The organism is Natrarchaeobius chitinivorans, assembly GCF_003841505.1.
In the GTDB taxonomy this organism is placed as follows: Archaea; Halobacteriota; Halobacteria; order Halobacteriales; family Natrialbaceae; genus Natrarchaeobius; species Natrarchaeobius chitinivorans.
This window is the reverse complement of sequence record NZ_REGA01000026.1, coordinates 1-41,485: the sequence shown is the minus strand read 5'-3', so window position 1 is coordinate 41,485 and position 41,485 is coordinate 1. Positions and strand designations below refer to the sequence as shown.

Annotated in this window: 47 protein-coding genes and 2 pseudogenes; 34 read left to right on the top strand and 15 right to left on the bottom strand. The window is 64.4% G+C overall.

The annotated features are described in order from the left end of the window. Positions 1-268 (top strand): annotated as a pseudogene (locus EA473_RS20485) (IS4 family transposase); the annotation flags it as partial. 14 nt (positions 269-282) lie between these two features. On the opposite strand, the pseudogene EA473_RS20480 reads toward EA473_RS20485, so the two are convergent. From EA473_RS20480 to rpl7ae, 7 genes and pseudogenes are all read right to left on the bottom strand, one after another. After that, positions 283-2,316: pseudogene (locus EA473_RS20480) on the bottom strand (FAD-binding and (Fe-S)-binding domain-containing protein); the annotation flags it as partial. A 207-nt stretch (positions 2,317-2,523) separates the two neighbouring features. Then, on the bottom strand, positions 2,524-3,126 hold the full coding sequence (gene sod / locus EA473_RS20475; protein ID WP_124197480.1) for a superoxide dismutase: 603 nt from the start codon (positions 3,124-3,126) through the stop codon (positions 2,524-2,526). 283 nt (positions 3,127-3,409) lie between these two features. Further along, positions 3,410-3,790 (bottom strand): DUF7344 domain-containing protein, encoded by a 381-nt coding sequence (locus EA473_RS20470; protein ID WP_124197479.1) that lies wholly within the window; start codon positions 3,788-3,790, stop codon positions 3,410-3,412. A gap of 151 nt (positions 3,791-3,941) precedes the next feature. Continuing rightward, positions 3,942-4,406 (bottom strand): nucleoside-diphosphate kinase, encoded by a 465-nt coding sequence (ndk, locus tag EA473_RS20465; RefSeq protein WP_124197478.1) that lies wholly within the window; start codon positions 4,404-4,406, stop codon positions 3,942-3,944. After that, on the bottom strand, positions 4,403-4,846 hold the full coding sequence (locus EA473_RS20460; protein ID WP_124197477.1) for a 50S ribosomal protein L24e: 444 nt from the start codon (positions 4,844-4,846) through the stop codon (positions 4,403-4,405). Before EA473_RS20460 ends, ndk begins: the two co-directional genes overlap by 4 nt. Before the next feature lie 4 nt (positions 4,847-4,850). Next, on the bottom strand, positions 4,851-5,075 hold the full coding sequence (locus EA473_RS20455) for a 30S ribosomal protein S28e (RefSeq protein ID WP_006064297.1): 225 nt from the start codon (positions 5,073-5,075) through the stop codon (positions 4,851-4,853). Positions 5,076-5,086: 11 nt separating this feature from the next. Continuing rightward, positions 5,087-5,449, bottom strand: a complete 363-nt coding sequence (gene rpl7ae / locus EA473_RS20450; protein ID WP_124197476.1) for a 50S ribosomal protein L7Ae — start codon at positions 5,447-5,449, stop codon at positions 5,087-5,089. Between the two features lie 266 nt (positions 5,450-5,715). On the opposite strand from rpl7ae, the gene tmcA reads away from it, so the two are divergent. Further along, positions 5,716-8,094, top strand: a complete 2,379-nt coding sequence (gene tmcA / locus EA473_RS20440) for a tRNA(Met) cytidine acetyltransferase TmcA (protein WP_124197475.1) — start codon at positions 5,716-5,718, stop codon at positions 8,092-8,094. 9 nt (positions 8,095-8,103) lie between these two features. Here the strand turns inward: tmcA and EA473_RS20435 are convergent, their stop codons facing one another. Together EA473_RS20435 and EA473_RS20430 are read right to left on the bottom strand one after the other, a co-directional pair. Continuing rightward, a complete protein-coding gene (locus EA473_RS20435; protein WP_124197474.1) occupies positions 8,104-8,838 on the bottom strand; it encodes a Yip1 family protein in 735 nt (244 codons plus the stop codon). A gap of 90 nt (positions 8,839-8,928) precedes the next feature. Next, positions 8,929-9,651 (bottom strand): SDR family NAD(P)-dependent oxidoreductase, encoded by a 723-nt coding sequence (locus tag EA473_RS20430; protein WP_124197473.1) that lies wholly within the window; start codon positions 9,649-9,651, stop codon positions 8,929-8,931. Between the two features lie 235 nt (positions 9,652-9,886). Here EA473_RS20430 and EA473_RS20425 point away from each other — a divergent pair, with 235 nt between their 5' ends. Beyond that, a complete protein-coding gene (locus tag EA473_RS20425) occupies positions 9,887-10,585 on the top strand; it encodes a hypothetical protein (protein ID WP_124197472.1) in 699 nt (232 codons plus the stop codon). A 94-nt stretch (positions 10,586-10,679) separates the two neighbouring features. Further along, positions 10,680-11,162 carry a DUF456 domain-containing protein gene (locus EA473_RS20420; RefSeq protein WP_124197471.1) on the top strand — a complete coding sequence of 161 codons (483 nt, stop codon included), beginning with the start codon at positions 10,680-10,682 and terminating at the stop codon, positions 11,160-11,162. A gap of 55 nt (positions 11,163-11,217) precedes the next feature. On the opposite strand, the gene EA473_RS20415 is transcribed toward EA473_RS20420, so the two are convergent. Beyond that, on the bottom strand, positions 11,218-11,481 hold the full coding sequence (locus EA473_RS20415; protein WP_124197470.1) for a HalOD1 output domain-containing protein: 264 nt from the start codon (positions 11,479-11,481) through the stop codon (positions 11,218-11,220). Between the two features lie 180 nt (positions 11,482-11,661). On the opposite strand from EA473_RS20415, the gene EA473_RS22470 reads away from it, so the two are divergent. The 17 genes from EA473_RS22470 (at position 11,662) to EA473_RS20335 (ending at position 25,581) form a co-directional block, all read left to right on the top strand. After that, the gene (locus EA473_RS22470) at positions 11,662-11,826 is read left to right on the top strand and encodes a hypothetical protein (RefSeq protein WP_165875349.1); all 165 of its coding nucleotides are present in this window, start codon (positions 11,662-11,664) and stop codon (positions 11,824-11,826) included. 207 nt (positions 11,827-12,033) lie between these two features. Then, positions 12,034-12,909, top strand: a complete 876-nt coding sequence (locus tag EA473_RS20410) for a carboxypeptidase regulatory-like domain-containing protein (RefSeq protein ID WP_124197469.1) — start codon at positions 12,034-12,036, stop codon at positions 12,907-12,909. A gap of 25 nt (positions 12,910-12,934) precedes the next feature. Beyond that, positions 12,935-13,258: a hypothetical protein gene (locus EA473_RS20405; RefSeq protein WP_124197468.1), complete on the top strand. Its 324-nt coding sequence runs from the start codon at positions 12,935-12,937 to the stop codon at positions 13,256-13,258. Between the two features lie 86 nt (positions 13,259-13,344). Beyond that, positions 13,345-14,421: an Mrp/NBP35 family ATP-binding protein gene (locus EA473_RS20400; RefSeq protein ID WP_124197467.1), complete on the top strand. Its 1,077-nt coding sequence runs from the start codon at positions 13,345-13,347 to the stop codon at positions 14,419-14,421. Positions 14,422-14,545: 124 nt separating this feature from the next. After that, entirely contained in the window at positions 14,546-15,730 is a 1,185-nt protein-coding gene (locus EA473_RS20395; protein ID WP_124197466.1) for a hypothetical protein, read from the top strand. Positions 15,731-15,967: 237 nt separating this feature from the next. Further along, positions 15,968-17,101, top strand: coding sequence for a histidinol-phosphate transaminase (gene hisC, locus EA473_RS20390; RefSeq protein WP_124197465.1), 1,134 nt, complete (start codon positions 15,968-15,970; stop codon positions 17,099-17,101). Further along, entirely contained in the window at positions 17,098-17,631 is a 534-nt protein-coding gene (locus EA473_RS20385) for an adenylate kinase family protein (protein ID WP_124197464.1), read from the top strand. Before hisC ends, EA473_RS20385 begins: the two co-directional genes overlap by 4 nt. Further along, a complete protein-coding gene (locus tag EA473_RS20380; protein ID WP_124197463.1) occupies positions 17,628-18,239 on the top strand; it encodes a CDP-alcohol phosphatidyltransferase family protein in 612 nt (203 codons plus the stop codon). The genes EA473_RS20385 and EA473_RS20380 overlap by 4 nt, the downstream gene beginning before the upstream one ends. 54 nt (positions 18,240-18,293) lie before the next feature. After that, on the top strand, positions 18,294-18,833 hold the full coding sequence (locus EA473_RS20375) for a multiprotein bridging factor aMBF1 (protein WP_124197462.1): 540 nt from the start codon (positions 18,294-18,296) through the stop codon (positions 18,831-18,833). Positions 18,834-18,904: 71 nt separating this feature from the next. After that, complete coding sequence (gene tpiA, locus EA473_RS20370) at positions 18,905-19,549, top strand: triose-phosphate isomerase (RefSeq protein ID WP_124197461.1); 645 nt, start codon at positions 18,905-18,907, stop codon at positions 19,547-19,549. A 153-nt stretch (positions 19,550-19,702) separates the two neighbouring features. Continuing rightward, positions 19,703-20,128: a hypothetical protein gene (locus tag EA473_RS20365; protein WP_124197460.1), complete on the top strand. Its 426-nt coding sequence runs from the start codon at positions 19,703-19,705 to the stop codon at positions 20,126-20,128. Positions 20,129-20,172: 44 nt separating this feature from the next. Then, positions 20,173-20,784 (top strand): toll/interleukin-1 receptor domain-containing protein, encoded by a 612-nt coding sequence (locus tag EA473_RS20360; protein ID WP_124197459.1) that lies wholly within the window; start codon positions 20,173-20,175, stop codon positions 20,782-20,784. Between the two features lie 501 nt (positions 20,785-21,285). Beyond that, positions 21,286-21,711 (top strand): DUF3054 domain-containing protein, encoded by a 426-nt coding sequence (locus tag EA473_RS20355; RefSeq protein ID WP_124197458.1) that lies wholly within the window; start codon positions 21,286-21,288, stop codon positions 21,709-21,711. Positions 21,712-22,284: 573 nt separating this feature from the next. Beyond that, positions 22,285-22,500: a hypothetical protein gene (locus EA473_RS20350; protein WP_124197457.1), complete on the top strand. Its 216-nt coding sequence runs from the start codon at positions 22,285-22,287 to the stop codon at positions 22,498-22,500. A 125-nt stretch (positions 22,501-22,625) separates the two neighbouring features. Further along, a complete protein-coding gene (locus EA473_RS20345) occupies positions 22,626-23,636 on the top strand; it encodes an ornithine cyclodeaminase family protein (protein ID WP_124197456.1) in 1,011 nt (336 codons plus the stop codon). Positions 23,637-23,771: 135 nt separating this feature from the next. Further along, positions 23,772-24,776 carry a DHH family phosphoesterase gene (locus tag EA473_RS20340; protein ID WP_124197455.1) on the top strand — a complete coding sequence of 335 codons (1,005 nt, stop codon included), beginning with the start codon at positions 23,772-23,774 and terminating at the stop codon, positions 24,774-24,776. A gap of 127 nt (positions 24,777-24,903) precedes the next feature. Then, positions 24,904-25,581, top strand: a complete 678-nt coding sequence (locus tag EA473_RS20335; protein ID WP_124197454.1) for a type 1 glutamine amidotransferase domain-containing protein — start codon at positions 24,904-24,906, stop codon at positions 25,579-25,581. A gap of 22 nt (positions 25,582-25,603) precedes the next feature. Here EA473_RS20335 and EA473_RS20330 read toward each other — a convergent pair whose 3' ends face one another. Then, the gene (locus EA473_RS20330; RefSeq protein WP_124197453.1) at positions 25,604-25,828 is read right to left on the bottom strand and encodes a hypothetical protein; all 225 of its coding nucleotides are present in this window, start codon (positions 25,826-25,828) and stop codon (positions 25,604-25,606) included. A 121-nt stretch (positions 25,829-25,949) separates the two neighbouring features. Between EA473_RS20330 and EA473_RS20325 the strand changes: the two genes are divergently transcribed. From EA473_RS20325 to EA473_RS20310, 4 genes are all read left to right on the top strand, one after another. Next, positions 25,950-26,174 carry a DUF1918 domain-containing protein gene (locus tag EA473_RS20325; RefSeq protein ID WP_124197452.1) on the top strand — a complete coding sequence of 75 codons (225 nt, stop codon included), beginning with the start codon at positions 25,950-25,952 and terminating at the stop codon, positions 26,172-26,174. A gap of 63 nt (positions 26,175-26,237) precedes the next feature. Continuing rightward, entirely contained in the window at positions 26,238-26,693 is a 456-nt protein-coding gene (locus EA473_RS20320; protein ID WP_124197451.1) for an RNA-binding protein, read from the top strand. Between the two features lie 224 nt (positions 26,694-26,917). Next, positions 26,918-28,051 carry an SPFH domain-containing protein gene (locus EA473_RS20315; RefSeq protein WP_124197450.1) on the top strand — a complete coding sequence of 378 codons (1,134 nt, stop codon included), beginning with the start codon at positions 26,918-26,920 and terminating at the stop codon, positions 28,049-28,051. A 191-nt stretch (positions 28,052-28,242) separates the two neighbouring features. Beyond that, the gene (locus EA473_RS20310; RefSeq protein ID WP_124197449.1) at positions 28,243-30,003 is read left to right on the top strand and encodes a YcaO-like family protein; all 1,761 of its coding nucleotides are present in this window, start codon (positions 28,243-28,245) and stop codon (positions 30,001-30,003) included. Between the two features lie 12 nt (positions 30,004-30,015). Here the strand turns inward: EA473_RS20310 and EA473_RS20305 are convergent, their stop codons facing one another. After that, positions 30,016-30,507: a hypothetical protein gene (locus EA473_RS20305; protein ID WP_124197448.1), complete on the bottom strand. Its 492-nt coding sequence runs from the start codon at positions 30,505-30,507 to the stop codon at positions 30,016-30,018. A 198-nt stretch (positions 30,508-30,705) separates the two neighbouring features. Continuing rightward, positions 30,706-32,208: an IMP dehydrogenase gene (gene guaB, locus EA473_RS20300; RefSeq protein ID WP_124197447.1), complete on the bottom strand. Its 1,503-nt coding sequence runs from the start codon at positions 32,206-32,208 to the stop codon at positions 30,706-30,708. 436 nt (positions 32,209-32,644) lie between these two features. Here guaB and EA473_RS20295 point away from each other — a divergent pair, with 436 nt between their 5' ends. From EA473_RS20295 to EA473_RS20265, 8 genes are all read left to right on the top strand, one after another. Beyond that, a complete protein-coding gene (locus EA473_RS20295; RefSeq protein WP_124197446.1) occupies positions 32,645-33,133 on the top strand; it encodes a DUF309 domain-containing protein in 489 nt (162 codons plus the stop codon). 297 nt (positions 33,134-33,430) lie between these two features. After that, positions 33,431-34,228 carry a succinylglutamate desuccinylase/aspartoacylase domain-containing protein gene (locus EA473_RS20290; protein ID WP_124197445.1) on the top strand — a complete coding sequence of 266 codons (798 nt, stop codon included), beginning with the start codon at positions 33,431-33,433 and terminating at the stop codon, positions 34,226-34,228. Between the two features lie 137 nt (positions 34,229-34,365). Then, on the top strand, positions 34,366-35,049 hold the full coding sequence (locus EA473_RS20285) for a DUF502 domain-containing protein (RefSeq protein ID WP_124197444.1): 684 nt from the start codon (positions 34,366-34,368) through the stop codon (positions 35,047-35,049). A 114-nt stretch (positions 35,050-35,163) separates the two neighbouring features. Continuing rightward, positions 35,164-35,664 carry a YeeE/YedE family protein gene (locus tag EA473_RS20280; RefSeq protein WP_124197443.1) on the top strand — a complete coding sequence of 167 codons (501 nt, stop codon included), beginning with the start codon at positions 35,164-35,166 and terminating at the stop codon, positions 35,662-35,664. Next, positions 35,661-36,128, top strand: coding sequence for a DUF6691 family protein (locus tag EA473_RS20275; RefSeq protein WP_124197442.1), 468 nt, complete (start codon positions 35,661-35,663; stop codon positions 36,126-36,128). Before EA473_RS20280 ends, EA473_RS20275 begins: the two co-directional genes overlap by 4 nt. 120 nt (positions 36,129-36,248) lie before the next feature. Continuing rightward, on the top strand, positions 36,249-36,416 hold the full coding sequence (locus tag EA473_RS22465; RefSeq protein ID WP_165875348.1) for a hypothetical protein: 168 nt from the start codon (positions 36,249-36,251) through the stop codon (positions 36,414-36,416). A 63-nt stretch (positions 36,417-36,479) separates the two neighbouring features. Next, complete coding sequence (locus EA473_RS20270) at positions 36,480-37,334, top strand: endonuclease III domain-containing protein (RefSeq protein WP_124197441.1); 855 nt, start codon at positions 36,480-36,482, stop codon at positions 37,332-37,334. Then, positions 37,321-37,626, top strand: a complete 306-nt coding sequence (locus EA473_RS20265) for a hypothetical protein (RefSeq protein ID WP_124197440.1) — start codon at positions 37,321-37,323, stop codon at positions 37,624-37,626. The genes EA473_RS20270 and EA473_RS20265 overlap by 14 nt, the downstream gene beginning before the upstream one ends. A 207-nt stretch (positions 37,627-37,833) precedes the next feature. On the opposite strand, the gene EA473_RS20260 is transcribed toward EA473_RS20265, so the two are convergent. Then, the gene (locus EA473_RS20260) at positions 37,834-39,768 is read right to left on the bottom strand and encodes a beta-CASP ribonuclease aCPSF1 (protein ID WP_124197439.1); all 1,935 of its coding nucleotides are present in this window, start codon (positions 39,766-39,768) and stop codon (positions 37,834-37,836) included. 256 nt (positions 39,769-40,024) lie between these two features. Between EA473_RS20260 and EA473_RS20255 the strand changes: the two genes are divergently transcribed. After that, entirely contained in the window at positions 40,025-40,516 is a 492-nt protein-coding gene (locus EA473_RS20255; protein ID WP_124197438.1) for a hypothetical protein, read from the top strand. A 41-nt stretch (positions 40,517-40,557) separates the two neighbouring features. Here EA473_RS20255 and EA473_RS20250 read toward each other — a convergent pair whose 3' ends face one another. Continuing rightward, the gene (locus EA473_RS20250; RefSeq protein WP_124197437.1) at positions 40,558-41,076 is read right to left on the bottom strand and encodes a hypothetical protein; all 519 of its coding nucleotides are present in this window, start codon (positions 41,074-41,076) and stop codon (positions 40,558-40,560) included. Positions 41,077-41,485: the final 409 nt, after the last annotated feature.

Sequence of the window (41,485 nt, the reverse complement as noted above, 5' to 3'; positions counted from 1 at the left end):
GGCGTTGCTGTCACTGCTCGTGAGTCGTGAATTGCTTGATCTGGTCACCGAACAAGCGGACGATGAGATCGTGTTTCCGCCGGAACGCTGGGCGGCGACCTTCCGGTCGCACGCCCAGCTCATCCTCCACGAACTTGGCGAATATCTCGGCTACTCGCCGCCACCGCTGCTCGACCGACTGATCGACGACGCACAGAAGATTCACCAGCAACGGCCAGTGTTACAAGAGACGCTCGCTACCGCTACGCAACCGAGGTGTGAGTCTTAGCTAAAGACGAATAGGTACTGGTGTTTTACCTCGGCTTTGAGCTTCGCGAGATCCACGCCGGTCGGACAGTCGCTCTGACAGCCCTTGCAGCCGATACAGAGGTCGAGGACCTCCGCCTGAAATCGGTCGTCGTACAGTTCCGCCGGATCGATCTCGCCGCTGATCGCCGCCCGAAGCAGGTTGGCCCGTCCGCGGGTCGTCGCGATCTCCTCCTCGGTGGCCCGGTAGGTCGGACACATCACGTCGTCGTCGGTCTGTCGGCAGGTGCCACAGCCGTTACAGAGTTCGACCAGGTGAGAGAACCCGCCCTCGTCCTCGAAGTCGAGGGTCGTCCGGGGCTCGAGCGAGGCGTAGTCGGGACCGTACCGGAGGTTTTCCCGCATATCAGCCGGACGCTTCTCGCGGTAGACGACCTTTCCGGGGTTCATCCGCCAGTCGGGATCGAACGCGCCTTTTATCTCTTTGAACGCCTCCCAGAGGTCGGGTCCGTACAGCTTCGGATTGAACTCAGTCCGCGCGAGGCCGTCGCCGTGTTCCCCGGAGAACGAGCCGTGGTGTTCGAGGACGAGGTCCGTCACGTCCTCGGCGATCGACCGCATCGTCTCGACGCCGGCGTCCGTTTTCAGGTTCAACACCGGGCGGATGTGCAACGTCCCAGCCCCGGCGTGGGCGAAGTACGCGGCCGTCGTGTCGTACTCCGCGAGAATCTCGCGAAAGCCGGCCACGTACGCCGCGAGTTCGTCAGGCGGTACCGACGCGTCCTCGACGAACGGGTACGGCTTCGGGTCGCCGTCCATCCCCATCAACAGCGGAATCGCGGCCTTCCTGAGCTTCCAGAACCGCTCCTGGGACGCCGCCGACTTCGCCTCGAGCGTGCCGAACGCGTTTCCCTCCTCGACGAGACGGGTTCGCGTCGCCTCGAACGCCGCGGAGAACTCCTCGATCACCTCCGAATCGAACTCGAGCATCAGTGCCGCCTCGGTTCTATCGGGAATCGGTTCGGCGTACTCTGCGTACTCCGAGGACTCGGACGCGAGTCTGAACACCTCGCTATCCATGAGTTCGACCGCGCTCGCCTCGAGGTCGAGCGCCGCCGGGACGGCGGCGAGGGCCTCGAGCAGGTCGTCGTACCAGCACAGCGCGAGCGCGGTTTCCTCCGGTCGCGTCACGAGCGACAGCGTCGCCTCGACGACGACGCCGAGCGTTCCCTCCGATCCGACGATCAGTTTCGAGAGATTGATCACCCGCTCCCCCTCGTCGGTCGTCCGGATCACTTTCTGGAGGTTGTAGCCGCTGACGCTGCGCTCGAGCGTCGGATACCGGTCCGCGATTTCGGCTTCGTTGCCCTCGACGACGGCCCGGACAGTTCGGTAGAGGGCGGCCTCGCGATCGTCTCGCTCGACGATCCGATCCCACTCGTCGCTATCGAGGATCACGTCTCGGGTCCGGATCGTCGATCCGTCCGCCAGGACGACCTCACACTCGTCGACGTAGGCGTCCGTGATCCCGTACCGGACCGAGTGTGCGCCGGTCGAGTTGTTACCGATCCCACCGCCGATCGTCGCCCGGTTCGACGAGGCGGGGTCGGGAGCGAACTTGAGCCCGTGGGGCTCGAGGGCGTCGTCGAGGTCGTCCTGGACGACGCCGGGCCCCACGACGGCCTTCTTCGTCTCCGGATCGATCTCACGGACGTCGTCCATGTGCCGGGACAGATCGAGGACGACACAGCCAGGGCCGACGGCCTGGCCCGCGAGAGACGACCCCGTTCCCCGGGGAAGGATCGGCACGTCGTGGTCGCCCGCCACGCGTATCGCGGCGCGGACGTCGTCGGCGTCGCGCGGAAAGACGACTCCAGCCGGCTGTGCCCCGTAGATACTGCCGTCGGTCGCGTAGAGCACTCGCGTGTACTCGTCGAACCGGACGTCCCCACGACAGGCTCCCCGGAGAGCCGCTGGTAACCCTCGTTGGGACTCGAGGTCACCAGTCGTTCCCTCGCGGTCGGACTCGGGCCGCCGGCTATCGCCCGTCGTCACGTCCTCGCCAGCCATGTTCCATTCCTCACCGTCACGGCGGGTAAATCATGGGGACGTCTACCACATTCTGATCTCGATGGGGTTGTCCGGATCGTTCTCGCGAGTCGACGACGGATCGCCGTGGTCCGTTCCCTCTCCGATCGATGACGTCGACGGCGAACGGAGTCCCGACTACCGGCACAGACAGGCGCTCGAAAAATATCGGGATCGACTACCTCGTCGTTACTCGAAGTGGTCGAGACACTTCTGGTACTCGTCGGCGACCGAGTCCCAGTTGACGACGTCGAAGAAGCCGTCGATGAAGCTGCCGCGGTCCGGGCCGTAGTCGTAGTAATACGAGTGTTCCCAGACGTCCAGTGCGAGAATCGGGTGCGAGCCCCAGAGTGCGCCCTGGTCGTGTTTGTCGACCGCGACGTTGCGAAGTTGCTTTGCGACCGGATCGTACACCAGAAGTGCCCAGCCACCGGCAGCGCCGGCTGCGGCCTCGAACTCGCCCTTCCAGCCCTCGTAGGAGCCGAAGTCCTCCTCGATGCGGTCGGCGAGGTCGCCGTCGGGTTCGCCGCCGCCGTCGGGTGACATGTTCTCCCAGAACAGCGTGTGGAGGTAGTGGCCACAGCCGTTGTGGGTGACGTTCCCCAGTGCACCGGGCGTCGAATCGAAGTCACCGGATTCGCGATTCTCCGCGAGGGTTTCCTCGGCGGAGTTGAGTCCGTTTACGTATCCCTGATGGTGAGTGTCGTGATGCCAGGTGACGACCTGTTCCGAGATTGCCGGTTCGAGCGCGTCGTAATCGTACGGTAGTGGTGGTAGTTCGTGGTCAGTCATGGAGTAAACACCTGTTCGTTCTATTACTGTCTCTCCTGTTAAACGTTGAGGAGTGAAATGCTATCATGGCCCACAGCCCGCCGCGACGTGCCGTGGGCTCCGTGTCCGATCACCACGAATACCGTGTTAAACCTTTCAGGTAGGATTCGGTCCGTACTGTACGCGTCACACCCACTCGTACGGTTTCCCGTGAGTCACTTCCGGCGCACCCGCCGCCCGGGTCGTGAGTGTGTCGGTACATCGGTACAGCAATCCGGATCAGGCCAGTGTACAACGATCCGTATCAGGCCAGTTCCTTGTGGTAGGCGTGCTCGAGCCACTCCTCGAGCGTCGGCTGGGTCCAGTATCTGACCGTTTCGCTTCGCTGATCGTGTTCGAGGATCCCCGAGTCCTCGAGCTTTGGCAGGTGAACGTGGCGAAGTTCGGTCCGAACTTCCTGTTTTCGCTGTTCTACGTCGGGGGCCGATTCGCACTCGTCGCGTTGTCCCTCGAGTGCAACGACGTGATCGGTGACGTCCGTGACGGTCGCGACGCCGTCGGATTGTTCGTACAGAAAGTACAGCGCGTACCGCCGTCGCCGGTTCGAAAGGAGGTCGAAGACGAGGTCGAGCGGCGGGGACGCACTCGTTGTAAAATTCGCTGGCTCCTGTTCGGTTTCACGCATACGCGGACCACCTACCGTAAGTTACCATTCGAAACCACCAACGCCCCCTACTCCAGCCGACACATTAGATGTTACGTCTACCGAGAACGATACCTGTCTTATATCCACTAATAGAGCGATTTGTAAAAAATCCGAACGGAGTCGACGGCTGCTACTCGTAGAGCCACTCGGCGTCGTGCTGGCCGTAGTCGGTCAACTCGTCCTCGTCGAAGTGGATCGCTATCTCGCGTTCGTTTGCACCTTCGTCCTCGTGATCGGCGGCGTGGACGACGTTCCGTCCGAGATCGAGCGCGTAGTCACCGCGGATGGTTCCCGGCTGGGCCTCGAGTGGATCGGTCTCGCCGATCATCTGACGGACCTGACGGGTCGCGTCCTGTCCCTCCCAGACCATCGGTACGACGGGTCCGGAGGTGATGAAGTCGACGAGATCGTCGTAGAACGGTTTGTCCTCGTGTTCACCGTAGTGTTCTTCGGCCCGCTCGCGGGGCATAGTTTCGACTTTGATGCCGACGAGTTTGAGTCCGCGGTCCTCGAGCCTGGAGATGACCTCGCCGACGAGCCCGCGCGCGAACGCGTCCGGCTTGACCATCACGAAGGTTCGCTCGCGATCGCTCATTGGGCCTCGTCCTCCTCGGCGTCGGCGGCTTCCGACGGTTCGGGCTCGTCTTCTGCCGTCTCTTTGCCGCCTTCGACGTCCTCGAGGTCGCCTTCTGCGGCCTGTTCGGCCTCGCCCTCGACGGATTCGCCCTCGGCGACGTCCTCGTCACCGGCGGGTTCGGTTTCGTCTTCGGATTCGTCGACGGCTTCGGCCTCGGTCTCGACGTCCTCGTCCTCGCCGGTTTCCTCGTCGGCCGCCGTCTCGACCTGTGCGGGACCTTTGCCGCGACGGCCCTCTTCGGTCCACTCGAGATCGCGAGGCTCGCGACCGAGCTTGTAGTTTTTCTCCGCTTTCGAGTCGACGAAGTGGAGCACGGTGCCGTCGTTGCGGACGTACATGATGCCCGTGCCGGGTTCGATCTCTTCCCCGGTGTAGTCGCAGGTTCGTTTCTCGACCATTGTGTTATTGTCCTCCGATGGAGTCCGCCTCGCGTGCCGTCTCGCGAAGCTGAAGTACGTCCCCTTCGCGGACCGGTCCGAGGCAGTTTCTGGTGATGATACGTCCCTGATTCTCGCCCTCCTTGATTCGGCATTTGACCTGCATGGCTTCGCCGTGCATGCCGGTCTTGCCGACGATCTCGATGACCTCGGCGGGCGTAGAGCCGCTTTCTTCCTCTTCAGCACTCATTCTCGGTCACCTCAGTCGAGGTCCTCGACCTTGTCGGCGATGTCCTCGACGTCGCCTTCGGCCTCGCCGGCGTCGACGATCGCCGCAGCGGCCGAGCCAACCTCGAGGCCCGCGGCGTGACCGACGTCGTCCTGCGTTTCCACGAAGACGACGGGAATGCCTTTCTCGTCGGCGAGTTCGGGGAGGTGCATCACGATCTCCTCCGGGCTCACGTCTTCGGCGACGTAGACGAGGTCGGCGTTGCCGCGCTCGATCGCTTTCGTCGTTTCGTTCGTTCCTTTCTTTACTCGACCTGTGTCTCGAGCGACCTCGAGCGCCTCGAGGGCGTCGTCTGCGAGGTCGGCTGGGATGTCGGTTGTTACGTAGACTGACATTGGTTGTTCACCTCTCCTACGCGCGGGCTCGCACTCCCCTGCCGTCCGGGCTGGGTCCCGGGCCGAGTACGCGTCGGCGGAAGTCCTGTGAGGCTAGGAGCATCATCAACCCCGCGTAGGGTGTAGTACGGAGTAGCGCTGCCCCCCTTAAAAGCGTGTCCAAACGACCGGAGGCGTGGGATTCGTCCGCACGGAAGCGCGATCCGATCGTGAAATCGATTCCGTTCGGGCGGTGACTATTACCGTCGAGCCCCAACGCCGACACCATGATCGAAGACGCCGTCGCCCTCGCGACGTCGCTTCGCACGGAAGCGACGCGCACGAACGAGCGGCGAGCACTCGTCCTCGCCGGCGACCGCGAACGGGGATACGACGTGCTCGAGGCGGTTCTCGATTCGGTTTCGGTTCCCATCACGAAAACCACGCTCGTCGGTCCCGAGGACCGCCTGCGGTGTGAGCAGGTTCCGCAGGCAAACGCCGGCGAACTCCTCGGGACGACGCGAGACGTCCTCGTCCTCGACGCCCACGAGGGACTCCGGCCGAACGCGCTCGGCAAGACCGTCGGTGCGGTCGACGGCGGCGGGCTGCTCGTCCTCCTGACGCCGTTGCTCGAGGAGTGGCCGGGCCGCCGCGGCGCGTTCGACGAGTCGCTGGCCGTCCCGCCGTTTTCGCCGTCCGACGTCACCAGCCGTTTCCGCGGTCGGCTGGTCGAAACGCTTCGCGCACACCGCGGTATCGCCATCGTCGACCTCGAGGCCGGGCGCGTCGAGGACGACGGGCTGACGAACCCGGCTCCGCGGCTGGCCGGGCGGGACGCCGAGGATCCGGCTCTGGAGATGCCGCCGGATCACCTGTTTCCCGCGCAAGCGTACGACGCCTGCCTCACGAGCGATCAGGCCGCCGCAGTCGCCGCCTTCGAACCGCTCGCGCCGGGAGCCAGAGCGAGGGAAGGCGACGGTCCGGACGCCGGCGGATCGGTGGCCGATTCGCGCGATGGACAGGACCAGGACGGCCGGCAACGAGCCGTGGTCCTCGAGGCCGACCGCGGCCGCGGAAAGTCGAGCGCGGCGGGGCTGGCCGCGGGTTCGCTCGCGTCCGACGGCGCGGACGTGCTCGTGACGGCTCCCGGGTGGCGAAACGCCGAGGAGGTGTTCGGCCGGGCACGAGAACTCTGCGAGACGCTCGAGGTCCTGGAGACCGCCGAGTCGCGACGTATCCGGACGACCGGTGGGGGCTGCGTTTACTTTCTCGAACCCGCCGCAGCCATCGAGCGGCTCGAGGCGGCCGACGTCGTGATCGTCGACGAGGCTGCGGCGCTTCCCGTCGCCCGGCTCGAGGCGCTTCTCGCGGCCGACCGGATCGCGTTCGCGACGACGATCCACGGCTACGAGGGTGCCGGCCGGGGGTTCTCGGTCAGGTTTCGCGACCGACTGGCCGACAGCGGCCACGAAGTAACCGACCGGACGCTCGCCGAACCGATCCGGTACGCCGCCGGCGATCCGCTCGAGGTGTGGGCGTTTCGCGCGCTGCTTCTCGACGCACGACCCACGGTCGACTCGCTCGTGGCCGACGCGACCCCGGATTCCGTCGAGTATCGGCGACTCGAGCCCGACGACCTGTTCGACGACGAGCAACGCCTCCGGGAGGCGTTCGGCCTGCTCGTTCTGGCTCACTACCGGACCGAGCCAAACGACCTCGCCCGACTGCTCGACGCGCCGAATCTCGAGGCCCGCGCGCTGGTTCACGACGGACACGTGGTCTGCATCGCGTTGCTCGCACGCGAGGGCGGGCTCTCGCCCGGGACGCGCGGAGCGATGTACGAGGGCGGGCGCGTCCGGGGAAACATGTTACCCGACGTCCTCACGAGGCAGCTTCGAGACGAGGGGGCGGGCGAACCTCGCGGCGTTCGAATCGTCCGGATCGCGACCCACCACGAGGTCCGCTCGCGGGGGCTCGGCTCGCGACTGCTCGAGTGCGTCCACGACGAGTTCGCCGATGACGACGAGGATATCGGCGGCGAGGACGACGCCGTCGACTGGCTGGGAACCGGCTTCGGTGCGACGCCGGAACTGCTCGAGTTCTGGCGCGAGAACGGCTATCGGACGATCCACGTCTCGACGACGCGAAACGACGCCAGCGGCGAGCACTCGGCGCTCATGCTCCGTCCGACGAGTTCCGAGGGGCGGTCGCTTCACGGCCGCCACGCCGAGTGGTTCGTTCGACGGTTCCCGACGCTCTGTACCGACGCACTCGCTGATCTCGAGCCCGACGTGGTCCGGGCGGTCCTGCGAAGCGTCGACGAGCGTGCGACGCCGCCCCTCGACCTCTCGGACCACGAGTGGCGAATCGTCGCCGGCGCGGCCTACGGGCCTGGATTGTTCGACGTCGATCCCGCCCCCTTTCGCGACCTCGCGGTCCGATACCTGCTCGAGGATCCCGACGCGGTTGCCCTCGAGGAGCGTCAGGAACGACTGCTCGTCGTACGCGTTCTGCAAGGCCGCCCGTGGGCGTCCGTCGCCGATCGCCTCGAGTATCCCTCGACGCGTCAGTGCATGCGAGCGCTCGGGCACGCGTTCCGTCCGCTCGTCGACCACTACGGCACCAACGAAGCGCTCGCGGTTCGAGATCGGTTTCTCGAGACGTGAACCGTTCGCTCAAAAGACGGTAAACGGAACCAGAAGCGCAAGCGGAACGGCGACCGCGAACGCGGCGGTTCGCCAGGGGACGTTTGCGTCCCGCGAGAGCCCGCCAGCGAGCAGGTACCACTGCCAGACGAGGACCAGAAGCGAGACAACCAGGAAAAACGGCTCGAGCGACGTCATGGCACCCTCGATGACGTCCACCTGACTTTCGGGATCGGTGATCGTCACGTCCCTGAGGACGATCCAGAACCCGAGGAGCACCGCGGCGAGTCGGGCGAACTCCGGCACCGCCGCCCAGCCCGCGAGCGCGAACGAGCCGGCGACGGACGGGTCTCCGCCCGCGAGACGACCGGTGGCGAACAGGACGATCCCGCCGAGAATCCACATGATAAACGGCGAGATCAGTGCGATCGGAACGTACTCGTGGGCGGCCTCCTGGACCAGCGCGCCCGCGTCGCGTTCGATCGTCGCCGGTTCGTCACAATTCTCGCCGAGTATCGAGTCCGGATCGTCCTCGTGCTGATCACAGACCCACTCTGGCGGTCGATCGGGATTGTCCATCGTCACCGTCGCGTCGACAGACCCGGCGAGCATCGAGCCGATGAGCGCAATCGCGAACGCGAGCGCGAGCGCAAGCACGACGACGATTCCGACCGCCAGCGCGAGCGTTTCGGCCGGCGGTCGCTCGTCGAAGAACGCCTGGGGTGCCAGGAGAAACGTCCGGATGGATCGAAGGATGGAGGGCATCGTGCCAACAGGTCCACAGGTTGATAGTAAATGTCTTTTCAAATTTCATCGGGAGACGAACGCTCGAGGGGGCCGGGCGGCCCCCGTCACCTACGAAATGACGCGCCGAGTGATCGGTTCCGGCATCGCCTTCAGCAGCCACGCGACGAGTCGCCAGCGCCGGGTGACGTAGACGTGAGTCCGTCGCTTGCGGATCGCTCGAGCGATCTGGTGGGCGGCGGTTTCGGGGGAGGCCATCCAGAACAGGTTCTCGCCCATCGCCATCTCGGTATCGACGAATCCGGGTTCGACGGTAGTGACCGTTACGTCGGTTTCGCGGTCGACCTGTCGGTTCCGGAGTCCCTCGAGGTACGTCGAGACGAACGCCTTCGAGGCGTTGTACGCCGGTGCGCCGGGGTTTCCGAAGATCGCGCCGACGGAGGAGATACCGACCAGGTGTCCGCCACCCCGGGATTCGAAGTGGTCCATCGCGGCGGTCGCGATCGCGGTAAAGCCCCGGACGTTGACGGCGATCGTCTCCCGTTCCGGCTCCCACTCGAGGTCACGGTTCAGGTGGCCGACGCCAGCGCTGAGGACGACGAGATCGACCGACCCCATCGCCGCGACGAGATCGGCGAACGCCTCGCGTGCGTCCGCTGTGTCCGCGACGTCCATCGCCGCGACGTAGGCTTTCGTCGGCAACTCGGAACCGATCCGCGTCATCCGTTCTCGCCGTCGAGCCGCCAGCCCGACCTCGTAGCCCTCCGAGGCGAGTTCGCGAGCCAGCGCTTCCCCGATGCCCGACGACGCGCCGACGATGATCGCTCGCTGCATACGGCCCCGTTTTCGAAGGGACGGTATAACGGTGCTGATCGAACGTAGGGTTCGGCACTCTTCAGATCAGATTTGGGCGCTCTTCGGATCGGTTCCGGCCCGATCGACGTATCGGTCGCGACACCGCCGTCGGCCGCAGCGTCGACCGGTGATGTCGGCCGCCGCGTCCACCGGTCCGCTCGAAACACGTTGAGAGTCCGATACGTATATGGGCGTTCTCGAGAGAACGACGTGCATGTCCCTGCCGCCCTCCATCCACCCCGGACGAGATCGATTTCGCCTCCGACTCACGCTCGGTTGTGTCGCCGTCCTGCTGGCGGCGCTGGTCGCGTTCAGCGTCGTCGGCCTCGCCGGTATTCCATCGCTTTCTGCGACCGAGTTCGATCCCGAAACCGACCACGAGGAACTCGCGAGTGGCCCGAGCATTCACGATGCGGATCTCTCCAGTCCGCCGAGAGACGAAGTCCGCGACGCACTCGTGATCGCGGCCGAAGACGGCCGCTACGAGGGAACGATCGAGAACGCGTCCGACCAGTACACGTTCCTGGGCGACGAGCGATACGATTTCGTCCGCTTCGAGGGGGCGTTCTACGAGTTCGACGCCGACATCGACGGAGAGCAGGTCGTCGTCGAAACCACCGAACGCGATCCGGAATCCATCGCCGACGAACTGGCGGTCGACCTCGAGGACGCCCCCGAACCCATTCGGGAGACGATCGAAACCGGCGAACCGGTCGAGTACCCCGGCGACACCCCGGGACGGATGATCGTCGTCGACGACGGTACCTACTACGTGGTGACCCTCGGCCCGCCACACCACCGGTCGAACGCTTCGATGGAGTGGGTGGTGATCCCCGCTGCGGCGCTGGTCGCCGCCGTCGGCGCCCTCGCCGTCGGCGGACTGTGGCTCCACCGTCGGCGGGGAGCGGACTGACCGACGTCTCGGTCGGACCGATCGGCCGTTGGCGCGGTATCGAACGGCGTCGAACGACAGGTCTTTGATGCGATACCTCCTCCGAGTGAGCACGATGGAGGTCGTCGCTGTCCTCGCGATCGCGTTGCTCGCCGGCGGCATCCTCGGCACCCTGATACCGCTCGTCCCCGGCGGATTGCTCTCGCTGTCGGGGCTGTACCTCTACTGGTGGCACTCGGGGTTCACAGAGCCGGGAGCGGTCGCACTCGTCGTCCTCACGGCGCTCGGTATCCTGACGCTGCTCGCCGAGTTCTTCGGCGGTTCGATCGCTGCCCGGGCCGGCGGTGCCTCGTGGATCACGACCGGAAGCGCCGCCGTCGTCGGCATCGTTCTCATGCTCGTTTCCGGTCCGGTCGGCCTGCTGGTCGGCCTCTTCGGGACCGTCTTCGTCCTCGAGTACGCCAGAAATGGTGCCCTCGACCGCAGCGCCCGTTCGGCGCTGTACGCGACGGTCGGTATCCTCGCGTCGACGGCGATCCAGTTCCTGTTGACCCTGTCGATCCTGCTCGGATTCCTCGTCGCCGTCTTTTTGCTTTGATCGGCCGCTCGAGGCCGTCGCCCGTCGATGCGAGTAGTCGACTACTCGGCGGCCGTTACGGATCCGCTTCGCTGAGTTTCACGTCGATGGAGTCGTCGACGAGTACGCGAACGGTCCACCCGCCGTACTCGAACCAGACCGACCCGCTACGGGATCCGTCTGTGGTCGGTTCGAACAGCTGGTTGACTGCCTCGGTATTGATTGCCGTGTGGAGGGGCGGATCCAGCTCGGTCGGATTGATGTCTTCGCGCTCGGCGATCGTTCGGACGACCTCGTAGGTAACCATGTCGACCGACCGTCGCGGGGAAATGGAATCCATGTATCCGTTCTAGTTCTCTCACCGGTATAAGCAAGTGGCATGCGTCAATGAACAAACACCTGAACAGAACTAGCATTCTGACAATCCTCACTGAGAAAAACGCCGCCGGAAACGACGCCGGACGGTGACGATCGACGCCACGGGAGAAACACTGAACTCGTTTCCCTCGTTGGCATTCGTATGGAGTGCTCCGAGGACGGTTGTGATCGACCTGCAGCCATCGAACTGCACATCCCCTGGGACGACAATCGTCTCGTCTGTGCCCCTCACGGCCGCGTCCTCGGTCGCCAGGACGGCGTCGTCGCGGATCCACGGCCCGACAGTGCCGACGACCTGCTCGAGTGAGACGGATTGCTATCACGGTGTACCGGAGACCGTGGGACGGCACCCAATCTTCGGAAGTGACTGACAGCTGTATAAGAGACACGGACGGCACTCGCCTTCGCCGGTCAAAAGTTGTGAACGTCGAGTAATATCGAGTATCAGGTTCGTGTGTAGATCCCGGTTACGGAAAGCCTATGCCCGGATGTCCACTTTTCCGTGCTGGTTACCATGAGACGCGATCGACGATCACTGTTGACGGGCGCGGGATTTGCCGGTGTGAGCCTCCTCGGCGCGACCGCGATCGGTTCGGCTGCAGCCACGGCAGACGGCGGCGAACGCCGTGTCGCCGGAACGGTTTCGCACTTCGGCGAACCGGTCGAAGAGGCGACGGTCTCCCTCGAGGGGAACGAGGATACGACGGGCGAAGACGGCCGTTTTGAACTCAGAACCGACGCGGGCGAGGCGCTCCTCGAGGTCGAGGCTGACGGCTACCGGTCGTGGTCGAGTCGGATCGCTCTCGGCGAGGACGAAACCGTGACGGTCGACGTCACACTCGACCGGACGTGGAGCGACGAGACCGGCGAACTCCAGGTGTACGCGACGGAGGTCGGCGGCGGATCGACCATCCCGTGTCACGTCACCGTCTACGGCGACGAAGAGTACTACGCGGACGCGCCGAACGGGGCGATCCCGGATTACGACAACTGGCAGCGCGGGTTCAGAGTGAGCGAGGGCTGGTGGGAGGTTCGCGTCACCGACGTCGCGGGTTACGACGACGGTTACCAGGAGGTGTACGTCGAAGCGGGTGAGAGCGAACTCGCGTGGGTGGAACTCGAGGAAGGCGACCGCACGATTCCGTCGACCGGACGGGTTGCCGGCCGGGTCGTCGACCAGCGGGACGAGGCGGTAAGCGGTGCGACCCTCCGTATCGGCGGGGAACCGATTTCGGTCGCTCCCGATGGAGCGTTCGAAGCCGACCTCGAGCACGGTCGCCACCCCCTGGTAGCCGAGGCTGACGGCTATCGGCCGCGGCGCGGAACCGTGACGGTCAGATTCGGGCGGGAAACCGAACTCGTCGTCGTCCTCGAGAACGACGTTAAGTAGCGTCGGCTCCTCGGATCGACTACTCATGACGGTCACCGTCCGGTACACCTGTCCGCACTGCGGTGCAGTGACGAGCGTCGAGCGCGCCGCCGACCTCGCGGACCGATCGGTGACGACGCTCGCACAGGCGGGCTGGGAGTACGCCGAGCCGGAAGACGACGACCTCGAGGAAGCAGACGGGATCGCCTTCGTCTGCGGCGAGGACGGCCCCGTCACCGATCTCGAGGGGGAACCGGTCGACGGCTGCGGCCGGCCGTTCTATCTCAATTTCGTGCGCTTCGAGCAGGGTGTCGAACTCGAGCCGGACCCCCCGACCTACGGCGGGCCGCGGTTCGATTTCGAGGGGTAGTCGCCGGTCGTCGTCGTGGCTACGAGGATATCCGTTCCTCGAGAAGCGAACACAACCCTTTTCGACGCCCGGCGGCACCTACGCACATGGACGAAGACGCCGTTCTCGAGCGCCTCCGTACGGTCGAGGATCCGGAACTGGGCGACGATATCGTCTCGCTCGGGCTGGTCAACGAGATCGAGGTCGACGGCGACGCGGTCGAGATCGACCTCGCGCTCGGCGCGCCGTACTCGCCGGCGGAGACCGCCATCGCGGGAGAGATCCGGGAGATCCTCCTCGAAGAGGGCGTCGATCCCGATCTCTCCGCGAGCATCCCCGACCGGGACGACTTCGAGGGCGACGAACAGGTGTTGGCGAACGTCAAGAACGTCATCGCGGTCGCCTCGGGGAAAGGCGGCGTCGGCAAGTCGACCGTCGCGGTCAACCTCGCGGCCGGCCTCTCACAACTGGGCGCGCGCGTCGGCCTCTTCGACGCCGACGTCTACGGACCCAACGTGCCGCGGATGGTCGACGCCGACGAGCCGCCGATGGCCACCGAAGACGAGACGCTCGTCCCCCCCGAGAAGTACGGCGTGAAGCTGATGAGCATGGCGTTTCTCACCGGCGAAGACGACCCGGTCATCTGGCGAGGTCCGATGGTCCACAAGGTGATCACCCAGTTGACCGAGGACGTCGAGTGGGGCCACCTGGATTACCTCGTCGTCGACCTCCCGCCGGGGACGGGCGACACCCAGCTGACGATGCTCCAGACGATGCCCGTGACGGGCGCGGTGATCGTCACGACTCCCCAGGACGTCGCGCTCGACGACGCCCGCAAGGGCCTCGAGATGTTCGCCAAACACGAGACGGTCGTCCTCGGCGTCGCCGAGAACATGTCGACGTTCGCCTGTCCGGACTGCGGAAGCGACCACGACATCTTCGGCTCCGGCGGCGGCGAGGAGTTCGCCGACACCCACGAGATGCCGTTTCTCGGCTCGATCCCGCTCGACCCGACCGTCCGCGAGGGCGGCGACGGCGGGAAACCCACGGTCCTCGAGGACGACGGCGAGACGGGCGACGCGTTCCGGTCGATCACCGAGAACGTAGCGAACAACACGGGGATCGTCCACCGGCGCGGCGTCTCGACCGAACGCTCGAGCGAGGCCCCGACCCCGGACCGATAGCGGTCCAACCGCTCGCGCTGGGAGAGTCGCCGCCAGCCGACGGCCGTCCGTGGACCATTCACAAGGAACAATACCCATTTTACCTTCCTGAAGGCATTTATCCGTTCTTTTCGTACGTGACCGTATGGATCGATTCGGTCGACGCGACGCCATCGTGGCCGCCGCTGCCGGCGGAACCGCCGCGGTCGCGGGCTGTCTCGGGAGTCGAACTGGAAACGGGAGTGGGTCGACGGACGACGGGACGGAGAACGGAGACGGGTCTCCGACGGTCGAGACGTTCCAGCTCGGGCCGTCCCTCGAGCGACCGCTGTGGGCCGCAGACGAGGAGCGAACGGGGTTCGTCTCCGTCGCCGAGTCCGAGCGCGACGCGCTCTGGCCGGTCGAGGATCCCGAGGAGATCGACGGACTCGAGGAGTGGTTCGCGGAGATCGACTTCGAGGAATCGACGGTCGTCGTCGTTCAGACGGTCGGTCCGAACACCTGTTACGGGGAGATCGAGATCGACGACGTCTCCGTCGACGTTCGAGACGGATCCGGCGAGGGCGGAGACGACGATCGGGTCGTCACCGGCACCGCTCGAGCCGTCGACGTCAGCGACGACGACGAAGCCTGTGGGCAGGCGGTCACCTACCCGTCGGCGCTCGTCCGCGTCACCGGCGAGGACCGCCCGACTGCGGCCACGTTTACGATCACCGACGGCTGGGGCGAGACGACCGAGGTGGACTCGAGCGCCGAACTGGTCGATCCGGATCTGCTCCCGGGGCTCGTTCGTCCTTCCACCGAGCCCTCAGCTGTTCCGTCGACTCTCGAGTGCGACGACGACGAGTTCGAACGGCTCTGGAGTCAGGGCGACGACGTCGCGTGGGGGGAGGTCCGTGACGACGACGGGACACCCCTGCTGGCGATGCGGATCGACGACGGGGGGCGAAGCGACGACGAGTCGGAGCGACTCCAGTTCGAGTACGGCGACGAGATCGACGTGTGGATGCGAAACGTCTCGACGAGTCACGTCCTCACCGGGAACGCGAGCAAGTACTCCCTCGAGCGATCGACCGACGACGGGTGGATCGAGGTTCGTGGAACGATCGGCGACGCGACGTTCGGCTACACCGACGAGGGGATTTCCCACCCACCAGGCGAGGGGTTCGAGTGGACGCTCGAACTCACCGAGGCGGGCATTCTCGAGGATCACTTCCGCGGGGAGGACCTCGAGATCTGTCCGGACCTCGAGGCGGGGAGATATCGGTTTGCCTACTGGGGCGCTCCCGGCGACGAACCGCTCGCGGTCGCGTTCGATCTCGTGAAGTAATACGGTTTGTTGTCGCGTGTTGCCGGTGATCGACGATCCCATCCGAGCGATCGCCGTGTAAAGATCTACGACGATCCGTATGATCCGGTCTGGCGTCCGTCGAGGCCGCGTGAGCGGTGCTCGTTCCTGGCCCCGGTTGATCGTTGCGACGATCCGTACGGGGCGGTGTGGCCGCCGAAGCGGCCTCCGTGCGGACAGGTAAGCACCCTTAAGAGCCACCGGAAACAGAATTCGGATATGCAACCGCGCGACCTGTCCGATCACGTCGCATACGAGGCGGGTCGGGGCATCGAAGAAGTCGCCCGCGAACTCGGGCGCGACCCCTCCGAATTCGTCAAACTCGCCTCGAACGAGAACCCTCACGGCCCGTCGCCGGCCGCGTCCGTGGCGATCCGCGAGCACGCCTCGAGCATGAGTTCCTACCCCAAGGCCGCCCACGCCGACCTCGTCGAGGCGATCGCCGACCGCTGGGGCGTCAACGACGAGCAGATCTGGCTCGCAAACGGCGGCGACGGCGCGATCGATTACCTCCACCGGGCCACGCTCGAGCCCGACGACGACGTCCTCGTCCCGACGCCGGGCTTTGCCTACTACGGGATGAGCGCGCGCTTTCACCACGGGGGGGTCCACGAGTACGCCCTCGAGCGGACGGACGACTTCGCACAGACCGCCGAGACGGTCCTCGAGCGATACGACGGCGAACGGGTGATCTGGCTCACGAGCCCGCACAACCCCTCCGGCTCGACGATGCCCCTCGAGGAGATCGAGAGGCTCGCCGAGGAGACCGACGAGGAGACGCTGATCGTCGTCGACGAAGCCTACGGCGAGTTCGCCGAGCGCGACAGCGCCATTGCGCTCCTCGAGGGGCGGGACGGGTACGACGCTCGCGACGACGTCGCCGTCCTCCGGACGTTCTCGAAGGCCTACGGCCTCGCCGGCGTTCGGCTCGGATACGCGGTCGTCCCAGACGAGTGGGCGAGTGCGTACACGCGAGTGAACACGCCGTTCGCCGCGAGCGAACTCGCCTGTCGGGCGGGACTGGCAGCGATCGACGATACCGAACACGTCGATCGGACCGTCGAGACGGCCCGCACCTCGCGAGCGGAGATACGCGATCGAATCGACGCACACGTCTGGCCGAGCGAAGGGAACTTCGTCCTCGTGGACGTCGACGACGCGAGTTCGGTGGCCGAGAAACTCCAGGATCGGGGCGTCATCGTCCGCGACTGTACCAGTTTCGGCCTCCCCGGCTGTATCAGGATCACCTGCGGAACCGACGAGGAGACCGACCGAGCGATCGGGGCGGTAAACGCCGTGCTCGCCGATCTCGAGGTCGACACTCACACCGAAGCGGAGGTGCCCGACACGTGAGGGTCGCGGTTACCGGAACGCCGGGAACCGGGAAGACGACCGCGACCGGGCTCCTCGAGGACCGCCTCGGAGGCGGTTCGGTGCCGGACCTCGAGACGGTCCACCTCAACGACGTCCTCGAGACCGAGGAGCTGTACACCGAGGTCGACGCAGAACGCGAGAGCAAGGTCGCTGACCTCGAGGCGCTGTCGGCGTGGCTCGAGGGCCGGGACGACGTCGTGATCGAATCACATCTCGCACACCACTTCGACGCCGACCGTGTCGTCGTCCTCCGATGTCACCCCGAAGAACTCGAGGGCCGACTACGCGACCGGGGCGAACCTGAGCCGAAAGCGAGGGAGAACGCCGAGAGCGAGGCATTGGACGTGATCCTCGCCGAGGCGGCCGAGGCACACGGGCTCGAGTCGGTGTACGAAATCGATACGACGGATCGCGAGCCGGCGGCGGTTGCGGACGCCCTCGAGGCGGTCCTCGCGGGTGATCGCGGACCGAGTGCTGGCGACGTGGATTTCGTGGGGTATCTCGGATGACCCTCGACCAGCTTCGGCCGTACGTCTCGCGGTTTCTCGACCCGTTCGTCGACGGGTTCGACCGCGTTGGGATGACCCCCGACGGGGTGAGCGTGCTGGCGTTCGTCATGGCAATCCTGGCAGCCGTCGCCTTCTTGCTCGGCGGCCGTGCGGATCCGGTCTGGTACGTCGGCGCGGCGGTCCTCGTCTTTCTGAACGGCTGGCTCGACATCGTCGACGGGGCGCTCGCGCGCGAGCAGGGAGTCGACTCGGCGGGCGGAGACCTCCTCGATCACGTCCTCGACCGATACGCGGACATCGTCGTCATCGGCGGTCTCGCGGCTGGAATCGGCGACTACTTCCTCGGCTTTCTCGCCGTCACCGGCGTCGTCATGACGTCGTATCTGGGGACGCAGGCCCAGGCCGTCGGACTCGATCGGGTCTACGGCGGACTCGTCGGCCGTGCGGATCGACTCGCGATCATCGGTATCGTCGGCTTTCTCGCCTATCCGATCGCGGGAACGTACGGTGGACTCACGCTTCCCGGCTGGTTGCTCGTCTTCCTCGCGGTCGTCGGCCACTTCACCGCACTCCAGCGATTTTTCTACTCGTGGAGCGCACTCGAGTAACCGAGAGTGGAACTCGCCGCATGGTTTATGCCGCGGCGGGATATAGGTGCGCACATGGTTCAGTGCGAGATGTGTGGCGCCGAGACGTCGTCCCCGAAGACCATCAAAGTCGAGGGTGCGAAGTTGGACGTGTGTTCGAACTGTACCGACTTCGGCACCGAGGTGAAACAGCCCTCGAGCTCGAGCACGTCGACGAAGTATTCGACGGATTCGAGTTCCGCCAGTAGCTCGAGCACCTCGAGTTCGAGCACGAGCACGTCTTCGAGTTCTGGCGGTTCGAGTCCGCCTCAACGTGATATGTTCGACGATATGGACGAACTCGCTCCGGACTACGACGAGCGGGTGCGCACCGCTCGCGAGGAGAAGGGGCTCAGTCAGTCCGATCTCTCGAACGAACTCAACGAGAAGGCGAGTCTCATCCACAAGATCGAACGCGGTGACACCCTTCCGAGCGATAACGTCCAGTCGAAACTCGAGCGGTTCCTCGAGATCGACCTGAGCGCCGAGGGGGGCTCTGCCGACGATTCGGAGTGGTCGGGCGGCTCCTCCTCGGGAAGTTACACCCTCGGCGACGTCGTCAAGCGCAAGGACTGATTCGTGACTCGAGTCCGGGCCGCTGTCGGCGACTCGCAAGCTATTTCTGGCCCGCCGGTCGGATCTCTCGTATGTTCGTCCTCGTCAACCTGAAGACGTATCCGTGCGATGCAGTCGCCGTCGCCGAAGCTGCTCGCGACGTCGACGCTTCGACCGACGCGCGCGTCGCCGTCGCCCCGCAGGCCGCCCAGCTCGAACGCGTCGCCGAGACCGGCGTCGAGACGTGGGCACAACACGTCGATCCGATCGAACACGGGAGCAACACTGGCCACACTCTGGCGGAGGCCGTCGCCGACGCGGGCGCGGTCGGGACGCTGATCAACCATTCCGAACGTCGCCTGAAACTCGCTGACGTTGACGGGGCGGTCGAAGCGGCCCAGCGCACCGGCCTCGAGACGGTAGTCTGTGCCAACAACCCCGCCCAGATCGGGGCCGCGGCGGCGCTCGGTCCCGACGCGGTCGCCGTCGAACCGCCGGAACTGATCGGCACGGGAACGCCGGTCAGTCAGGCCGACCCCGATATCGTCGAGGGAGCCGTCGACGCGGCCGCGAACGTCGACAGCGACGTCTCGGTCCTCTGTGGGGCCGGGATCAGCACCGGCGAGGACGTCGTCGCCGCGAGCGATCTCGGAGCCGAAGGCGTCTTGCTCGCAAGCGGCGTCGCGAAAGCCGACGACCCGAAAGCGGCGCTCGAGGACCTCGTCGAGCCGCTCTAGTGGCGTCCCAAGCCTGAACTGATGAGCGAAATCATGCGGTGTGGTTCGATTTCGCTCATCAGTCGACGCTTGGGAGGGTACTAGTACCGTTCCAAACGTCGGCGACTGCGTGTCGCCCCTACCCTTTTCCGGGTCTCCCTCGAAGGCGACCGTATGAGTGACGATCGTCCCATCGGCGTCTCCCTCGAGAACCGCCTGATGAGCGACGGCATCTACGTCCTCTCGATCGAATGGGGCGACGATCCGGGCGGAGGCGAACGCGACGGCTCGAGTCGATCCGACGCCGTCGGAGCGCGCGACGGCGTCCGGATGTCCCTCGAATACGAGGTGGTCTCCGACGCCCCGCGGGTTACGAGCGACGAGGTCGGAACCGTCGTCCGAACCGTTCTCGCGATCGCCGACGAGCGCGAGTGGTCGCCGGGTCGGCTCTCCGTCACGTCCCGAACGACCGGCGGCGACGTTCGGGGCCGCTGGCACGTCGAACGCGCGTGGTTCGACGGTCTCTCGGCCGAACTCTCCGAACACGAGTTCTCTCGACGGGTTCTCGAAACTGTCACGGCCGGTTCGGACGAGGAATAGATACGTTAATTAAACTCGAGCTACTATACGGTACAATCAACACGATGACCGGCGAACAGGTGTACGTCTCGCACGCCCCTGCGGATCTCGAACTCGTCCAGAAACTGTTCACTACGGTCAGGAACTTCCCGTTCGACGTCCACGTCGCACTCGAGGAAGTCGACTCCAACGAAAATCGGGACCGACTCGAAGGGCGGATCGTCGACAGCGACGTCGTGGTCGCGGTGTTGACCGACCGGTCGGCGAACTCGCGCTGGGTCAATCAGGAGATCGGATACGCGCGAGCGGAGGGAGTCCCTGTTCTCCCGGTGTACGAAGACGAGGCGTACCGCGGCGGATTCCTCGCAGACGTCGAGGGCGTCGCGATCGATCGGGATCACCTCGCGAGGACCGTCTTCGAACTACTCACGGGGATACGGGCCGAACTCACGCCGCTCGGCCCGCTTTCCGTCCCGAACTGGTTCATGCGCTTTCCCTGTACCGTCGACGGCTGTCGCGAGGCGGTCGTCCTCGAGATCGAATCGGCCCAGCAGAAACTCTGGAAGCAACACCGTCACGGCCACCCCCTTTTCGTCTCGTGTGACGGCTGTGACGCGACGTACTACTTCAATCCGGCGACGATCGGTTTCATCCGTCGTGACCCTCCCGACCAGTAACCGTTGATCGAGCGACGACGCGTTCGGCATTCGAACCCTCGTCAGTTCCGCGGACAGCATCGTGCGACCACAGCCATCACACTCCGTATACCGCGTGCCGACCACACGGTCATCGTCCCCCAGCTCGAGGACGACCCACAGCAGCGCTTCGCCGTCGTTCGCTCCGAAGACGCCACCTCGAGACCTGTATGAACAGCCTACTCTGTGAGCGACGGTCGCCGATCTGGTTCGACCCGCTGAACGGAGTCGCTAACGAAGTGCTCGGAACCCGATGTACGGATGCGAGGGTTCACCTCGCACGGGCGTTCCGTCCGTTGGACGACACTCGGCGACTCCTCGTCGCCGAGGGTTCCCCCTCTCCTGTCGTACGGAGTGCTGTCGCCGTTTACTCGTGAGACCGCCGACCGGTCTCCCACCGAGAATGGTTGCCAGCGGTCCGTTTCGGATCGGGGTGACGTCCGAACCGGGAAACCGATGTAGGGGGCGGTCTAACCCCGCCACATGGATGCTGTAACTGGTCCGGGAGTCGGTGACCGTTCGATCGACCGCCGGACGGTGGTGATCGGTGTACTGGACGTCGTCTTGCTCTCCGCGCTGGTCGCTGGCGGCGCGCTCTCTCACGGCCACGATCCGATCACAGCGCCCATCGAAACGCTCGAGACGGTCCTCCCGTTCGTCCTCGGCTGGCTCGTCGTCGCAGCGATAGCAGGCGTGTACACGTCGGACGTATCGTCTTCGGTCGGTCGAACGATCCGCCTGCTAACGGTTACCTGGCTCGGCGCGGCCAACGTCGGCCTCCTCCTTCGCCAATCGGCGCTGTTCGACGGCGGTGCGGCGTGGCCCTTCCCGCTCGTCATGACCGGCCTGGGACTGCTCGTCATCGTCGGCTGGCGCGTCGTCGTCACCGCACTGACGGCAAGCGAGTAACGCGTTGATCCGGAGGGGGACCGACCTCCCGCAGTATCGTTCCACGGACGGACTGATGGCTCACATCGACCTCCACAACAGCGTTTTCCCCCTCAGTTTAGGTCTGATACGGTTTACTGTATGTCAGAACCGGAGCTACCGGACGCCGTCCCGCGGTCGCTCCGGTAAACAGTTACAGCAATCCGTATGAAACGCCACTCGATACGACGTCCGCCGACGATCTGTTCGGTTGCTTTCTACTCGTTCCAAAACACATCAGAAACCGATAACGAATCTCGGGAACCTGAACCGAACCCTTCTCCGATCGAAGCCGATGTTCGAGTGACGCCGGGGGCGGACCTCCTTCACTCCCGCCTGCAGTCATGCGGTTAATAAATTGATTGCGACTGATCCTATCAAATTATAATATATTATCTGGCTGTTTCGAGCGATATTACTCATCAATTCCAGCCCCAATAACCAACTCATAAGTTATAGAAATCCACGCCCTCAAATACGGGTTACGAACGAATCCAGTATCAGCTAATTATGGGAAATACTTATATACCTATTTCCCGTACTCTAGAATAGATTATGACTGGATATTACGACATTGTTCTCGGCCTCATCCCAGTCGCACTGCTCGGAATCACCGCTGCACTCACGCTCGTGGGACTGTCGATGACGACGGCGATTCCGATCGGCGCGTTCGTAGCGATGGGGATCATCGGCCACGCAATGTTCGTTAATACGCCAGCAGACGCCTCCGACGAGGCGCGTTCCGCGCGACCACCCCTCAACGCGGACTGATACGGATCGTTGTACCGTTTTACCGGTGATCGCTCGAACGGGGCAGCGATCACCGGTAAAGAATTACAACGGACCGTACGACGATCTCCGATCTCTTTATCCCGTTTCGCGTTCCGTTCTCACCTATGACTGATGCACTCTTTCTCACCAGCGAAGACGTCGAGGGTCTCGCCACGCCGTCCGAGTACGTCGACGCCGTTCGCGAGGGGTACCGCCAGCGCGGGAACGGTGCACCCGCCCAGCCGCGGTCGAAGTTCTTCCGGTCGTCCCCCGGTGGGATGTTCACCAGCTACGCGGCGATCCTGCCCGAAACCGGCGCGATGGGGGGATACATGTACAGCGCGGGATTCGGTGCCGGCGACGCGTGGTTCGTGACGCCGCTTTTCGACGCCGATAGCGGTGAGCCACTCGCCCTGCTCGACGGGGCGAGCATGAACCCGTTCAAGACCGGAGCCGCGGGCGCGGTCGCCGTCGACGAACTCGCCCGCGAGGACGCCGAAACACTCGCCGTTATCGGAAGCGGCCCGCAGGCACGCGGCCAGCTTCACACGACCGCGACGGTACGCGAGTTCACCGAGGTCCGCGTCTACTCGCCGACGCCCGACAACCGGGAATCGTTCGCCGCGGACTTCGCCGACCGGTTCGAAGCGACGGTCGAGGCGGTCGACTCGAGCGAAGCGGCCGTCGCCGGCGCGGACGTCGTGATCACGGCAACGAGCGCGAGCGAACCGGTGTTCGACGGCGACGTCCTCGATCCGGGGACGCACGTGACCGCGATGGGCCAGTACTCGCCGGACAGGTGCGAACTGGACGCGACCACGATCGAACGAGCGACGTACGTTCCGGATCTCCGCGAGCGAGCGACGTTCGACGCCGGATCGTTTCTCGCGGCGCTCGAGGAAGGGGTCGTCACCGAAGAACACGTTCACGCCGAACTCGGCGAGGTTGTCGCCGGGGAGCGACCGGGTCGAACGAACGCCGACGAGATCACGGTGTTCGACAGCGGCGGAACCGGGATCGAGACGGCCGCTGCGGCTCACATGCTCTACGAGAACGCCCGCGAAGAGGGGCTGGGAAGCGAGACCGCTTTCGCCCCGGCGAGCGAGGCGCTGACCGGCGAACGACCCCACGATTGAGACGGTTATGACGGCGACTGCCCTCCGGCCGTCCAACCGTACCGGACCACTACCGACCGGTCAATGGCTGATTTCGACGGATCACCGCCCCGTAGGGACCGGAAGTTCAAACGGGGTCTTCTCGTACGTTTTCCTATGCCCCGCGTGGTCGAACTCGTCTCCGTTCTCGAGACGGCCGAGTCGCTGGCGATCGTCTGTCACGACAATCCGGATCCGGACTGTCTCGCCAGCGCGCTCGCACTCGAGGCGATCGCCGACGACGTCGGGGTCGACGACGTGACGATCGCATACGGCGGTGAGATCTCCCACCAGCAAAACCGGGCGTTCGTCAACATGCTCGACATCTCCCTTCGCCCGATCGCCGACGTCGACGTCGACACGTACGATCGCGTCGCGTTCGTCGATCACACCGTCCCCGGGGCGAACTCGAGCGTCTCGCCGGAGATGGTTCCCGATATCGTCGTCGATCACCACCCCGGCGAATCCGCCGGCGCGACGGTCGAAGACGTCCGGACGGAGTACGGCGCGACGGCGACCATCTTCGTCGAGTACCTCCGAGAACTCGACGTCGAACTGACGTCGCGACTCGCCTCGGCGCTGCTTTTTGCGCTCCATCGCGAACGGCTCGACTTCGTCCGTGGACCGACGAAACGGGAGTACGAGGCGGCGCTCGCGATCTATCCCGATGCGGACCTCGAGGCGCTCGAACAGCTCTACGGCAGTGCGTTCACGCCGGGAACGATCGACGCTATCAGCCGCGCGATCGACTCTCGAGAGCGCCGCGGATCGTCACTCGTGGCGAGCGTCGGCACGACTTCCGAAACCGACGCGCTCCCCCAGGCAGCGGATTTTCTTCTCAACCTCGAGGGCGTCGACACCGTCCTCGCCTACGGGATCGTCGGGCGAGTGATTCGGCTGAGCGGCCGATCGATCGATCCGCGGATTCACATCGGAGAGACGCTCGAAGACGGATTCGGCGAACTCGGACCGATCGGCGGTCATCACGACATGGCCGGCGGTCGGATCGAACTCGGTCTCTTCGGCGACGAAGCAGGTGACAACGACCAATTATTGTCGTTCGTCGACGGACGGATCACCCGCCGGTTCTTCGAGGCGTTGAACCTCGACGAGAACGGGTGATCTCACACACGTACACACGGCGTCGACAGCGAAGAACCGAGCCCAAACCCACGTGACAGTCGCCGGATCGAACAGGTTCGTTTCCGGACGCAACGCTTTTTTACTGACAGGGGGTGTACGAACACATATGTCAACTGCGCTGTTCGTCGTCAGCGAAGAAGGGTACTGGGGAGAGGAGTGTGTCGAACCGCTCGAGGCGCTTTCGGAAGCGGGTGTCGAGATCACCGTCGCGACGCCCTCGGGGGGCCCACCCGAACTCGACGAACAGTCGATCGATCCGGACGAGGTCGGCGAGGAGACCGCCGAACACGTCCGCGAGGTCCACGAAACGGACGACCGACTCGCCGATCCCATCCCGACCGCACGCGCCGACGCCGAGGCCTACGACGCCGTCGTCTTTCCGGGCGGCCACGGCACCGAGTGGGACGTCAATCAGGACAGCGACGCACGGCGACTGCTCCGGGAGACGATCGAAGGCGACGGAAAAGCGCTGGTGGTCTGTCACGCCGTTGGCATCCTCGCGTTCGCCCGCGACAGCCACGGCGCGTTCATCGTCAACGGCCGCGACGTCACCGGCTTCCCGAACGAGTGGGAGGAAGACATCGTCGACGAGAACGACTGCATGCCGAGCGGTCGGAAACTCCCCTACTGGGTCGAAGACGAGGTGATCGCCGCCGGCGGCGACTGGGACGCCGAACTCGAGGAAGCGGAAAGCGTCACTGTCGACGGCGACCTCATCACCGCCCGCGGCCCCGAATCGTCGACTACGGCCGCAGAGACGCTGCTCGAGGAGATGGAGGGCTAGCAGACCGACGCAGCCTGGCGAATCACGCTGTCGAGTCCGCGCGGCGAGCGGACAACTGGTCCTCGAGAAAGTGGCCGAGCAGATACAGTACGAGGAACAGACCCATGACGATCGGACCGACGCCGTAGCCGACGGCGAGGGTGGAAATCCCCCACCACACCGGTCCGTCGGTTCCGCGATCGACCGCGTCGACGTAAACGGCGTACGCGCCGACGATCGGGAGGACCAGAAACAGCACCCCGAACATATTGGATAATTGACTGCCGAGCCTCTTATCCGTTCCGGATAGCCGTCGTGGGGTGTTCCGAACGGATCGAACGGAGGTTCGCAATCAGTTCCTTTTTACGGGCCGGCGGGGAATCTCGAGTATGACCTTCGAGGAAGACGATCGCGTCGTCCTGCACGACGAACACAGCGAGTTCGACGGCGAAACCGGCACGGTCTCCCAGACGATGGAATCGATGTTCGGCGACGTCACCTACACGATCAGCTTCGAGGACGGCCAGGAGGCCGGCGTTCCGGAGGACGCACTCGAGGCAGCCGACGACGAACCCGAAGACGACGAGGCCGACGGCGAAGACGTCGAGGAGTAACGAACCGTCTACCGCTCGAGTCCGTACTCGAGACGCGTTACCGACACCCCGTTCGAATCGCAGATGCCACAGATTCCGCTTCACTACGTCGATTTACGGACGTTTTGCTACGCCACCGAGGACGAAAAGCGCGTCGAGGAGGCGCTTCGAACCTTCCTGCCGGACCACGAGGACGGGGACGACCCCTTCCCGATCGAGCGCGTCGAAAGCGAGGGTCACTACGGCGACCGCATTCTCGTCCTCTCGGCACGCGTCGAAAACGCCGACGACGTCCGTCACGTCCTCTCGCGACTGGCCGACTTAGAAGAGTTCGAGACACTGATCGACGAACTCGACGAACGGGTCACCGAGAACACCGAATTGTTCCTGCGACTGGACAAACAGGCTGCCTTCGAGGGCGACGTTCGCCTCGGCGAGGGGATCACATTCCGCGGGAAGGTCGAAGCCTACCCCGCGAAAAAAGAGCAAGCCCTCGAGAACGCGGAGGAGGTTCTGACGCGGCTTCGAGACGAGGAGTGACCGTCGATCGGTCCCTCGTCACTCGTTCCGTCGTCTCTGTTACTGGTTTGATACGAACTTTCACGCAGAGAGATCACCAGTCGGAGGCCTGGCATACGGATTACTGTAACTGTTTACCGGCGCACCCGCCGTCCGGGTCGCGGGTGCACCGGCAATGACTTACAGTAAACCGTATCAGTCGACGCCGGCCAAGAGTTATTCGTCTTGCGACCGTATATCACATGATGGAGCTACTCGTACCCCTGCAACTCGAGGTCGGCGATCCGCTTTTGATCGTCGGAGCGCTCGCCCTCCTTCTCGTCGTCGCCACCGTCTGGTCGATGGTCGAAATCGTCGACGCCTACAACCGGGGCGCACTCACCGTCTTCGGGGAGTACCGCAAACTCCTCCAGCCCGGCCTGAACGTCGTCCCGCCGTTCGTCTCGAGAGTGTACACCTTCGACATGCGCACCCAGACGATCGACGTGCCGAGTCAGGAAGCGATCACGCGGGACAACTCCCCGGTGACCGCAGACGCCGTCGTCTACATCCGGGTGATGGACGCCAAACGCGCGTTCCTCGAGGTCGACGACTACAAGAATGCCGTCTCGAATCTCTCCCAGACGACGCTGCGAGCCGTGCTGGGTGACATGGAACTCGACGACACCCTGAGCCGGCGAGAGATGATCAACGAGCGCATTCGCGAAGAACTCGACGAGCCCACGGACGAGTGGGGGATCCGCGTCGAGAGCGTCGAAGTCCGCGAGGTGACCCCGTCCCGGGACGTCAAGGGCGCGATGGAACAACAGACCTCCGCGGAGCGCCGTCGCCGCGCGATGATCCTCGAGGCACAGGGTGAACGCCGCAGCGCCGTCGAGAAAGCCGAGGGTGAGAAACAATCGAACATCATCCGCGCTCAGGGTGAGAAACAAAGCGAGATCCTCGAGGCCCAGGGAGACGCTATCTCGACCGTGTTGCGCGCTCGATCGGCAGAATCGATGGGCGAGCGCGCCGTCATCGACAAGGGGATGGACGCCCTGACCGAGATCGGGCACGGCGAGTCCACGACGTTCGTCATGCCCCAGGAACTGACCTCGATGGTCGGCCGGTACGGCAAACACCTCTCGGGCAGCGACGTCAAAGAAGACGGCGACCAGCTCGAGAGCCTCGAGTTCGACGAGGAAACCCGAGAGCTGATCGGCCTCGACGACATCGCCGAGATCATCGGCGAGATCGAAGAGACCGAAGTGGACGTCGAAGCGATGGAGGCGGAAGCGCAGGCGATCAAGGAAGGCGAGGACATGCCCGCGGAGTCGGACGACGTCGTGAGCGTCTCGGAGACGCGTCAGGACGCGGACGTCGAGACTGACCAGGACTGATACGGTTTACTGTACGTCATTGGCGGCACACCCGCGACCCGGGCGGTGGATGCACCGGTACACAGGTACAGTAATCCGTATAACGCACTGGCACCGAGACGGATATCGGGACTCCCGAACCGGTATCGCAGGACGGACTCTCGCTCGCCGTGAACGGGGCTCTTTTACCGACCGCTCGAGACTGTTCGGCTATGCAGGTACACGTCGTCGGCGACGACCCGGTCTACGAGGAGGTCGCCGCCGCGCTCGAAGACGTCGACATCGACGTCACTGACGGAACGCCCGAAGACGTCGGGGACGCCAGGTTTGCGATCGTCTCTGCCGTCGCCGGCTCGAGGACGTTCGAGCGGGCGAACGAGGCCGCCCGCACCGGGGGAACGCCGTGGATCGCCGTCGAGATCGGCGGCGTCGGCGGCCATCCGCTCCCCGAAGTCGACGCCGCCGTGTCGGGGTTCGCCCCGGCGACCGGCTGTTTCGACTGCCTCCGCGCCCGCGTCGCCTCCCACGGCCCGGAATCGAACGAATCGCCGAGTGCCGACCGCTCGAGCGCGCGTCTTGCCGGCGCGCTGGCGGGGCGAGAGTGCGTCCGCGTGTTCTCGGGCGACGACCGATCGGTGATCGGCCACGTCGTCGAACTCCCGCATCGTCGCCGACGGGTCCTCCCCGTCCCGAACTGTCCGTGCGAGGACGACGGCCGCGATCGAACGCTCGAGCGCGACGCGGAGACGCTTGCACTCGAGGCGGCGGTCGAGCGCGTCGAAGTCGCCATCGACGAGCGGGTCGGCCCCGTCGCGACGATCGGCGAGGTCGAGTCCTTCCCCGCGCCGTACTATCTGGCGACGAACGCCGAAACCGGCGGATTCAGCGACGCGAGCGCGTCGAAACAGGCCGCGGGCGTCGCCGACGACTGGAACGAGGCACTGATGAAAGCCGTCGGCGAAGGGCTCGAGCGCTACTGTGCCGGCGTCTACCGCGACGAGGAGTTCGTCCACGCGAGCGAGTCGGAACTCGAAAACGCCGTCTCGCCGACCGATCTCGTCCGTCCGGACGACGCCCCGGCGGTCGACCCGGACGCGGAGTACCGCTGGGTCCCCGGCGAGAACCTCTCGACCGGCGAGTCAGTTCACCTGCCGGCCGCGGCGGTCCAGTTCCCCCAGCCGGGGGACCGACTCGTTCCCGCGATCACGACCGGCCTCGGGCTCGGCTCCTCGACGGTGGACGCGCTCCTGTCGGGAGCCACCGAGGTCGTCGAACGCGACGCGACGATGCTCGCGTGGTACTCCAGCTTCGATCCGCTCGCCCTCGAGGTCGAGAGTTCGGCCTTCGAGACGCTCTCGCGGCGGGCACGTGGCGAGGCCCTCGAGGTGACGCCGTTGCTCGTCACGCAGGACGTCGACGTCCCCGTCGTCGCCGTCGCCGTCCACCGGGATCCGTCGTCCGTTCCCGAAGGCGGCGTCGACGTCGGCGACGACCCCTGGCCCGCGTTCGCCGTCGGTTCGGCGGCCGACCTCGACGCGACGGCAGCCGCGACCGCGGCGCTTTGCGAGGCGATTCAAAACTGGATGGAGCTTCGAAACCTCGGTCCGGAAGACGCTGCCGATGCGTCGGGAGAGATCGGCGAGTACGCTTCGTTCCCGTCTGCCGCCCGGGCGTTCGTCGACGCCGACCGGACGGTTTCGGCCCAGCGCGTCGGCCCGGACGACGTCCCGACGGGCGAAGACGCACTCGAGTCGATCGTCGAACGAATCGAGGACAGCGGTCTGACGCCGTACGCGGCTCGACTGACGACCCGCGACGTCGAGGCGATCGAGTTCGAGGCGGTTCGGGTCGTCGTTCCCGGCATGCAGCCGCTGTTTACCGGCACGCCGTTTTTCGGTGACCGGGCACAGACGGTGCCGGACGAACTCGGATTCGAGCCACGGCTCGAGCGGGAGTTCCATCCGTATCCGTGAGAGAGGCCGCTATCAATCGTCCTCGTTCGGATCGTCCCCGACGGGGACGCCGTCGGCCGAGTCAACGTCGTCGACCGATCCCGCGTCTTCAGTTTCGTTGATCGACTCGCCGTCGTCCTGACGAACCTCGACTACGAACTCGTCGTCGAGCCAGATCACGACGAGCGACGTGTCCGGGGTGACGATCGCCTCGCGAACCTCCATTTCGTCGTCGTTCAGATCGAATCTGGTGACGCGGAGAGTCTGATACACCCCCTCCAGGTTCGGCGGGATGACGTTCTCTCCGGGGGTAATCGAGTACGCCTCCTCGTAGGTCTGGCGGTTCGTTTCGCGCTCGTAGGCCTCGAGACGGACGTTGTAGTACCGGTCGGTCTCGCTGTAGATTTCGATGGGAACCACTCCCTGGAAACTGCCCTCGACGTGGTCCTGGACGCCCTCGAGACAGCCCGCGAGTCCTACAGCGGTAAGTGCCCCGGCAGACTGCAATACCGTACGGCGGTTCACGTTCGACGTTCGGAACCGCACGAACGTAGGCGTTACTTTCTCGACTCGAGAGAGTTGGTCGCCAGTAGACTCGAGAGAGTTGGTCGACGCCCGTTATACTGTCGGACAGAACTATTTGAAGATCGGTCGCTCTCCTGCGGCCGTCTCCGATGGCGACGGCCGCGAATTCGCGACCTCACTGACTTCTGTCCGACAGTATTAGCTACTATCGGGCGAGTAGTTCGGCGCTTCGTCGGTGATGACGACGTCGTGGGCGTGGCTCTCGGCCTGTCCGGCCGAGGAGACGCGGACGAACTCGGCACGGTCTTTGAACTCGGGGATCGTTCCGGCACCGACGTAGCCCATTCCCGACTGCATCCCGCCGGCCAGCTGGTGGAGTTCGGATTTGAGCGTACCCTTGTACGGCGTCGCGGCCTCGACGCCCTCGGGGACGTACTCCTCGTCGTCTTCGGGATCCTCCTTGAGGTATCGATCGCTGTCGCCGGATTTCATCGCGCCGACGCTTCCCATCCCGCGGTACTGTTTGTACTTCTTGCCGTTCATCGTGACGACCCGGCCCGGCGCTTCGTCGGTGCCCGCGAAGTACGAGCCGAGCATGACGGCGTCCGCACCGGCGGCGATCGCCTTGATCGCGTCGCCGGAGTAGCGGATTCCGCCGTCGGCGATCACCGGTACGTCGTGTTCGCTGGCGACGTCTGCGACCTGAGCGACGGCCGTGATCTGGGGCATTCCCGAACCGGAGACGACACGCGTCGTACAGATCGAGCCGGGTCCGATCCCGACTTTGATCCCGTCCGCGAAGTCGACCAGTTCTTCGGCCGCTTCGCGCGTTCCGACGTTACCCACCACGATGTCGGCTTCGACGGCCTCATCGATTTGCTGTGCCCCCTCGATGACGTTCATGTTGTGTGCGTGGGCCGTATCGATGAACAGGACGTCTGCACCCGCATCGTCGGCGGCCTCGGCGCGCTCGAGTTCGAACGGGCTCACCGCGACGCCACAGCGCAATCGACCGTCCTCGTCGCGGACGGCTTCCTTGTACTCACGGCGCTGGAGGATTCCCTGCATCGTCACCAGTCCGACGAGGAGGTTCTCGTCGTCGACGACCGGGACGCGCTCGATCTTGTGTTCGTACATCAGATCGAACGCGTCTCGGGCGTCGATATCCCCCGGTGCGGTGATGACCTCGTCGGTCATCGCTTCCGTGACGGGGTCGTCCTCGTTGACCTCGAGATGGGGTCGGATGTCGGTACTCGAGATGATCCCCAGCACTTCCCCGCGGGTGTTGACGACGGGTGCGCCGCCGACGCCTTCCCGGGCCATCAGTTCGTCGACCTCGCGGACGCTCATCTCGGGATCGGCGGTGACGACCGAGTCCAGCGGGATGATGAGTTCGTCCGCGCTCTTGACGCGTTCGATTTCCTCGACCATCTCGTCGACGTTCATGTTTCGGTGGAGGACGCCGAGACCGCCGTGGCGGGCCATCGCGATCGCCATGCTGCTCTCGGTAACCGTATCCATCGCGGCCGAGAGAATCGGAACGGAGACCTCGACCGTCTTCGAGACGCGGGACGTGAGATCCGCGTCGTCGGGTTCGACGCGACTCTCCTTGGGTCGAAGGAGGACGTCGTCGAAGGTTAGCGCTTCCGGTACCTCGAGTTTCGAAGAATAGGGCTCGTGCTCGGGAACGTCGTTCGCCATGTAAACCGTCCGAACCCGTCGGCAAAAAACGTTGCGAGATAACGGTTTGGTATGTTAATACGTTCCACCACCGGCTGGAACTTCCTGTCGACGGGCTTTCGATCGCCCTCGGCTCGCCTCGAGTGCCGCAGGCGGTCGTCTCATACGGTTTACTGCAAGTCAGTACCGGAGCGGCCGCGGGACGGCACCCGGTTGCTCCGGTACACAGGTACAGCAATCCGTATCAGCGGGTGTTCGTGTCGAACTCGTCGGACGGATACCGCTGCTCGCAGTTCAAACACTGGTAGCCACCGTCGACGTGTCCGTAGAGGCGCTCCCCGCATTGTCGGCACTTTCCGCGCGGATAGTTCATTCGATCGGTCAGTCTCACCGCTCCCTCATAAGTCCATTTGCCGATATAGGCCGTCTTTTTCAGTCACCCCGCCTACGATCTCTCGTGGACGACCACACGAACGATCCGACCGTCGACCCGCCCCCCTCGGGCCAGCCGACCGGCTGGCTCGAGCGCGAGAGTCACTGGGAACACGGAACGCTCAGACGGGCAACGGTCCACGGCGTCAGGCTGTTCAACGTCGGCGACTACCACGAGAGCCACGACTGCTTCGAACTCGAGTGGTACAACTACGGCCGCGGCTCGACCGAGAGTGCGTTTCTCCACGGAATGGTACAGGTGGCCGCTGGCGCGTACAAGCGTCACGCCTTCGCGAACGACGATGGGATGCGTTCGCTCTTCGAGACCGCCTTGCAGTACCTTCGTGGGACGCCGAACGATTACTACGGCGTCGACGTACTCGAGGTGCGAACGGTCCTGACCAACGCTCTCGAGAATCCCGAACGGATCGACGACTGGCGGATCAGGATCGACGGCGAGCGGCCGACGGCCCGTTCGGCGGAGTACGAGTACGTCGCCTCGCTCGAGGACTGATCCGGATCTCTGTACCGACGCCCCGGCGTATCCACCGCCCGGGTCGCGGGTACGCCCGAACTGATGGACAGTAAACCGCATGACAGCTACAGTAAACCGTACGACAGCTACAGTAAAACGTATGATAGCTCGAGTCGAGGCGGATTCCACTGGCGGTTGATAGCTCGAGTCGCCCGCAAACCCATCGGCTGCGGACGTCGCCGAACGCCTCGGTTCTCCCGCGTTCTCGTGTGTCGCAACTGATCGCTTTCGTGAGAGACCGAACGGCCTTTGAAGACGTAGCCCAACTAGTAGATAATGAGAGTTGCACAGCTTGGGTCGGGAACGCCGGAGATCGCTGTCGTTGCGGGCATCCACGGCGACGAGCCCTGTGGCGTTCGTGCCATCGAACGCCTTCTGGCGGATCGGCCGACCGTCGAACGCCCCGTCAAACTCGTCGTCGTCAACGAGAAGGCCCTCGAGCGGCGGGTTCGGTTCGTCGACGAGGATCTCAACCGGACGTTCCCGGGCGATCCGGACGCGACGACCCACGAAGGACGGCTCGCACACGAACTGGTCGAGGAACTCGATGGCTGTCTCGCGTTCTCGATGCACTCGACCCAGAGCCACGCCGACCCGTTCGCCATCGTCAACGCGATGAACGAGCGGACGACAGAACTCGTCCCGCGATTGCCCGTCGCTGCGATGGTCGAAACCGGCACCTTCGCGGAGGGCAGACTCTTCTCCGAGATTCAGACCCTCGAGGTCGAGTGTGGCCTCCAGGGCACGGAGACGGCCGCTCAGAACGCCGACCGCCTGACTCGAGCGTTCCTGACGGCCGTCGACGCGTTACCCGGCGATACGGTTACGCGAGAACTCCCCGTCTTCCGTCTCACCGACGTCATTCGAAAGCAACGTGCCGACACGTACGAGGTGTTCGTCGAGAACTTCGCCGAGGTCGAACCCGGCGAGACGTTCGCCGCCGCCGACGGCGACGAACAGGTCGCCGCGGAGTCGTTCTATCCCGTCCTCATGTCCCCGAACGGCTACAGTGACGTCTTCGGCTACGCCGCCGAGAAAGTCGACGTGTTGCAGTCGACGACCGCCGCGGATTGAACGCGTTCGGTCGATCGAACGGTTCGAATCGGCCGAGAAGGTACGCATCGGAGTGACGTCCCCCGCGACTTTCCGGTCCGCTTGCAGTACATCGCAACCCAAACGGAGAATGAGCCGGGCGTCGAACGTGCGCTACTGTGACCCCGACGGCGACGACAAAGCGGTGGTTACTCAACGGAATCGCCATCACAATTCCGCTCGTTGTGACGGTAATCGTTCTCACGATCGTCCTCGAGTTCGTCCTTCGGGCCCTCTCGCCGATCGTGTCCGCGATCATTTACGTCTGGCCGAACGAGCCGCCGACGATCGTCGTTCAACTGACGACGCTCCTCTCGCTCGTCGGCCTGTTCCTGCTCGTGGGATTCGTCGCGGACTGTACCTCGAGCCGGCGACTCTCACAAACCGTCCACGAGACGATCGAATCGATTCCGGTGGTGAGCCCGATCTACGCGAGTGTCAGGCGAGCCAGCGACGTCCTGGCGGACGATGAAACTGATCAGTTTCGGGAGGTCAAACTCGTCGAGTTCCCACACGAGAACTTGCACGCACTCGGCTTTCTGACCGCGGATACGCCACGAGAGATCGAGCGACGTCTCGGCGAAGACGAACTCCAGACGGTCATGATTCCGCTCGGCCCGAATCCGACGACGAACGGTTTCGTCGTTCACGTTCCAGTGGAGAACGTCTCCGACGTGGATATGACCGTCGAGGACGCTATCCGCTCTATCGCGACCCTCGGCGTCGCTACCGAGGTCGAGAATTCGGACGACACCGATCGGATCGAGCGATCGACCCCCTTCGCTTCCAGGAGCGACGAGTAAGCGGCCGCCGAACGCGACATCTCTCGTCCGATCCACAGACCGTGGCGTCCGAGATACGCACAATTTTCCCCGCCGTGGGAGGATTGATACGCCGAGAACACCTTCGCGAGAGTGATGACTGAAACGCTTGCGCTTTTCGTCGCCCTGCTCGCCGAGTTGTTCCCCAACGGGATCAGCCACTACGCGATCGGCGGGCTGTTCGTCGGCCTGGGGGTCGCCGTGATCTACGTCGGCACCGCTATCCCGGCCGGCGCGAGTACGTTCCTCGAGTCGACGCTGTCGTACGGCTCGAGTCTCTCGAGATTTCAGCAGTATCGCCCCTCGCGAGACTGGCGGGTCGTCTTCACGGTCGGCATCGTTCTCGGTGCCGCGGTCTACGCCGTCACCGTCTCGCCCCAGGACGGGCTCTGGACGACGGACGTCCAGTGGTGGCGACTGCTCGTCGGCGGCATCCTCATCGGGATCGGCACCCGCGTCGGGAAAGGGTGTACCTCGGGCCACGGCGTCTGCGGCGTCGGGTCGGTCTCGAGTGCGTCGTTCGTCGGCGTCGCGACGTTCCTGTTCGTCGCGATCGGAACGGCCCAGCTGGTCCAGGCCGTGGGGGTGGTGCCGTGAGCGCCGAACACGAACAACACCCGTTGTTCCTGCCACTGGTCTTCGTCGGCGGGCTGATCTTCGGATTCGGGCTCGGATTCAGCCACATGGCCCAGCCCGAAGTCGTCCTGAGCTTCCTGCAGTTTACGGACTTCGGCCTGCTGTTCGTCATGTTCGGGGCGGCGATCGTGACGGGGATTACGTTCTTCGGCGTCAAACAGTTCCGCAGTACCGCTCCGCTGACGGGAGCGGTCTACGGCCGTCGGTTGAAGTCACTCGACAGGAACGTCGTCATCGGCGGCGGGATCTTCGGCGTCGGCTGGGGGCTGTCGGGAATCTGTCCGGGTGCGGCCTACGCCAGCCTCGGCATCGGTAACTTCCCGATCCTCTACGGCATCGTCGGAATGTTTATCGGAGCGTACATTCAGGGTTTCTGGCGTTCGACGCGAGCCGAGAGCACGGCTCCGACGACAGCGGCGGACTGAATCCGGTTGTAGCGGCCACTTCTCCCGTGTTCGTCCTCGAATCAGCGGTAGTTTGGACACAGACGTGTCAACGGAATCTGGGCCACAAAGGTAAATGGCGGTCGCGCGGTACCGAGGGACATGCCACAGCGAGTCATCTGTCCTCACTGTTCGGAATCGACGTTCGTCGACATCGGGATGACGGTGACACGGACGAGCGAAGCGGTCGGATCGATGAAAGAGGGGTTCGCGAAGACGGCGACCTGTTCGTCCTGCAACGAGAAGTTCAGTTGTAAGACCGAATGGTGACACCCCCTCATCCGTCGTCGAGACCACCACGTCAATAGCCCTCGAGTGCGAACCGCCTCACGCATGAGCGACGATCCGGAGCCGTCGATCAACATAAGCGGTGGTGAGTCGGGTGGCGGCGTCACAGCCGAGTTCGATCCGGCGACGGCAGACACGCGAGCCGAACGGGTGATCGATCGCCTCGGCGAACTGTACTGGCAGAAGACCTACGGCGGGCGGGACGCGTTTACCTGCCTCGTCCGGACGATCCTGAGCCAGAATACGAGCGACAAGGCGAGTCAGCCCGCCCACGACGCGTTGCTCGCACGCTACGGCGCTGGACCGAACCGCGATGCGACCGCAGAGACGGAGTCGGAAGCCGGCGTTCCAGGCCTCGCGGAGTCGCTCGCAGCGGCCGATCGCTCCGAACTCGCGGAAACGATCAGTTCGGCGGGCCTCTACAACCAGAAATCAGAAATTCTCGTCGCGACGGCCGAGTGGATCCTCGAGGAGTTCGGCTCGGCCCGCGCGTTCGATGCCTTCGTCAAAGACGAGTCGCCCTCGGAGGTTCGTGAGACGCTCCTCTCCGTCCGGGGCGTGGGTCCGAAAACCGCAGACTGCGTCCTCCTCTTTGCCGGCGGGCGGGGCGGCGTTTTTCCCGTCGACACGCACGTCCACCGGATCTATCGCCGGATGGGGATCGCACCCGCCGACGCGGACCACGAAGTGGTTCGAACGGTTCTCGAACAGGAGGTGCCCGCAGAGAAGTGCGGCTTCGGGCACACGGCGACGATCCAGTTCGGCAGGGAGTACTGTACGGCCCGAACGCCGGCCTGTCTCGAGGATCCCGACGCCTGTCCGATGGGCGACGTCTGTGATCAGGTCGGTGTCTACCCGGAGACGGACGAGGTGATAGATCCTGCCGATGCGGTCGACTGATACGGATTGCTGTACCTGTGTACCCGAGGTCGCGACGCGATCGGACCCGGAAGGCGTTCATAGCAGTACGACAACGAGTCCAACGCCGACGGCGAACAGCGCCAGCGTCGTCGCGGACGGTCCGTCGGAGTCGACCGAGGGAACGAACCCGACCAGCAGTGCTGCCAGTGCGACCAGCAACGCGCCAACGGCAATCACCACGCCACCGACGGCGATCTCCGGTCAACGCCGCGAGGACGCCGATAGTGACGGTGACCTCGAGACGCCTTTCCTCGAGCGACGAAGCGACTGAGTCAGCCGATTCCGGGCCGGTAGTGGACACGTTCCGTCGCAACGAAAACCTGTGGCATAATGGTTGCCGTTCGGACAGACCTCGCCCACCTTCCGTCCGGGTGCAGCGACGGCGAACGGGGGAAATCGGAATCGGGGTGCGGAGTCGCGGCCCGCTGTCTATCACGTCATCGGAACCGACGGTGAGTACAGGAGCTTTGGGCGTGAGTTACAGGAAGCGGAACGTCTCGAGGTTCTTCGGTGCGAACGTCCGCATGTTGTACTCGTGGTACAGCGCCGAGGAGAGGTCCTGGGTCGAGCGTTCGTCGCCGTGAACGCAGAGGACTTTCTCGGGGCGCGGATTCATCGTCTTGACGAAGTTCTCGAGGCCGGCGCGGTCTGCGTGGCCGGAGAAGCCGTCGACCGTTTCGACGTTCATGTTCAACGAGAGGGTGCCACGACCGTTGTCGCCGTTTATGGCTCCGACCTCGCTGGTCGGAATCTCGTCCCAGCCGTTCTGGATCCGTCGGCCGAGGGTTCCCTGTGCCTGGTAGCCGACGAAGACGAGCGTCGAATCGGGATCTGGGCCAACGTGGCCGAGCCAGGACATGATGGGACCGCCGGTAACCATACCGGACGTCGAGAGGACGATACAGGAGTCGCCGTCGGCGACCTCCTGGCGTTCTTCCTCGCCCGCGTCGATGTGGTTGAACTCCTCGGCGAGGAACGGGTTCTCGTCGTCGTGGAAGATGCGGTCTCGGAGGTCGTCACGGAGATACTCCGGATACGTCGTGTGAATCGCGGTCGCCTCCCAGATCATCCCGTCGAGGTGGACCGGCATCGAGGGGATGTCGCCGCTGCGCATCGCTTCTTCGAGGACGAGCATGATCTCCTGTGACCGCCCGACCGCGAACGCCGGTATGAGGACCTTTCCGCCGCGGTCGTAGGTCTCACGGACGACCTCCTTGAGTTTCTCCTCGGAGTCTTCCTGGTCGGTCTGGTAGTCGTTGCGACCGCCGTAGGTCGACTCGAGAACGAGTGTCTCCACGCGCGGGAAGTCGTTGACGGCACCGTTGAACAGTCGTGTGTCCTTGTAGTGGATGTCCCCCGAGAAGCAGACGTTGTAGAGGCCATCCCCGATGTGGAAGTGCGAGACTGCGGAGCCGAGAATGTGGCCCGCGTTGTGGAAGGTGAGTTTGACGTCCGGGGCGATGTCGGTGACGTCGCCGTACTCGAGGGGAATACAGTGTTTGATCGCCTCACGAACCTGTCCGGATTCGTACGGTGGCGACCGTCCTTCCTTCGCTGCGACGTCGAGGTAGTCGAGCGTGAGCAGACCCATCAGGTCTCGAGTCGGTTCGGTACAGTAGATCGGGCCGTCGTAGCCGTACTTGAACAGAAGCGGGATGAGCGCGGAGTGGTCGAGGTGGGCGTGCGTGAGGACGACGGCGTCGATGTTCTGTGGCCCGGCTCCCAGCGCTTCGGGTGCGTGGAGGTACGGCACTTCGCCTTCCGCGCCTGGTTTGTCACCGCAGTCGATGAGAATCCGGGTTTCGGGCGTCGAGAGGATAAAGGCCGCGCGACCGACCTCTCGACAGCACCCTAGCGTCGTAATCCGAACGTACTCGTCGTCGGACATCTCCTCGCGGTGGATCTGGCGACCGACTCGTTCCAGAATGTCTCGGCGTTCGTCGCGTTCTTGCTTGAGAAAGTTCCGGACGTTCGATACCGTCGAGGACTCGATCGGTGGCGTCCGAACGACTTCGGGCGTCCATCCGACGTTTTTCGTGATGTCTCGGAGCGTCGACCCGTGCCGCCCGATCACCATCCCCGGCTTCTCTGCTTCGATGACGACTTCGCCAGTGTCTGCGTGGAAGTCGAGATCCGAGACGCCGGCTTCCTCCGGAATTACGTCCATGACGGCCTTCCGAGCCTCTTCGGGACGCGAGAGAGCGCTCGGATCTGGCCGGACGGTGATCCGCTTTCGAAGTTTGCTCGCGAGTTTGCGAACGAGATCACCCTGCTGGGCGAACTTCTTCGGGTCGTGGGTGTATACGACCAGTTCCGGTCCTTCGTATTTCACCGAGGAGACCGAGATATCACTCGGTAACTCGCTCGTGATCTCTGCTTGCAAATCGTCGAGTTGCTGCTCTACAGTGCTCATAATCGCCAGATGTGGCTTGCGTGAACTCGCCGACTGGGATCGGTTGCGCCATGGCCCAGCGGTGACTCGAGAAGAGACGACGCAGTACGCCTTCTCGTCCGAATCATCCTGTGTGACTCCGTGACGAATACGTTCCCAGGTCGGTGTCCTGGTTCGTGCGGGAAGATTCCAGGGAGAACCCGCTTACCTGACGGTATTCCTTGCGTGGTATAAAAGCCTTCGCAAAACCCAGGAGCCTCGAGGGCGAACGCGGCGTATGTTCCTGACACAGGACCGCGTCGTCGCCGAACGCGACTGGGTGAGAGATCGCAAAGAAACCGTCGTTCCGATCATCAACGGCGTCCGTGGCGACCTCGGCGACGTTTTCGACACCGACGTCGATCCCGTGACGACCGACCAGTACGTCGCTGAAGTCGACGCCGTCTTCGCCGACGGCGACCTGGCGGTCAACGTCGCCGCCCTGACCGGCATCCTTCGTGATATCGACGTCGAGGGGGACTATCCGGGTTTCGTGATCGACGAAATCCTCGGGCGTGAACTCGCGGCGACGATCGCCGGGACACAGCCGCTTCGAACGCTCGGCGAGGCGACCTTTCACTACGCCGATCTGCAGGTTCACGGGGACGCAGACGAGAACGCGGGAGTCGACGACCTCGAGGCCGCACTCGCGGCCGGATTTCAGGAACGCATCCCCGGCTGGAACTGGACGGAACGCGAGAGTCCGTTCGGTGTCGATCCGGCCCCGTAGCGGACGGTGGGCTTCGTCGAACCCGCCTCTACCACTTCGCGCTACTCGTCGGTCTCCTCGAGGTCTTCCTCGTCGATTTCCTGCCCTTCGGGCTCCGGTTGCTGTTGTTGCTGGAGGAGCTGGTCGAAGAGGGCAGGCTGTCCGAGGACGGAGATATCTTCGTTCCGGAGCGCGTCGACGAGGACATCGGCGGAGCCGTCGACGTGATAGAGGCCGACTTCGCCCTCAGAGCGTTCGATACGGAGATCGGAATCGGCTTCCGATTCGGCCCGTTCCTCGAAGTCGTCGATCGCGGCTTCGAAGAGTTCGTTCTGGCGCTCGAAGGCTTCCTCCTGGGAGAGTTCACCGTCGAGTACCTCCTCCTGTAGTTCCTCTCTGTCGCTCGCTGCGGGCTCGACGATCGCGGTGAGCACGTCGTCGTTTTCTGGCCCGTCTTCGGGTTCGTCTTCGACCTCTTCTTCGCTCTCCGGCGAGGCGAATTCGGAACAGCCCGCGACGGAGGCGACGGCGCTCGCTCCGGCCAGCTGGAGGACTCGGCGGCGTTCGTGGAAGTTCGACATCGTGCACTCGCTCGCGGGGCCGACGGAAAGTAAGGCTTTAGGTATCGATCGGCCGCTCGAGGCCGGGAGTGGCGACCTAAATCTACGCCGGATTGGCACGGTCACACACCGGTTCGTCGTACTCAGTGGCGTCCCAAGCCTGCACTGATGAGCGAAATCAAGCGGTGTGATCCGATTTCGCTCATCAGTCGACGCTTGGGAGGGTACTCAGTGCGCTCGCAAGTGTGGACAGCCTAGTCCTGCTTTTTCTCCGTGATAGTTGGATAGAGCCGGAGTAACTTCGTTCGGGCATCATCGGCAGTGAACTGCCAGTCGATCGAGACGGTAGCCTCGTTACGGTCAGTTTCCCACGCGGCGACCTCCGTTCGGAGTGTCGCCGCGTCAGGGATGCGCTGGTTGAGGCACTGGG

Bases quoted from the DNA above. Each gene is read 5' to 3' on its own strand.
- EA473_RS20430 (WP_124197473.1), bottom strand. From the start codon at position 9,651: ATGCAGCGAGCGATCATCGTCGGCGCGTCGTCGGGCATCGGGGAAGCG.
- EA473_RS20260 (WP_124197439.1), bottom strand. From the start codon at position 39,768: ATGAGCACTGTAGAGCAGCAACTCGACGATTTGCAAGCAGAGATCACG.
- EA473_RS20325 (WP_124197452.1), top strand. From the start codon at position 25,950: ATGACCTTCGAGGAAGACGATCGCGTCGTCCTGCACGACGAACACAGC.
- EA473_RS20280 (WP_124197443.1), top strand. From the start codon at position 35,164: ATGACTGAAACGCTTGCGCTTTTCGTCGCCCTGCTCGCCGAGTTGTTC.
- EA473_RS20410 (WP_124197469.1), top strand. From the start codon at position 12,034: ATGAGACGCGATCGACGATCACTGTTGACGGGCGCGGGATTTGCCGGT.
- EA473_RS20435 (WP_124197474.1), bottom strand. From the start codon at position 8,838: ATGCCCTCCATCCTTCGATCCATCCGGACGTTTCTCCTGGCACCCCAG.
- EA473_RS20310 (WP_124197449.1), top strand. From the start codon at position 28,243: ATGCAGGTACACGTCGTCGGCGACGACCCGGTCTACGAGGAGGTCGCC.
- EA473_RS20320 (WP_124197451.1), top strand. From the start codon at position 26,238: ATGCCACAGATTCCGCTTCACTACGTCGATTTACGGACGTTTTGCTAC.
- EA473_RS20265 (WP_124197440.1), top strand. From the start codon at position 37,321: ATGCGGTCGACTGATACGGATTGCTGTACCTGTGTACCCGAGGTCGCG.
- guaB (WP_124197447.1), bottom strand. From the start codon at position 32,208: ATGGCGAACGACGTTCCCGAGCACGAGCCCTATTCTTCGAAACTCGAG.
- EA473_RS20395 (WP_124197466.1), top strand. From the start codon at position 14,546: ATGGATCGATTCGGTCGACGCGACGCCATCGTGGCCGCCGCTGCCGGC.
- EA473_RS20270 (WP_124197441.1), top strand. From the start codon at position 36,480: ATGAGCGACGATCCGGAGCCGTCGATCAACATAAGCGGTGGTGAGTCG.
- EA473_RS22465 (WP_165875348.1), top strand. From the start codon at position 36,249: ATGCCACAGCGAGTCATCTGTCCTCACTGTTCGGAATCGACGTTCGTC.
- EA473_RS20470 (WP_124197479.1), bottom strand. From the start codon at position 3,790: ATGCGTGAAACCGAACAGGAGCCAGCGAATTTTACAACGAGTGCGTCC.
- hisC (WP_124197465.1), top strand. From the start codon at position 15,968: ATGCAACCGCGCGACCTGTCCGATCACGTCGCATACGAGGCGGGTCGG.
- EA473_RS20355 (WP_124197458.1), top strand. From the start codon at position 21,286: ATGGATGCTGTAACTGGTCCGGGAGTCGGTGACCGTTCGATCGACCGC.
- sod (WP_124197480.1), bottom strand. From the start codon at position 3,126: ATGACTGACCACGAACTACCACCACTACCGTACGATTACGACGCGCTC.
- EA473_RS20400 (WP_124197467.1), top strand. From the start codon at position 13,345: ATGGACGAAGACGCCGTTCTCGAGCGCCTCCGTACGGTCGAGGATCCG.
- EA473_RS20345 (WP_124197456.1), top strand. From the start codon at position 22,626: ATGACTGATGCACTCTTTCTCACCAGCGAAGACGTCGAGGGTCTCGCC.
- EA473_RS20415 (WP_124197470.1), bottom strand. From the start codon at position 11,481: ATGGATTCCATTTCCCCGCGACGGTCGGTCGACATGGTTACCTACGAG.
- EA473_RS20460 (WP_124197477.1), bottom strand. From the start codon at position 4,846: ATGGTCGAGAAACGAACCTGCGACTACACCGGGGAAGAGATCGAACCC.
- EA473_RS20340 (WP_124197455.1), top strand. From the start codon at position 23,772: ATGCCCCGCGTGGTCGAACTCGTCTCCGTTCTCGAGACGGCCGAGTCG.
- EA473_RS20375 (WP_124197462.1), top strand. From the start codon at position 18,294: ATGGTTCAGTGCGAGATGTGTGGCGCCGAGACGTCGTCCCCGAAGACC.
- EA473_RS20380 (WP_124197463.1), top strand. From the start codon at position 17,628: ATGACCCTCGACCAGCTTCGGCCGTACGTCTCGCGGTTTCTCGACCCG.
- EA473_RS20290 (WP_124197445.1), top strand. From the start codon at position 33,431: ATGAGAGTTGCACAGCTTGGGTCGGGAACGCCGGAGATCGCTGTCGTT.
- EA473_RS20350 (WP_124197457.1), top strand. From the start codon at position 22,285: ATGACTGGATATTACGACATTGTTCTCGGCCTCATCCCAGTCGCACTG.
- EA473_RS22470 (WP_165875349.1), top strand. From the start codon at position 11,662: ATGGAGTGCTCCGAGGACGGTTGTGATCGACCTGCAGCCATCGAACTG.
- EA473_RS20405 (WP_124197468.1), top strand. From the start codon at position 12,935: ATGACGGTCACCGTCCGGTACACCTGTCCGCACTGCGGTGCAGTGACG.
- tpiA (WP_124197461.1), top strand. From the start codon at position 18,905: ATGTTCGTCCTCGTCAACCTGAAGACGTATCCGTGCGATGCAGTCGCC.
- rpl7ae (WP_124197476.1), bottom strand. From the start codon at position 5,449: ATGTCAGTCTACGTAACAACCGACATCCCAGCCGACCTCGCAGACGAC.
- EA473_RS20335 (WP_124197454.1), top strand. From the start codon at position 24,904: ATGTCAACTGCGCTGTTCGTCGTCAGCGAAGAAGGGTACTGGGGAGAG.
- tmcA (WP_124197475.1), top strand. From the start codon at position 5,716: ATGATCGAAGACGCCGTCGCCCTCGCGACGTCGCTTCGCACGGAAGCG.
- EA473_RS20330 (WP_124197453.1), bottom strand. From the start codon at position 25,828: ATGTTCGGGGTGCTGTTTCTGGTCCTCCCGATCGTCGGCGCGTACGCC.
- EA473_RS20425 (WP_124197472.1), top strand. From the start codon at position 9,887: ATGTCCCTGCCGCCCTCCATCCACCCCGGACGAGATCGATTTCGCCTC.
- EA473_RS20455 (WP_006064297.1), bottom strand. From the start codon at position 5,075: ATGAGTGCTGAAGAGGAAGAAAGCGGCTCTACGCCCGCCGAGGTCATC.
- EA473_RS20315 (WP_124197450.1), top strand. From the start codon at position 26,918: ATGGAGCTACTCGTACCCCTGCAACTCGAGGTCGGCGATCCGCTTTTG.
- EA473_RS20255 (WP_124197438.1), top strand. From the start codon at position 40,025: ATGTTCCTGACACAGGACCGCGTCGTCGCCGAACGCGACTGGGTGAGA.
- EA473_RS20365 (WP_124197460.1), top strand. From the start codon at position 19,703: ATGAGTGACGATCGTCCCATCGGCGTCTCCCTCGAGAACCGCCTGATG.
- ndk (WP_124197478.1), bottom strand. From the start codon at position 4,406: ATGAGCGATCGCGAGCGAACCTTCGTGATGGTCAAGCCGGACGCGTTC.
- EA473_RS20360 (WP_124197459.1), top strand. From the start codon at position 20,173: ATGACCGGCGAACAGGTGTACGTCTCGCACGCCCCTGCGGATCTCGAA.
- EA473_RS20250 (WP_124197437.1), bottom strand. From the start codon at position 41,076: ATGTCGAACTTCCACGAACGCCGCCGAGTCCTCCAGCTGGCCGGAGCG.
- EA473_RS20420 (WP_124197471.1), top strand. From the start codon at position 10,680: ATGGAGGTCGTCGCTGTCCTCGCGATCGCGTTGCTCGCCGGCGGCATC.